General features: G+C 61.7%; 49 protein-coding genes and 2 pseudogenes (2 of these 51 only partly in view). 29 read left to right on the forward strand and 22 right to left on the reverse strand.

Annotated features, from left to right (window positions below; genetic code table 11):
• Positions 1-1,682: the 3' portion of a helicase-related protein gene (locus tag QFZ57_RS19450; protein ID WP_306901408.1), read on the forward strand. 1,414 nt of this gene lie to the left of the window's left edge; the window shows 1,682 of its 3,096 coding nt (coding positions 1,415-3,096); its start codon lies off the left edge, out of view; the stop codon is at positions 1,680-1,682.
• A gap of 2 nt (positions 1,683-1,684) precedes the next feature.
• Positions 1,685-3,613, forward strand: coding sequence for an AAA family ATPase (locus QFZ57_RS19455; RefSeq protein ID WP_306901409.1), 1,929 nt, complete (start codon positions 1,685-1,687; stop codon positions 3,611-3,613).
• Positions 3,614-3,683: 70 nt separating this feature from the next.
• Here the strand turns inward: QFZ57_RS19455 and QFZ57_RS19460 are convergent, their stop codons facing one another.
• On the reverse strand, positions 3,684-4,544 hold the full coding sequence (locus QFZ57_RS19460) for a DUF3883 domain-containing protein (protein ID WP_306901410.1): 861 nt from the start codon (positions 4,542-4,544) through the stop codon (positions 3,684-3,686).
• Between the two features lie 284 nt (positions 4,545-4,828).
• Positions 4,829-7,984: a DUF3427 domain-containing protein gene (locus tag QFZ57_RS19465; RefSeq protein ID WP_306901411.1), complete on the reverse strand. Its 3,156-nt coding sequence runs from the start codon at positions 7,982-7,984 to the stop codon at positions 4,829-4,831.
• A 74-nt stretch (positions 7,985-8,058) separates the two neighbouring features.
• Between QFZ57_RS19465 and QFZ57_RS19470 the strand changes: the two genes are divergently transcribed.
• The 3 genes from QFZ57_RS19470 to QFZ57_RS19480 all read left to right on the forward strand — a co-directional run bounded on the left by QFZ57_RS19470 (position 8,059) and on the right by QFZ57_RS19480 (position 11,574).
• Positions 8,059-8,637: a DUF7255 family protein gene (locus QFZ57_RS19470; protein WP_306901412.1), complete on the forward strand. Its 579-nt coding sequence runs from the start codon at positions 8,059-8,061 to the stop codon at positions 8,635-8,637.
• Positions 8,638-8,687: 50 nt separating this feature from the next.
• The gene (locus QFZ57_RS19475) at positions 8,688-10,274 is read left to right on the forward strand and encodes an SIR2 family NAD-dependent protein deacylase (RefSeq protein WP_306901413.1); all 1,587 of its coding nucleotides are present in this window, start codon (positions 8,688-8,690) and stop codon (positions 10,272-10,274) included.
• A 133-nt stretch (positions 10,275-10,407) separates the two neighbouring features.
• Entirely contained in the window at positions 10,408-11,574 is a 1,167-nt protein-coding gene (locus tag QFZ57_RS19480) for a TRAFAC clade GTPase domain-containing protein (RefSeq protein WP_306901414.1), read from the forward strand.
• A 489-nt stretch (positions 11,575-12,063) separates the two neighbouring features.
• On the opposite strand, the gene QFZ57_RS19485 is transcribed toward QFZ57_RS19480, so the two are convergent.
• On the reverse strand, positions 12,064-12,735 hold the full coding sequence (locus QFZ57_RS19485; RefSeq protein ID WP_306901416.1) for an NUDIX hydrolase: 672 nt from the start codon (positions 12,733-12,735) through the stop codon (positions 12,064-12,066).
• Positions 12,736-12,828: 93 nt separating this feature from the next.
• Between QFZ57_RS19485 and QFZ57_RS19490 the strand changes: the two genes are divergently transcribed.
• The 11 genes from QFZ57_RS19490 to QFZ57_RS19540 all read left to right on the forward strand — a co-directional run bounded on the left by QFZ57_RS19490 (position 12,829) and on the right by QFZ57_RS19540 (position 30,135).
• Positions 12,829-13,794: an ARPP-1 family domain-containing protein gene (locus QFZ57_RS19490; RefSeq protein WP_306901417.1), complete on the forward strand. Its 966-nt coding sequence runs from the start codon at positions 12,829-12,831 to the stop codon at positions 13,792-13,794.
• Complete coding sequence (locus tag QFZ57_RS19495) at positions 13,791-15,317, forward strand: ADP-ribosylglycohydrolase family protein (protein WP_306901419.1); 1,527 nt, start codon at positions 13,791-13,793, stop codon at positions 15,315-15,317. Before QFZ57_RS19490 ends, QFZ57_RS19495 begins: the two co-directional genes overlap by 4 nt.
• Before the next feature lie 76 nt (positions 15,318-15,393).
• Positions 15,394-16,884 carry a TY-Chap domain-containing protein gene (locus tag QFZ57_RS19500; RefSeq protein WP_306901420.1) on the forward strand — a complete coding sequence of 497 codons (1,491 nt, stop codon included), beginning with the start codon at positions 15,394-15,396 and terminating at the stop codon, positions 16,882-16,884.
• A gap of 27 nt (positions 16,885-16,911) precedes the next feature.
• Positions 16,912-17,565, forward strand: a complete 654-nt coding sequence (locus tag QFZ57_RS19505) for a DUF6308 family protein (RefSeq protein WP_306901421.1) — start codon at positions 16,912-16,914, stop codon at positions 17,563-17,565.
• A gap of 190 nt (positions 17,566-17,755) precedes the next feature.
• Entirely contained in the window at positions 17,756-18,466 is a 711-nt protein-coding gene (locus QFZ57_RS19510; RefSeq protein ID WP_306901422.1) for a hypothetical protein, read from the forward strand.
• Complete coding sequence (locus QFZ57_RS19515) at positions 18,463-20,148, forward strand: nuclease-related domain-containing DEAD/DEAH box helicase (protein ID WP_306901423.1); 1,686 nt, start codon at positions 18,463-18,465, stop codon at positions 20,146-20,148. The genes QFZ57_RS19510 and QFZ57_RS19515 overlap by 4 nt, the downstream gene beginning before the upstream one ends.
• Before the next feature lie 78 nt (positions 20,149-20,226).
• Positions 20,227-22,770, forward strand: coding sequence for a sigma-70 family RNA polymerase sigma factor (locus QFZ57_RS19520; RefSeq protein ID WP_306901424.1), 2,544 nt, complete (start codon positions 20,227-20,229; stop codon positions 22,768-22,770).
• Positions 22,770-23,357: a hypothetical protein gene (locus QFZ57_RS19525; RefSeq protein ID WP_306901425.1), complete on the forward strand. Its 588-nt coding sequence runs from the start codon at positions 22,770-22,772 to the stop codon at positions 23,355-23,357. Before QFZ57_RS19520 ends, QFZ57_RS19525 begins: the two co-directional genes overlap by 1 nt.
• A gap of 86 nt (positions 23,358-23,443) precedes the next feature.
• The gene (locus QFZ57_RS19530) at positions 23,444-23,944 is read left to right on the forward strand and encodes a hypothetical protein (RefSeq protein ID WP_306901426.1); all 501 of its coding nucleotides are present in this window, start codon (positions 23,444-23,446) and stop codon (positions 23,942-23,944) included.
• A gap of 57 nt (positions 23,945-24,001) precedes the next feature.
• On the forward strand, positions 24,002-26,842 hold the full coding sequence (locus QFZ57_RS19535; RefSeq protein WP_306901427.1) for a PD-(D/E)XK nuclease family protein: 2,841 nt from the start codon (positions 24,002-24,004) through the stop codon (positions 26,840-26,842).
• Positions 26,839-30,135, forward strand: coding sequence for a UvrD-helicase domain-containing protein (locus QFZ57_RS19540; protein ID WP_306901428.1), 3,297 nt, complete (start codon positions 26,839-26,841; stop codon positions 30,133-30,135). Before QFZ57_RS19535 ends, QFZ57_RS19540 begins: the two co-directional genes overlap by 4 nt.
• Positions 30,136-30,148: 13 nt before the next feature.
• Here the strand turns inward: QFZ57_RS19540 and QFZ57_RS19545 are convergent, their stop codons facing one another.
• The 9 genes and pseudogenes from QFZ57_RS19545 to QFZ57_RS19585 all read right to left on the reverse strand — a co-directional run bounded on the left by QFZ57_RS19545 (position 30,149) and on the right by QFZ57_RS19585 (position 37,150).
• Positions 30,149-30,394, reverse strand: a complete 246-nt coding sequence (locus tag QFZ57_RS19545; protein WP_306901429.1) for a hypothetical protein — start codon at positions 30,392-30,394, stop codon at positions 30,149-30,151.
• An 88-nt stretch (positions 30,395-30,482) separates the two neighbouring features.
• Complete coding sequence (locus QFZ57_RS19550) at positions 30,483-30,836, reverse strand: type II toxin-antitoxin system HicB family antitoxin (RefSeq protein WP_306901430.1); 354 nt, start codon at positions 30,834-30,836, stop codon at positions 30,483-30,485.
• A complete protein-coding gene (locus tag QFZ57_RS19555) occupies positions 30,837-31,094 on the reverse strand; it encodes a toxin HicA (protein WP_306901431.1) in 258 nt (85 codons plus the stop codon).
• Between the two features lie 483 nt (positions 31,095-31,577).
• Entirely contained in the window at positions 31,578-32,750 is a 1,173-nt protein-coding gene (locus tag QFZ57_RS19560; protein WP_306901432.1) for a PD-(D/E)XK nuclease family protein, read from the reverse strand.
• Between the two features lie 129 nt (positions 32,751-32,879).
• On the reverse strand, positions 32,880-33,899 hold the full coding sequence (locus QFZ57_RS19565; RefSeq protein WP_306901433.1) for a hypothetical protein: 1,020 nt from the start codon (positions 33,897-33,899) through the stop codon (positions 32,880-32,882).
• A 180-nt stretch (positions 33,900-34,079) separates the two neighbouring features.
• Complete coding sequence (locus QFZ57_RS19570; RefSeq protein ID WP_306901434.1) at positions 34,080-34,571, reverse strand: nitrilase-related carbon-nitrogen hydrolase; 492 nt, start codon at positions 34,569-34,571, stop codon at positions 34,080-34,082.
• A gap of 104 nt (positions 34,572-34,675) precedes the next feature.
• Positions 34,676-34,864, reverse strand: a pseudogene (locus QFZ57_RS19575) (nitrilase-related carbon-nitrogen hydrolase); the annotation flags it as partial.
• Between the two features lie 48 nt (positions 34,865-34,912).
• Positions 34,913-36,262, reverse strand: coding sequence for an APC family permease (locus QFZ57_RS19580; protein ID WP_306901435.1), 1,350 nt, complete (start codon positions 36,260-36,262; stop codon positions 34,913-34,915).
• Positions 36,263-36,271: 9 nt separating this feature from the next.
• Complete coding sequence (locus tag QFZ57_RS19585; protein ID WP_306901436.1) at positions 36,272-37,150, reverse strand: carbon-nitrogen hydrolase family protein; 879 nt, start codon at positions 37,148-37,150, stop codon at positions 36,272-36,274.
• A 96-nt stretch (positions 37,151-37,246) separates the two neighbouring features.
• On the opposite strand from QFZ57_RS19585, the gene QFZ57_RS19590 reads away from it, so the two are divergent.
• The 3 genes from QFZ57_RS19590 (at position 37,247) to QFZ57_RS19600 (ending at position 39,941) form a co-directional block, all read left to right on the forward strand.
• On the forward strand, positions 37,247-37,996 hold the full coding sequence (locus QFZ57_RS19590; RefSeq protein ID WP_306901437.1) for a FadR/GntR family transcriptional regulator: 750 nt from the start codon (positions 37,247-37,249) through the stop codon (positions 37,994-37,996).
• Positions 37,997-38,356: 360 nt separating this feature from the next.
• Positions 38,357-39,271, forward strand: a complete 915-nt coding sequence (locus QFZ57_RS19595; protein ID WP_306901438.1) for an Ltp family lipoprotein — start codon at positions 38,357-38,359, stop codon at positions 39,269-39,271.
• Between the two features lie 256 nt (positions 39,272-39,527).
• Positions 39,528-39,941: a hypothetical protein gene (locus tag QFZ57_RS19600; protein ID WP_306901440.1), complete on the forward strand. Its 414-nt coding sequence runs from the start codon at positions 39,528-39,530 to the stop codon at positions 39,939-39,941.
• Positions 39,942-40,407: 466 nt separating this feature from the next.
• Here the strand turns inward: QFZ57_RS19600 and QFZ57_RS19605 are convergent, their stop codons facing one another.
• Positions 40,408-40,860 (reverse strand): hypothetical protein, encoded by a 453-nt coding sequence (locus QFZ57_RS19605; RefSeq protein WP_306901442.1) that lies wholly within the window; start codon positions 40,858-40,860, stop codon positions 40,408-40,410.
• A gap of 491 nt (positions 40,861-41,351) precedes the next feature.
• On the opposite strand from QFZ57_RS19605, the gene QFZ57_RS19610 reads away from it, so the two are divergent.
• Positions 41,352-41,804, forward strand: a complete 453-nt coding sequence (locus tag QFZ57_RS19610; RefSeq protein ID WP_306901444.1) for a hypothetical protein — start codon at positions 41,352-41,354, stop codon at positions 41,802-41,804.
• 263 nt (positions 41,805-42,067) lie between these two features.
• On the opposite strand, the pseudogene QFZ57_RS19615 reads toward QFZ57_RS19610, so the two are convergent.
• The 3 genes and pseudogenes from QFZ57_RS19615 to QFZ57_RS19625 form a co-directional block, all read right to left on the reverse strand.
• Positions 42,068-42,689 (reverse strand): annotated as a pseudogene (locus QFZ57_RS19615) (amino acid transporter); the annotation flags it as partial.
• Positions 42,690-42,933: 244 nt separating this feature from the next.
• Positions 42,934-44,007, reverse strand: coding sequence for a N5-glutamine methyltransferase family protein (locus tag QFZ57_RS19620; protein ID WP_306901445.1), 1,074 nt, complete (start codon positions 44,005-44,007; stop codon positions 42,934-42,936).
• 396 nt (positions 44,008-44,403) lie between these two features.
• Complete coding sequence (locus QFZ57_RS19625) at positions 44,404-44,538, reverse strand: hypothetical protein (RefSeq protein WP_306901447.1); 135 nt, start codon at positions 44,536-44,538, stop codon at positions 44,404-44,406.
• On the opposite strand from QFZ57_RS19625, the gene QFZ57_RS19630 reads away from it, so the two are divergent.
• Positions 44,512-44,679, forward strand: coding sequence for a hypothetical protein (locus QFZ57_RS19630; RefSeq protein WP_306632581.1), 168 nt, complete (start codon positions 44,512-44,514; stop codon positions 44,677-44,679). The genes QFZ57_RS19625 and QFZ57_RS19630 overlap by 27 nt on opposite strands.
• A gap of 27 nt (positions 44,680-44,706) precedes the next feature.
• On the opposite strand, the gene QFZ57_RS21640 is transcribed toward QFZ57_RS19630, so the two are convergent.
• The 3 genes from QFZ57_RS21640 to QFZ57_RS19645 form a co-directional block, all read right to left on the reverse strand.
• Positions 44,707-45,915, reverse strand: coding sequence for a flavin-containing monooxygenase (locus QFZ57_RS21640; protein WP_373461288.1), 1,209 nt, complete (start codon positions 45,913-45,915; stop codon positions 44,707-44,709).
• Positions 45,916-45,975: 60 nt separating this feature from the next.
• Positions 45,976-46,692, reverse strand: coding sequence for a Crp/Fnr family transcriptional regulator (locus QFZ57_RS19640; protein ID WP_306901449.1), 717 nt, complete (start codon positions 46,690-46,692; stop codon positions 45,976-45,978).
• A gap of 263 nt (positions 46,693-46,955) precedes the next feature.
• The gene (locus QFZ57_RS19645) at positions 46,956-47,207 is read right to left on the reverse strand and encodes a hypothetical protein (RefSeq protein ID WP_306632130.1); all 252 of its coding nucleotides are present in this window, start codon (positions 47,205-47,207) and stop codon (positions 46,956-46,958) included.
• 104 nt (positions 47,208-47,311) lie between these two features.
• On the opposite strand from QFZ57_RS19645, the gene QFZ57_RS19650 reads away from it, so the two are divergent.
• On the forward strand, positions 47,312-47,827 hold the full coding sequence (locus tag QFZ57_RS19650; RefSeq protein ID WP_306901450.1) for a helix-turn-helix domain-containing protein: 516 nt from the start codon (positions 47,312-47,314) through the stop codon (positions 47,825-47,827).
• A 1,029-nt stretch (positions 47,828-48,856) separates the two neighbouring features.
• Here the strand turns inward: QFZ57_RS19650 and QFZ57_RS19655 are convergent.
• The gene (locus QFZ57_RS19655) at positions 48,857-49,186 is read right to left on the reverse strand and encodes a DUF4234 domain-containing protein (RefSeq protein ID WP_306632131.1); all 330 of its coding nucleotides are present in this window, start codon (positions 49,184-49,186) and stop codon (positions 48,857-48,859) included.
• A gap of 369 nt (positions 49,187-49,555) precedes the next feature.
• On the opposite strand from QFZ57_RS19655, the gene QFZ57_RS19660 reads away from it, so the two are divergent.
• The 5 genes from QFZ57_RS19660 to QFZ57_RS19680 all read left to right on the forward strand — a co-directional run bounded on the left by QFZ57_RS19660 (position 49,556) and on the right by QFZ57_RS19680 (position 54,316).
• Positions 49,556-51,196 (forward strand): AAA family ATPase, encoded by a 1,641-nt coding sequence (locus QFZ57_RS19660; RefSeq protein WP_306632132.1) that lies wholly within the window; start codon positions 49,556-49,558, stop codon positions 51,194-51,196.
• Positions 51,197-51,199: 3 nt separating this feature from the next.
• A complete protein-coding gene (locus QFZ57_RS19665) occupies positions 51,200-51,628 on the forward strand; it encodes a hypothetical protein (protein WP_306632133.1) in 429 nt (142 codons plus the stop codon).
• A 217-nt stretch (positions 51,629-51,845) separates the two neighbouring features.
• Complete coding sequence (locus QFZ57_RS19670; protein WP_306901451.1) at positions 51,846-52,649, forward strand: ComEA family DNA-binding protein; 804 nt, start codon at positions 51,846-51,848, stop codon at positions 52,647-52,649.
• Positions 52,646-53,314 (forward strand): 4Fe-4S single cluster domain-containing protein, encoded by a 669-nt coding sequence (locus tag QFZ57_RS19675; RefSeq protein WP_306901452.1) that lies wholly within the window; start codon positions 52,646-52,648, stop codon positions 53,312-53,314. Before QFZ57_RS19670 ends, QFZ57_RS19675 begins: the two co-directional genes overlap by 4 nt.
• A 291-nt stretch (positions 53,315-53,605) precedes the next feature.
• Positions 53,606-54,316, forward strand: coding sequence for a GIY-YIG nuclease family protein (locus tag QFZ57_RS19680; RefSeq protein WP_306901453.1), 711 nt, complete (start codon positions 53,606-53,608; stop codon positions 54,314-54,316).
• Positions 54,317-54,566: 250 nt separating this feature from the next.
• On the opposite strand, the gene QFZ57_RS19685 is transcribed toward QFZ57_RS19680, so the two are convergent.
• Complete coding sequence (locus QFZ57_RS19685) at positions 54,567-55,097, reverse strand: hypothetical protein (RefSeq protein ID WP_306901454.1); 531 nt, start codon at positions 55,095-55,097, stop codon at positions 54,567-54,569.
• Between the two features lie 521 nt (positions 55,098-55,618).
• On the opposite strand from QFZ57_RS19685, the gene QFZ57_RS19690 reads away from it, so the two are divergent.
• Positions 55,619-55,843, forward strand: coding sequence for a hypothetical protein (locus QFZ57_RS19690; protein WP_306632138.1), 225 nt, complete (start codon positions 55,619-55,621; stop codon positions 55,841-55,843).
• Positions 55,844-55,905: 62 nt separating this feature from the next.
• Complete coding sequence (locus QFZ57_RS19695; protein WP_306901455.1) at positions 55,906-56,655, forward strand: SDR family oxidoreductase; 750 nt, start codon at positions 55,906-55,908, stop codon at positions 56,653-56,655.
• An 87-nt stretch (positions 56,656-56,742) separates the two neighbouring features.
• On the opposite strand, the gene QFZ57_RS19700 is transcribed toward QFZ57_RS19695, so the two are convergent.
• On the reverse strand, positions 56,743-57,671 hold the 3' portion of the coding sequence (locus QFZ57_RS19700; RefSeq protein ID WP_306901456.1) for an NADH:flavin oxidoreductase. 172 nt of this gene lie beyond the right edge of the window; the window shows 929 of its 1,101 coding nt (coding positions 173-1,101); the start codon falls outside the window, past its right edge — the gene reads right to left on this strand; the stop codon is at positions 56,743-56,745.

Here is a 57,671-nt window from a genome sequence, read left to right on the forward strand (position 1 = left end):
GTTGCCTGCCGGAAGCCGCGCGAAGCGTTCTTCGCCGCGGGCTCGATGAGTCTGACGGTGACGGTAGTGGCAGCGTACCCAGGAAGACTTCAATTCTCCAGCAAGAGACTCCTCCTCTTGAGGTTATCGAGCTAGCACGCAAGCTGGGGTCTAGTGACTCAAAGTTTGACGCACTCATTGACGCCCTGAACTCCGCCGAGATGAAAGGCCGGCAGGCCCTCCTCTTCACCTTCTCAAGGGATACCCTTGCGTACCTCCGGAGGAGGCTATCCCCACTCCTGAAGGTTGCGGAGCTTCACGGCGGTGTGTCTGTCGAAGATCGAGAGACGATAATGCGTCAATTCCGTGCCGGAAAATTCGACCTTGTGATCGCCACCCGCGTAGCAAGCGAGGGTCTGGACTTCGAGTTTTGTTCGCTCGTTATTAACTACGATCTCCCATGGAATCCCATGGAAGTCGAGCAGCGCATCGGCCGCATCGACCGACTTGGGCAAACCGCGGAAAAAGTCCTCATTCTCAACTTCTCCACGCCTGAAACCATCGAAACGAGGATTCTCGAGCGCCTGTATGAACGGCTCGGAGTTTTCGAGCACTCAATTGGAGAGCTGGAGCCCATCTTGGCTGAAAGCTTCGATCAAATCCAAGACATCGTTCTCGACTTCAAATTGAGTACGAGCGAGCAACAGGCAAAACTCAACAAAGCCTTAGCCGCCGTGGAGCAGAACCAGTCTGACTCGCGTGAGCTGGACTCTGCCGCATCGAAGCTTCAAGCCGAAGACCAATTCGGCATAGAAGCGGTAGAAAAGCGTGTGGCTCGCGGTCGCTACCTTGGCCAGAACGAGCTGGCGACTTTGGTCGCCGATTGGGCTCGGATTAGAGGGGGAAAGGCGGACATCACTCGCGATGCCGAAGAACTGCGAGTTTCCCTGAACGACGACATGCTTCATCGCATGGTCGAGTGGCGCCGCGACAATGGCCAGACTTCGTCTGAGATCACTCGTGTGGAAAGTGCAGCGCGAGCGAAGCGGCCCGTCGTTCTGTCCCTCAACCCGGAGACGGCGCGACTCGAGGGTGGATCTTTGCTTAACGGCCACCACCCACTGGTTCAGATGGCCGCCCACGATTATCAGGACCACCACGTTTCACGTTTTTCCATTCTCCAGGCTGACGCCACGGTCGATTGCCGGCCTGGCACCTATCTGGTGGCATTTGCCGCAGCGGAATGGCGCGGGCTTCGCCCAACGAGCGAGCTCTGGACGGCCTCGATAAATCTCGACACCGGTGAGCACATGGACGATTCAGTGGGCGGACTGTTGTTCTCTGCCTTGGCTCAAGGCAGTCTTCGTGAAGGTGCAACGGTTTTGCACTCGCGCGCGAGTGAGGCCGCAATCGAGGCGATGGAACTTCTACGAGATAGACGCTATGAGAGCGAGGCCGTTCGGAAGAAGGAGAACGAAGCTCTCGTCTTAGAGCGGGAAATGCGAGCGAAGCAGGTTTACGAAAACCACCGGAAATCGGTCCTGAACCGTATGTACCTGGCCCCGAGCATGAGGAAGGCTTTCCAGGGCCAGCTCACTCGAGGGGAAAACCGTTTCAACGATGACATGGCGCGAATCAGCACCAGCCGGCAGACGAGCCTTCCCCTGCAGGAACTCGCCATTGCCCAATTTGAGGTGATCTGATTTTGGACAAGAAGTCACAAGTTCTCGCTTACGAGAACGCAGTCAACACCCGGTACATGAAAAGTGCCGAGTCCAAGCTGGAATACCGCGTGGCGGGGAGCTCCAAGGCTAAGCGTGAGGTCGCACCATTGTCGGGACGTGTGTCCGTTGAGGGCGCGGTTAAGGGCACCGTTGAGGACTACTACATTGGCCCGCGCCACATGGAAACAGACGGCCTATTCGTCATCAGCTGGGCGGCACCCGCCGCTGAGATGTTCTTCGGAAAAAGCAAACGCTGGAACAACCAAAAAATTAGGGCTCGGCGTCGTTTTTCCAAGCGTGTGGTGCGTCTGACTGACTATGCGGACGACTGGGTAGTTCGCCCAGACGGTGACCCGTTCGCAGTCGCGCAGAACCGCCCGAAGCCACCGGCACCAACTGCACCTGCCGGCGGCAATTCGTGGCTGTCGAAAGCACGCACTGACAAGAGTCGCAATCCCAAGGCTGGTCCGACGCCTGTGATACCTGATCTGCCTACTTGGGCGCCTTCTGTGGGCGGCGATCTTTTCTCGGATCTCAGCGCTGCCTCAGAGTTAATCCCCTCAACGACTGAGGATCTGCTCCGAGCGACGCTGGCCGCACCGCGAACGGGTGGCCTTGAAGCGGTCCTCTCTACACTTCAGCCCGAGCAGTACAGTCTGGTCACGGCAGATCCAGTGGGCTCGCTGGTGGTGCAGGGGCATGCAGGTACTGGAAAGACGATCATCGCAACGCACAGAGCAGCCTGGCTGCTCGATGCTGAGCGGGGTAGCGCCTTGAAGGACGTGCTGCTGGTGGGCCCTACAGAGGCATGGGAAGAACACATATCGCTTGCAGTAGCTGACCTCCACTACGGCGAGGGAACCGTCAATATCTCTTCCATTCAGCGGGTATTAGCGGGTCTGTTGGGAATAGACCTCACCGGGCGCGACGACTCACGGTCTACGGACCCAATCTCACCGCCGAAAGGTGCTGAACTCACGATTGCAGATCTCGTGACTGCCTATAAGTCCGACCGGCGAGGCGGCAGCGTTCGCGCGGCATACGAGGCGATCCTGACACTGGAAACCCACAAGGCCCCTGCCAGATCGAGGGACTTTTACATGTGGAGGGGCACGCTCCCCCGCACTTATGACACTGCCCGTTCCAAGCCCGCTCTTTGGCCGCTCCTCGCATATCTAAAAGTCCTGATCGATCCACCGCAGCGACACTCCCACGTCATTGTGGACGAGGCTCAGGACCTTTCGATGCTGGAATGGCAGACGCTGATGCACCTGAACGCAGGCACGTGGAGCCTTGTCGGCGACATGAACCAGAGGCATTCTCCCCGAACATTCAAGAAGTGGAAGGACCTATACAAAGACCTTCCGAGTACTCGCTGGTCCGAGCATGTAATCAATAACGGCTTCCGGACAACCCAGTCGATTTCTGATTTTGCTGCTTCGCTGTTGCCAATCACTCAGCGGAGGCGTGGTGCTTCGCCTCTCGGCGAGGGCAAGCCGCCGCTGGTAATCAGCGTGGCCGAGCGGCGGCGGACAATGGAATCATTGACAGTCGATGAATGCATCCGCCTGTCAGCAGCCCATCCGGAAGGAACTGTAGCTGTCATCACGCCCAACCTCGATGGGGTGGCTGCAGCGGCCCGGCTGGCAGGCTGGAAAGCTGACGGACGGCATGCCTACGTGACGGGTGAACGTCAGCGTTTCCAGCTTCTCGTGCCAGAGGAGGCTCGCGGGCTCGAATTCGACGCGGTCGTCGTAATGGAGCCCGCGGCCTTCCGTGCTAGCTCCGGGACTAACGGCCGGCTCTATACGTCGCTCACGCGGGCCAACTTGGAGCTCGTCGTTGTGCACGACAAGCCCCTCCCGGCGGCTCTCGCCCGTGCGGCCAAGAAGCTGCAGGCCCTCAGCTAATTTCTCGGCACCGCCCAGACGTCATTCCCGGTGGGGGGACGGCCCATCTGCTGTAGAAACGAGAGAAACGTCAGACTGCTCCCTTTGGCGCGGCTTCGTAAGAAAGTGCATCCAGCCTGCAGGATTTTTCGAGGTCGCCTTGCAGCCGGTAGAGGCCTGTCCCTTTTGGAGATCCGAATCCGAAAAGTCGGTAGAGGTGGTAATGCTCGGGGGAGGCCCTGGAGACGCGGACCTCGCCTCGGGTGACGAAAAAAGGAACATCGATCGCATACTTGGTGGTCTTGACCTCAATCCATTTTTCTCTGCCCGCGGGGTCAAAGGAAAGGACGTCATATCCGAGCCCGTCCCCCTTCGTCTGAGCTACGTGTTCAACTCGGTCAGCCAACTTCGTCCGGCCGATACTGTGGAGAAAAGACTGCTCGCGCCTCGCCACGGCCAGCTCGCCCGCCAAGCCAAGCGAACGATTGGCCGCTTCCAATGCAAGGTAATCGCGCTTAAAGGGTCGCGCCATTTTCTGGCCATGGAGGAGATCCGTGATTATCTCGGGCGGTCGATTGGCCTCTCGCACGATGTCAACGGGTCCAAGCGGCGCATCGTCGAAGAGGGCAGTTTCGAGAATGGCATCGAGGGACTTGCGTCGGGTCAATTCCCCAAGGACGGATTCCACCAGGCTTCGCTGATAGTTGGGCAGCGGGGCCAGCCCGCGCAAGTGCGGGTAACCCAGAGCAACGAGTACGGCACTGATATTGCTCATTTTGCGTTCTATCGAATTCACATTCCGCGAAGTGAAGCGCGCTGACATTTCTCGATATATAACGGCTTTCACAAAAGTCTGGCCCTGGACATCCATCACGAGCATGTCGAAATACTTACTGACGGTGGCAATAACTTCTTCCTCAGTCCACGGTTTTCCCGTCTCCCCCATAACCATGGGGTCAGGATATAGCACCCGCCCTCTTCAAACAGGGCCCTCATGGTAATCAACGACGGCCTGGACAATGCGGACCGAACCTCTGTCAAGAAACCGGCGCAACCTGCCAGTACCTGGTGGAGCCGGAGCTAGGGCACGCCTTACAGCTTCGGACCCTACTTCGCTTTCATAGAGTCTCCTGGTGCCGCGCAGTGTCGTTCCATAAACTGGGGTGGTCGCGCATCCCCCAGCCGCGAATCAACTGGGGCCGATATTCCACTCGAACATGCCGCAGTCGTTCCGCATCATTGCGCCACCGCCGCTGCGGTCGCATACACGTCTGCCGGCATTGGCCGGTGCAGTTTCCACGTGATCGCGATCGGCTTCTCCCCCGAATGCTGGACGTAGTCGACCTGGCCTAGGCACGTGTACGGAACTGTCAGTCCGGTCTCGTCGTCCGCCGTGTCCCTCGTGAAGATCAAAACCTTCGAACCGTGCGAGAGCCGATCCAGGTATCGGCGTCCCGTCGGGCTCTTAGGTGACGTCGCGTTCTGCGATTCCCAATGAAACAGCTCGGGACTGATGGCATAGTCCTTGTACATCGTCGTAGCCGAGTGCTTTTTGTCGTCCTTGTTTAGCGTGACAAAGAAGGCGTCTGTGAAAGTCGCCGGACACCAGGCAACGCCCTCGCGGTGCTGAACGTTCTTCCCCTGCTCCAGCGAACCGTATTGCAGCGCCGCCAGGACCTCCTCCCGCCGGTAGGTGGCATGCGAGAGCAACGGGATGTGCTGCAGTCCTGCACCGAGGCCCTTGGCTGCATGTTTGGACGCGGCAACGCCGAGCTTTACGATCTGCTGAATTTCGCGGCACACAAACTGGTAGCCGCGCAGATGGTCCAGTCCGCCGTCGTACGTTGTAAACCCGCCCCCGTCGTCCCACAGCGTGTAGAAAAGCATGCGTGCGAATGCCTGCTCGCGCATGCCAAGCTCCGCGTAGCGGGGCGCGTCTGGAGCAACCAGCATGGAATAGGCAGCGGCACGTTCCGGATCGTCCACGTGAATCAGCGCGGCCATGCGGCCCAGCAGCTTCTTTTCCTCCGCGCCCGACAGCTCCTCGATCTTCCCGCGGAGCACGGTCTCCAGGGGCGAGTACCCCTCGATCAACCCTGCCTGGCGGAGGTAGCCGGTCCACGAGTCCCTGGTGGAACGGTAGATCGTCTTCACGTCGTTCCCCGACCGCTCCAGATAGGCCTCCAGCTCGGTCTCGGCGTACGAGGCAACATCCCGGACCAGCTGTGCCCGGTTGAACCGGAGCTGTGCCTTAAAGTTGTCCAGCACCACCTTCTGTGCCACCCGGTCCAGCACGATCTGGGAGCCGGACGGCAGGTATGGGAACTCATCCTCGACAGCCTTCTCCAGCTCCTTGCGCCCGTAGCCGGTCAGTGCCCGGTAGCGCAGATCAAAGCGGAACTCACGGTGCTGCTGGCCGATGAAGTCCAGGACCGTCAGCACCGCTTTGCCCTCGGCACGGCGCAGCCCGCGTCCCAGCTGCTGGAGGAAGATCGTGGCACTCTGCGTGGGCCGGAGCAGCAGGATGGTGTCCACCTGCGGAAGGTCCAGGCCCTCATTGAATAGGTCGACGGCGAAGATGCAGTTGATCTCCCGCCGGCGGAGGCGCTCTAGCGCCGCTGCGCGCTCGGCATCGTCTGTGCTGCCATCGACGGCTACGGAAGCGATGCCCGCCCGGTTGAACACTTCGGCCATGTAGTGGGCGTGCTGGACCGAGACGCAAAAGCCGATGGCCCGCATCTGGTCCGTGCTGGTGACCTTGTCGCGGAGTTCGCGGATTACCTTGGCGGCGCGGGCGTCGTTGCCGGTGTAGAGGGCGCTCAGCTGGGCGGTGTCGTAGTTACCGCGCTTCCATTCCAATTGGGTGAGGTCGACGTCATCGGAGACGCCGAAGTAGTGGAACGGCACCAGCAGGTCGGCATCGAGTGCGTCCCAGAGCCTGAGCTCGCTGGCGGTGCGGCCGTCGAAGAACTGCTTGGCGACATCGACGCCGTCGCCGCGCTCCGGTGTCGCTGTTAACCCAAGGAGCTGCTGCGGTTGGAGGTGATCCAGCAGGCGACGGTAAGTGGGCGCCATGGCATGATGGAACTCATCGATGACGACGACATCAAAAAAGCCCGGTTCCAGTTGCTCGATGCCGAGGGAAGACAGCGACTGGACGGACGCGAAGATATGCTTCCACTCCTGCGGCTTGTGCTCGCCCACGTACAGCTCACCGAAGGCGCCATCCTGCATGACATCGCGGTAAGTGCGCATCGCCTGCTTCAGGATTTCCTGCCGGTGGGCGACGAAGAGCAGCTTCAGCTCGCGGCCGGCTGCTTCGGACAGGCGTTTGTAGTCCAGGGCCGCAACGACTGTTTTGCCGGTGCCGGTAGCCGCGACCAGGAGGTTGTGGTTGAAACCCTTGATGCGCTCCGCTTCCAGGTCCTCCAGCATCTCCTCCTGGTGGAGGAACGGCTGAACCTCAAGCCCCGTGATGCCGTCCGGGGCCGCGGTGCGGCGTCCGCCGTTGCGTTCCAGTGCGGCGTCCAGCTTCTCGCCATCGCGCTCCGGGTCGTAGCTTTGAAAGGCGCGCTGCTCCCAGTAGCTGTCGAAAGTGACCTCGAATTTCTGCAGGAGCGCCGGCGTGGCTACCGAGCTGAGCCGGACGTTCCACTCCAGCCCATCCAGCAGTGCAGCTTGGCTCAGGTTGGAGCTGCCGACGTATGCGGTGTCGAAACCGCTGTTACGGCGGAACAGCCAGGCTTTGGCATGCAGTCGGGTTGCCTGCGTTTCGTAATTGATCTTCACCTCGGCGCCATGGCGGGTGACGAGCTCGTCGATGGCGCGTCGCTCGGTGGCGCCCATGTATGTAGTGGTCAGGACTCTCAGGCGGGCTCCCCGCTCCTTGAGCTGCTCTAGGGCTGGCTCGAGCAGGCGGAGGCCCGTCCATCGGACAAAGGCGCAGAGCAGATCCACAGTGTCGGCGGACTCGATCTCGGCCCGGAGCTCCGCGGCGAGATTCGGTTCGTCCTTGCTGTTGGTAAGGAGTGCGGAATCGCTCAGCTTGGTGCTGGGCCGGCGAAGTTGGCGGCGCTTTAGGGTGTCCGGGCGGTGGAGGGACTGGAGTTGGGTAGGGCCGTCTGCGATTCGGTCTTGGATGTTCAGTTCCTGGAGGAGCTTATTCGCGAGGGCCACGCGGTCTGTTGGCTTGGCTGCGGCCAGGACCCGCCGGACGGCATCTGCCACGTGGCGGCCGAGGATGTCCGGGGAGTCTTCGTCTTCGATCTCTGCGAAAACTGGCTGAATTTCTGCCCCGCTCTTCAGCAGATTGCCGAGGGCGTCCGTATTTAGCAGTTCGTACAAGCCCTCAGGCAGCTGCTCAGCCGCCCCTCCCCCAAAGGAATTAGTCACTTCGCCAGGGTATTTGCTAGATGACTGAACGCCTAACCTAGGCTCAACGAAAAATGTATCCCTATGCTTGCCCTATGCCAGCTGGAGACTTTGAGAACGCGTTTATGGAAGCCGCACGCCGCGAAGGTGTGGAATTGGTTCGGTACAAGAAACCCTGGCTCAATCAGAGGGGGCACTTCGATTTACCCCATCGAGCTTCCGCCGTGACAGATCCGCTGAATTCCATCTTCTTGTCTCTCGGAGGTCAGTCCGCTGAACAAGCGGCAAAACGGACAACCGCACTGCCTGGAGACTTCATTCACCTCGAGACTGAAACGATCATTGAGATCGATGAAGTGCAGCACTTCACCAGCTTCCGGCTGCAATCATTCGAGTTCTATGCACGGGATTCTCCTTTGGGTTTTGAACCCGACGAATATCGGGACCTCTGCCGCCGGTTCGCTCCGAAAGCCGACACGTACCGGCAATCGAAGGCCGCAGCGGCGTTCGGCCCTGGTGGCCGGCAGCGACAGCGCGCGTACTATGACGCGCTGCGAGATTTGGCGGTGCCGGCTATGGGACTCCCGCCACTTATCCGTGTACCGGCACCGGACGGCAACGGGAGAACAGCGTTCGAGCGAAACCGCGAGCGAATACTGCGTACCTTATCGTAGCCGGCGGACTAACTGCGCAGCCTCCGGGCTAATTCTGGTAAACAGTTCCAATGACCCAACCGCATGTTTTCGTAGCCATGGCCGACATCTTGAATCTCCGGTGTGACGCATGGCTGCTGCCTACGGACTCCACCGTCAAAATCGAGCAGCATTGGCTGCGGGCACATCCGGAGCTACGCAGCATGGCAGCGGCATCTGCATCGACGGATTTCCGTGACGGAAGCGCACTCGCCGAACCCATCAGCTCCTGGGAACCTGTGTCGCCCCTGCCAATCATGACGGCAGTGCCGGACGACGGTATATGGGGGCCCGCCGTCGTCGCCGAACGTCTTGAAGCGTTCGTCCGCAGCGCCCTCCTGGCGGTACCAGTGCCGCCCGACCACCGACCTTATCGACTCCTTGCCTTACCCTTATTCGGAACCGCCGGTGGGGGCGCTGGGAATCATCTTGGCGCTGCTCTGCGCGCTATCCTCGATGCCTCCGCCGGACTGGCCAGTCGATACGACGTCGACATTGTGCTTGTGCTGAGAGACCGAGCCGCGTTCTCACTGGCGCAGAAGCTGCGCCGAGAAGCGGCCGACGACTCGTCATGGCCTTCACTGGAACCCCACCTGCACGACAAGGCAAAATCCCTCGGGCAGACTGCAGGCGCCGGTCACCTGGTCCCGTTCCTGGGCGCAGGAGTCAGCGTCAGCGCCGGCGCCCCCAGCTGGGGCCAACTCCTCGACACGTTGCGGACCGGCGTCCGCCTGAAAGAAGCAGAGGCGAAGGCGTTTCAGGGGCTGGGACCGCTGGACCAAGCCGGCGTGCTTGAGCAGCTCTACGCCGACCAGCACGGCTCTCGGGCGGCTTTCGGCCGAGCCGTTGCTGCGGCGGTCGACCTGCCGAGATACGGACTTGCACCCGCGCTTCTCGCCGCGCTGCCCTCTTCCGGGGCGATCACTCTGAACTATGACCGGCTTTTCGAAATGGCCTGTGAAGATGCCCAACGGCCGCGAACGGTCATGCCCGAGAACATTCCTGCGGTTGGCAATGACTGGCTGCTAAAACTTCATGGCTCGGTCAATGCGCCGGAGAGCATTGTGCTGACCCGTGACGACTACCTCGGATACAACAGCAACCGGGAAGCGCTGTCCGCTCTAGTCAAGGCACACCTGCTGACCCACCACTTGTTGTTTGTGGGGTTCGGGCTCGCCGATGACCACTTCCATGAGATTGTCCACGATGTCAGGCGGGCGCTTCCGGCAACGGGCTCCAAGGAGCACCAGATGGGGACCGTACTCTCGCTCTTCCAAGAACCACTGCAGAGCCTTGTTTGGTCTGGAAAACTGGACATCCTTCCCATGTCCGGCGCACCAGCACAGAACGCGGGCGAAGAAGAAGTGCAGACGGCCCTCGCGGCAGCAGGAAGGGAACTTGAAATATTCCTCGACATGATGGCCGCCTACGCGACCGACAACCACTCGTATCTTCTGGCCCCCGCCTATAACCAAGGCCTTGCCGACGACGAACTGGTGTTGCGGCGGCAACTCCTTGCTCTTGCCAACCACGACCGGTCAGCAGGGACGGCTGAAGTGTGGGGCGTGCTCGACAAGGCCCTGGGTGAGCTGGGATTCGATGGAGGGGCCAAACGCTGAGATATCTACTTCCTCTTGCGGCCTCGTGAAGAATGTCGCGTCCTCAGACCTTGAGTCATCTAGCATTTCGTGGGTTTCGACACACTCTGGTTACGAGGGGCCCGACTATCCCTCATTGCCGTAAGTTCGTCCTATGGAACAGAACAAGGTCGCACGAGAGCAGCAGATTGCCGTATTCGGAGAGAGCGGAAGCGGCAAGACGGTGCTTTTGTCCTCCTTCTACGGATTAGCGGTAGAGCAGCTACTCTCCGGCACGGAGCAGTTCGACGTTCTCGCAGTCGATAGCGCTCACGGTCGGCGTCTGCATCAGAACTACCTCGGCATGAAGAATTCAGCCGTGCTACCGATGACGAATCGGTTTTCTGCCACGTCGTACGCGTTTTCGATCAAACGCAAGCCGGGGGCGGCTGCCAGGGTCAGGAGGAACGTCCCCGAAGAACTGCGCTTGGTGTGGCACGACTACCCCGGCGAGTGGTTCGAACAGGAGCCCAGCGGGGCGGAAGAAGCAAAGCGCCGGATCAACACATTCCAAGCTCTGCTGGGTTCCGATGTCGCGCTCGTGTTGGTGGATGGCCAGAGGCTTCTCGACAACGCGGGCGAGGAGGAACGTTATCTCAAACATCTTCTGACCAACCTCAGCACTCAGCTGCTCAAGCTGCGTGACAACCTTCTGCAAGATGACAAACCGCTGGTGACGTTCCCGCGGATCTGGCTGATGGCACTGTCTAAAGCCGACTTGATGCCGGACATGGATGTAACCGATTTCCGGGACCTGCTCGTAGAGAAAGCCGGAGCAGAGCTGAACAAACTGCAAGGGGTGATCGCAACGTTCGTGGAGGTTCCTGAGGCGTTGTCCGTGGGGGACGATTTTGTGCTGCTCTCCTCTGCCCAGTTCGAGCCGGAGAAGATTGAGGTGACCAAGCGTGTGGGGTTGGATTTGATCCTGCCGATTGCGGCGATGCTTCCCTTCTCTCGGTATGTGCGCTGGGCCCTCGCAATGCGAAAAGGCGCAAAGGTGGCCGATCATTTGCTGCGCGTGGCCAGGCCGGTGGCTGATTTCATTGGCAGCGATAGATTGCACGCTCTCCTAGCCCGGCTTCCTGGCCCGATCGGCAAGGTTGTGGCCTTGATAGGCCCCTTGCTTATGCAGACCGTGCTCGATCTCGTGGGACCCAAGGTGCTGGACATGCATGAGGAGGCGAAAGCAAAGCACGACTTCCTCGCCGAAACGTTGACCGGTTTCCAATTGGAGCTAGACCGTGGTGATGGTGAGAAGGTCCTGCTACGGAGCCGCGCGTGACGTCTGGCAGCAGTCCCACGGAGCCTAGCAATGTCTTTATTTGGGCCACTCGCGGGAAGAACTGGGGATTCCGCTTCCTGCGCACTGCGGGTTGGTCGGACCCGCTCGAGGTTTACGAAGCCGCATTCTCCGGAGTCGGGGACACCACGGAAGCCTTCCAAGGAAACGCAGACACCGTCGCCTTTCGGTTTCTAGATCCGGAGAAACGCCGTGATGCAGCAGGCAGAGTGATCCCGCACGAGTTTGTGCTGTTTCCGCCATTGTCTGCCAAGGTCAGCTCAGTAGATGACGGATTCCAACTAGTCTGGCCCCTCGTGAAGGATGACTTCGCCCGTTACTGGGAGCAACCCCAACCGCGGACCAACGGTTCTTAACAACCAGGATGGTCACCGCAGCATGACCAGCCAGGAATATAGTTCCATGCCGATGCGAGTCCAGATTTGTCGGCGCTTTGGACCCTGCTCCGAGACCGAAGCCGCGCCGGTGGACCTACTTCCACGCCCTCCGCCACAACCGCGAAGGCCTCCCCCGCGTCCCGTCTGACATCTGGCCCGTCCCGGCCAGCTTCGGCTCCATGAACCGCCGGAACGTGTCGCGCATCAGCGGCGCGCCAGCCACCACCTCGTGCAGCTCCCGCAGATCCTTCAACGTGAACGGTTCATCCAGCAGCGCCCCAGGATCCGGCGCCTCCGCATAGGCGGACCGCAGCCACTCCACCGCCTTGGCCACGATGTCCGCGTGCCCGTACGGCAGTCCGGCGATGATTTCCGGTTCCTCATCCACGGAAGCCAGCCTAACGCCGTCGGACTTCAACGCCTCCTCCAAAGCCGCCAGCGGCACCACGTCCACGTGCGCCACCGACAAAACCCACCCGCGGTCATCGCGCCCCGGCTCGTCGAACACCTGCAGCTGGCGCGGCACCCGCCCGGAGATCCCGGCCTTCTCCCGCAGGCACCGCAGCACCGCGTCCGCCAGGGTCTCGCGTTCGCGCAGGAACGTTCCCGGCAGGGCCCACTTTCTGTGCTGGTGGTCCTCCGCCCGGCGCACCAGCAGCACGCAAACACTCCCCTCCGCAACGGTCAGAACCGCCGTATCCACCGCCACCGACGGCCGCGGGTAGTCGAGCAGGGACGGGCCCGGAGTGTTCTTGGAATCCTTCACACCTCCATTTATCGCAGTCTTGCGCTAAAGAAGCAACACGTGCATACTGAAACCAATTAGCGCAGAAATGCGAAAAATCAACTGGAGGTTCCCATGAGAGTCCCGCAGCTTCACGTCGGCGCCGGCAGCAGCCTCGGCCCGCTCAGCATCTTCCCTGTCTGGACCTCCGCACCGGGAAGCCTCGGCATCAGCACCGGCACCCACGCAGACGTGGCCGTCACCGAGCTCGCCAGCGGCGCCCAGGTATCCCGCCTCACCGTCACCAACAACGGCCCGCACCCGGCACTGCTGCTGGAAGGCGAGCTGCTCGAAGGCGGGCAGCAGCACCGGACCTGCGCCCGCGACGTCGTCCTCGGGCCGGGTGAGACACGCGATATCGACACCTTCTGCGTCGAGGCCGGCCGCTGGGAAGCCGGGCAGAGCAACCACCGGCGGCAGGCACGCCGCGCCCCGCTGAACGTCTGGTCCGAGCTGGCCAACGGCCTGAACGGGCAACGGGGAGGAAACCGGCAAGACCGCATCTGGGAACGGGTCCGCCGGTTCGACGCCGCCCGGGGCGCCTCCGCCACCAGTTCCCTCGTCCAGCACATGGACTGGTTCAAGGACAACAAGGAGGAACGGAACCAGTTCAGCGCCGCGGACGCGCCCGCTCCGCTGGAGGGCCAGCGCGGCGTGGTGGTCGGCCTCGGCCGGCAGCCGCTGCTCCTGGAGGTCTTCGGCACCCACACCCTCTTCCGCCGCCACTACCGGCAGCTGATCGGGGCGGCACTGCTGGACCTCGAGCTCCTGCCACCCCAGGCGCTGGCCTCAGGACCGATGCCCGGCCAGTACGCCCGGGGCTTCGCCGCACACGTCCAGGCGATGGACTTCGGAACGTTCGACGGCGGCGCCGAAGCAGTGGAGGTACGGAACCACGGCTCCCTCCGGAGCCGCAACGTCTCCCGTGCAGCCGGGGCAGTCACCGCCGCCGGCATCGCCGTCGAACTCCCCCAGCGCCGCCCCCAGCTGGCCCACCTAACCGGCTGGAACACCCAACACCCCCTGATGGAGATGGCATGAAACTGAACCCCCTGCAGCATGACCGCGCGGCCGGCGTCCTCGTCGCTCTGGCCGCCGGCGACGCCCTCGGAGCCGGCTACGAGTTTGGCGCCCCGTTGCCGGACGGCGCCGAAGTCACCATGAAGGGCGGCGGACCGTTCGGGTTCGCGCCGGCCGAGTGGACCGACGACACGTCCATGGCCATCCCGATCGCCGAGGCGCTGCTGGAGTCCGCGTCCGACGCCGGCCCCTCCTCCCCCGCGGCGCTTACCATGGTGGTCCGGGCCTGGTCGTCCTGGGCGGCGGAGGCGAAGGACGTTGGGGCGCAGACGAGCTCCGTCATCGCTGCCGCCCGGCGGTTGGCTGCGGCTGCCGGGCGGAAGGTCCAGGCCGAGGACTTCACTGCCGCGGCCGTGGAATTCCATGCCCGAACCGGCCGCAGCGCCGGCAACGGTTCGCTGATGCGCACCGCCCCGCTGGCCCTCGCCTACCTGGAGCGGGAGCCTTCCGAACTAGTGGTTGCCGCCGGGGTGATGAGCGCCCTGACCCACGCCGACCCTGATGCGCAGGAGGCCTGCGGGCTGTGGTGCGTGGCGATCCGTCACGCGGTTCTCAACGGGCAGCTCGATGTCCGGGTGGGCCTGCCGCTGCTGCCCGACGAGCGGGCTTCGATCTGGCTGGAGCGGATCGAAACGGCCGAGCGGTCCCGGCCCCGGGACTTTACCCGCAACGGCTGGGTGGTTGAGGCGTTCCAAGGCGCTTGGAGTGCCATCCATTACGCGGGCCTTTCAGCATCAGGCCCGGCCCATCTTCGGGAGTCGCTGGAGGAGGCCGTGCGCGGCGGACGCGACACCGATACTGTCGCCGCCATCGCCGGTGGCCTGCTGGGAGCTGCTTACGGCTTCACCGCTGTACCGTTCGAGTGGCGGCAGCGCCTTCATGGCTGGCCGGGACTGCGCGCCCGCGACCTGATGATGCTGGGCATGGAACTGGGCCGGGGCGAAGGCCGGCGGACTGCGTCCTGGCCGCGGGCCGAACGTCAGGACTACAGCATGTGGGGCCGAACCGATGCGCTGGTCCAGCACCCGCACGACGACGGTGTGTGGCTGGGCGGCGTCGGCTCAGTCCAGCGGGTGGCTGAGTTGGGGATCGATGCCGTGGTGTCGCTCTGTCGGCTGGGCACACTGGATGTACCGGGCATATCTTCTGAAGACCACGCGACTTTTTGGGTCGTCGACTCTCCTGTTGAGGACGACAACGCACACGCCGCTTTTGTCCTTCAGGAGGCGGCAGCCGCCGTCGAACGCTACCGGGCAGAGGGCAAAACAGTACTGCTGCACTGTGTCCGGGCGGAGTCCCGAACACCTACTGTGGCCGCTCTGTATGGTGCCCGCGTTGCTGGAATTTCTCCGCTGAAGGCTCTGGAGGATGTGCGGCGGGCACTGCCCAATGCGCAGCCAAATCCTCTCTTCGCGAGGATGCTGGAGGATGAAAGTCAGAGGTCAAGTCACAAAGGGCGACCATTCGGAGCGTTTGACAACTAAAGTCCTTATCTGCTGGTAAGAATGACTTGGTATCACTGGGGATGCTCGTTTGCATTCGAATGGGGAGAGTCTGCAGTTGGGGGAAAAAGAGTCCGTGCCTCGTGCACGTGTGCTTAATAAAGACCAGATTCTGAGCCGGGCCGTGAAGGCCTATCAAGCGGGTGACCCGCTTCAGCGCATTGCGGCCGATGCCGGCATGAGAACTTACGAGATGCTGCGCCTGCTCAGCACGCGGGTAGCTGATCTGAGCGAGCAGCAGCGGTCCGAAGCTCTCCGCAAGCGGTGCGCTGCAACTGCTGAGGTTCTGCGAAAGGATGCTCACCGGGTCGTCCATCTTTTAGACGCTGGAATTGAAAGCTCTGATATTCCAAGAATTCTGGCCGCACTCGGGGCCATGATCGACGTCGATATTGCTGCAGAGCTGTTGAAGAGCCCTGAAGTCTTGAAGCACTCAGAACGTACAGCACCCCGCGCTTTTGTGACTGACAAAATGGGACTGCTGTTCGTGACCGGGTATCAACGCGGTGTGGAACCGGACTACCGACTGGTATTGGGCAAGGACCCTCTGCCAAGTATGCAGAACTATCGGATCCTCCTGGCCGAGCATCTGTCGCGGCCGCAGATCGGCCAAGTCATCGCTGTCATAGAGACGACTGCTGAAGCAATTAGTAAGGGCGACAATGTTGGAATTTCTTACGCCGAGTATGGAGCGCTCCGGGAAGCGGCAGCCCTTGAAATGGGTATCGACCCAAGTTCACCGTTTCCACCCCCCGCCGAACGGATTCGCGATCGCACGGAGGGAAGGTCTTGGCACTTAGCGCTGGAATCCGTGGGACTGCAATTTCCGGCCGTACAGGGCGGATATTCATCGTCGGACCATGAAGATGCCTCGCAGTCCTACCGCGCGACGGAGTGTCTCTTTGGATCTCCGAAAGATGTAGCTAGTTATGACAGCTGGATGATCGCCGAACTAGCCATGGGTCGGGATCGCCCCTCTGCGGTGGCCATCGGACGGCACTACGGGGCTTGGGAGTCTGTGATCGGCGCCTACGTTCCGTTGGAAGAAGATGAGCTCCGCGGGATCGTCAGTCATTTGAGAACCGAAGCTGCCGCAGACTACGCGTGGGCACGAGCTGCAGAACTCATCAGTGAAGTGCTCCGAACGATGCCGTGGAACTCGTTCCTCAGCATCCAATATGGGGCGGGCGCGGATGGCGGGCCTCAGCCGTACGCCCAGATCACCCCCGGGCCCGACGGGGCGTGGTGCGAGATCGTCTCCGAGGAATTCCTGCAGCCGGACGACTGGCCGATTTATCCCGAGCGACTGCTGCAAAACGGATGGTCGAAACCTGATGCGGCGGTCCCCAACTGGTTCAGGGAAGGCGTTGCGTTAGAAGATGCGGGGCACGTCACTCTTGAGGGCCTCAGAGACGGCCGGTCTTGTTATGAAGCTGACGAACTTCGATGGCACACCGGGAGTTTCCCATCCGAAAGCAACCCAGACGGCGGAGTCACAGTTGAAGACGTCCTGAAAGGCTCTGTGCAAACGCTCCGCAATGCCAGCTGAATTCCCATTTGAGTAGTTAGGACCAACATGACACTCCCCTCGATTCTCACCGAAGGCAATGAAGAAGAAGCGGCCCGTCTTCTGAGCGCCTACTATCGGCGTACAGCAGATGGCCTGCCCGCCTACACCGGCAGCTATTTCAATTCGTGGGCTGGCGGGGGAAACTCGGCCACCAGTGCAAACGTGATCACCGCGGACGACCTGATAGCCGTCTCATTTCTGGCGGTTGACATATCGGGCGAAGCTGCCATTGGCATCCTGGACACCCATCGAGAGAAAATTTCGCGTCTCCTAGCGAAAATTCCTGCCGACCGAGACCTGGCGGAGATACGTCCCGGCGAATTTGCAGATACCTTCGGCCCGGACAGCCCCGCGACTCAACTGTGGCATGTCCTTCGCGGCCGCGATACCGGCAGATGGGGCGTGGGAGAAACAAAGACCAGCAAGATTATGGCTCGTAAACGTCCGCGGCTGGTCCCGATCTACGACTCAGTGGTCGGACCGCTAATGGGCCTCAATGAGAATTCGATAGGCCAGTGGTCCACCTGGCACAGCGCTTTCCTGGAGGATCCCGGGCTCGCCCGACGTTTGGCAACAATCAGGCAGATTTCCGGGGTCGAAGATCCCATCTCAGACATCAGAGTCATGGACATCGTCCTGTGGATGCACGGAAAGCAATAACCACACAGGACCAACTAAATTTCCAGCACAGGAACTCGGAGCCAACATGCCCCTTTACCTCGACGAACTCGCTCTGAGCGTCGCCCGTTGCAGTGAGTTGGTCCGTGCCGACCACGTGACTGAAGAGGGCCGAGGTCACCCATGCCGGAAGATCGTGGAGTCGCAGGATGCGTTTGCTGGCCCTTTTCAAGTGCCTGAAGCATGGGCCGGCAACCTGGCCTCGGCCCGCATCGTGTTCCTGTCCTCGAACCCTGCCATCAGTGTGGGCAATCCAGCCGCCAGATGGCGCGCCAAGCGCGTAGCCGAGAAGTACCCTACCGTGGACTGGCATGATGCCGACATCGCGGATTTCATGATCAACCGCTTCGACCCGGAACACGGATGGGTCCTCAACCGCCGGCACCGAAAAGTGGAAACAGTAGACGGTCCGACGTGGGGCACTCCCGAGCCGTACTGGGGCTGGGTAGAGCAGCAGACTTACGCACTGCTCGGTTCCGGAACACCGTGGTACGAGCAGGCTGTGATGACGGAGGTGGTCCACTGCAAGTCCAACGGCGAGGAGGGCGTCGCCCAGGCTTCACAACTCTGCGCGCAGAAACATATGGACCGCATTCTCGCTGCGTCACCGGCAGGGCTTGTTGTGGTCGTTGGAAGCAAAGCCGCGCAGACACTCAAGCTTGCCTATCCTGCCGCCTTCCGGCAGCGGCCATTGTTTGGGAAGTACACGGAGCACGGTGTGCCGGACGAACAGCAGAACCTCTTCCAGATGGTGCTCGGCGGCAAGAGCCGGCTTATCTGTTTCCTGAAGCATCCCAGCGCACATGGTGCCCAGGCTTCGTTTGCGTCAAGTTACCCGGAAGTGCTCGACCGGCTGCGACTGGCTGCCATGGGAACACTTTGAGGTGCATTCCGGAAGAACCGGAGTTCGGCGACGGACAGCTGGCGGAAAAAGCCGTATGGACTGCTCTCAGGAACAGCCTCCCGGACGACGTCGTCCTGGCCCATTCCGTCCACGTCCGCGACGGCCGCAACGAGTACGAGATCGACTTATTGGTCCTTTGGCCGAATGTGGGCATGGCCGCGATCGAGGTCAAGGGCGGTCAGGTGAGCATCGCAGACGGGCAGTGGTATCAGTCGGACCGCAACCAGAAGCGAAAGATCCAAAGCCCCGTGGCGCAGTCCCAGAGTTCCTTGCACGCGCTCAAGAACTGGCTGGAAAACGAACTTGGGTCCCGTGTGAGCAGCCGCTGCGTCTACATGGTCAGCCTGCCGTACACCGACGTGCCAAGCGACTGGACCATGGCCGGGTGCCCACGGTCACTCATCCTTGACCAGGCCGACAGCAAGTCCCCGGCCGAGCTAGTCCGCCAAGCCATCGAAAATGAAGGAGGCGGCGCCTCCCCGCTGGCCCCGGCTTTCCTGGACCGCATCGTCCGCAAGCTGGGCGGAGACCTGGACACCGCCGTCGTACCTTCCACCACCTCCCAGGAGGACGAAGCAGCACAGGACCACCTCACCGAGCGCCAGTCCGTACTGCTCCAGGCGACCCGGTCACTCCCCCGGATCCGCTTCACCGGCGGCGCCGGCAGCGGAAAGACGTGGCTCGCCGTCGAAAAGGCCCGCATACTCAGCAAACAGGGCAAACGCGTTGGCCTCTTCTGCTACAACAAAGGCCTGGGGCAATACCTTCAGGACCGGGTGGCGACGTGGCGCCAGGCGAGGCCGGTGTTCACGGGCGAGTTCCACGAATACGTGCGCGGGCTCGGCGTACCGGACGGTACAGGGCAGGAGTACTTCGACGTCGAAATGCCCCGCCTCCTCAAGGAACTGGCAGCCGAAATGCACCCGCACGAGCGGCTGGACGCTGTCATTGTCGATGAGGCACAGGACTTCGCGCCCCTGTGGTGGGACGCGCTTCTCGCGTGCACAACCGACCCGGACGCGGGTGAGGTGTACGCCTTTATGGACGACCGGCAAGACGTCTACCAACGCTGGGGAGGCGCGACGGCGGACCTCACCGCCGGCCCGACGGCCACTTTCGTGCCCATCCACATCGACGACAACCTCCGCAACACCCGCAAGATCGCCGAGTCCTTCCGACCCTTCGCCGGCGAGCACTTCACACCACGGGGCAGCACTGGCCTGCCCGTACGGTTTGTGGACTGCCCCACGGAGGACGCGCTCGACGTGGCCGGAGACTGTATGGAGGCGCTGATCGAGGAAGGTTGGGCGAACAACCAGATCGCGCTCCTCACCACCAAGGACCGGCACCCCATCCACTTGGACTATTACGAGCGCGGTGCCACAGAGGAATACTGGCGCGAGTTCCACGCCAACGAAGCGGAGTTCTACGGCCACGTCTTGGGCTTCAAGGGCTTGGAACGTTCCGTGGTTGTTCTTTGCGTCAACGGCTTCAAGGACATGAGCCGGGCCCCGGAACAGCTGTACGTCGGGCTGTCCCGCGCGCGGAGCCTGCTGGTGGTTGTGGGTGATTCCGGGCTGCTGGAGGAGGCAGGCGGGCGGGAACTGAAGCTCGCGCTGGCGCGCACCCAGGCATGGAAACCGGTGCTCGGAGAGGGGTAGCGGCGCTGCCCACCTTAATTGTCAGTGCCTCGCCATACTCTTCAGGCACCAGATCAGAACCGTCCAATGGGGGATGACGTGCCAGAACTAGCCGACGCCGGGCCTTACCCGATTGCGACGCTTCCGCAGGTGCCCGTCCCGGCTGCGCCCGCGACGGTGCCAGCCTCCTACGACTATGCCTTCCTGTATTCGTGGCAGCAGGAAGCGCTGAAGGCCTGGCATTCGAATGCCCGCCGCGGCGTGGTAGAAGCCGTGACCGGCTCCGGTAAGACACGCGTTGGCATTGCCGCCGCTTTCGAGGCAGTCCGGCAGGGCATCAAGGTCCTGATCCTGGTCCCCACTGCAGAGCTTCAGCGCCAGTGGCTGGACTCCCTGCGCCGCGACCTGCCCGCTGCTCGGCGCGGTGCCCTTGGCGACGGCCGGTCTGATTCGCTCGACGACGTCGACATCCTGGTGGCCATTGTTCATTCTGCGTCCAACCGCGAGACCCTCCGTTCCCACAAAGCCGGTTTGATCATCGCCGACGAGTGCCACCGCTACGCCGCTCCGATGTTCACTGGTGCCCTTCAGGAAGGGTACGCCTGGCGGCTTGGGCTGACAGCCACGTTCGAAAGGGCCGATGGCGAGCATGAGAACCTCCTGACCCCATACTTCGGCGGCGTTATCTACAACCTCTGGTACGACCGCGCGCTGAAGAACGACGTCATTGCACCCTTCGAGATCGCCTTGGTTGGCGTCGACCTCACTGCTTCAGAACAGGCCGACTACGACGAGTTTTCGACATTGATGGTGGAGGCGGCACGGAACCTCGAGACTTACGCTGGCATCCCGCGGCGGCCCTTTCCCCAGTTCATTGCCGCTGTGGCTGCTCTCGCCGCTTCTGATTCGCCCAGCCGGGAAGCAACCATTGCGCGGAGGTACATGCGGGCCATGTCTTCACGGCTCACGCTGCTGGCCGAGGCAAAGACGAAATACTTGGCACTGGCAGCTCTGAAGGAAACCGTTGATGGGTCCCGTGGGACGCTGGTCTTCACGCAGACCCAGGAGTCCGCACGCCGGGCCCAGGAGCTCTACACCTCCCTCGGGTCGAAGGCGTCCGCGGTGTTCAGTGGCATGGTTAAAGACGAACGCCGGCAGGGCATGGAGGATTTCCGCACTGGCGCGTCGCAGATACTTGCCGCGCCGAGGCTCCTCGATGAAGGCATCGACGTCCCGGAGGCCGACCTCGGGATCATCGTTGCTGCCAACCGCAGCCAGCGGCAGATGGTGCAGCGACTTGGCCGCGTCATCCGCAAGAAGGCCGACGGCCGGCCCGGCCGGCTGGTTGTCCTCTACTCCAAGGGCACAGTGGAAGATCCGGACGTCCAGGGTGAGGAATTCCTCGGCAAGGTCCTGCCGTTCGCACGGAACGTTGAGTTCTTCGACATCAAGACGGATCTGGACGGGTTGCAGGAGTTCCTGCGCCAGGCGGAACCCGAAGAGGCTCCAGTGCCAGAACCCGAGAAGCCGGCAAGGCCTACGTCCGGGAAAGACGTTGGGTCGGAGGGCGGCAGTGCGCTTGAACCGGTGGTGGACCCTCCTGTGGAGGAGGAGGACGACGAGAGTGCGCCGACGGCGTTTGATCTTGAGGACTCAGGCTGGCTGGAGGAGCTTCAAGGGCTCGCCGGCTTCAGCGACGACGGGGTGTCGGACTACCTCCAGCAGGCAGGCCGCGCCGGTCTGCTGACAGCCGAGCAGGAAGTGGAGCTCGCCAAAGACATCGAAGCCGGCCTTTACGCTGCCCACCTGCTGGCGGACGGCCCTGCCCGCGGGCGCCGCGAAGCCCGGGAGCTCCGGACGATCTCACAGTTGGGCCAAAGGGCTACGGACGCCTTGCTTGAGGCGAACCTCCGGCTGGTGGTCTCCATCGCCAAGAAGTACGTGTTCCACGGCATGGATCTGCTTGACCTCATCCAAGAGGGGAACATCGGCCTCCATCGGGCAGTCTGCAAGTTCGACTACACCTTGGGTAACAAGTTCTCCACCTACGCCACGTGGTGGATCCGGCAGTCTGTCACTCGTGCCTTGGCAGATCAGGCACGGGCTATCCGGCTCCCTGTCCACATGGTGGAGCAGATCAACAAGGTGAAGTCCGTCCAACGCGAAGCCGCCCGAAAAGGCGTTGAGTACACCTCAGCAGAGCTCGGCAAGCTCACCGATCAGTCCGCCGGCAAAGCCGAATATCTTCTGAACCTGGACAAGCCCATGCATTCGCTGGACTACCTCGTGCCGGACGGTAGAGGTGGTCTGGAGCCACTGGCGGACCAACTCCTCGATCCGTGGCATGTAGATGTTCTTGACCAGATCGCCAAGGAACAGCTGAAGGCCCAAGTGCATGCGGTTCTGGACACCCTGACCGAACGTGAAGCAGGAGTCATCGCTATGCGCTTTGGGATTGACGACGGTGAGGAGAAGACCCTTGATGCTATCGGCAAGGTCTATGGTGTCACCCGAGAGCGCATCCGCCAGATCGAGTCGAAGACCATGGCGCTGCTCCGCGAACCCGAACGATGCCAATCCCTCCGGGAGTGGAACTTCGGCAGCGGCACCAGGGCCAGCAGCATCGAGGCAGGCGCAGCCTGATGCCGGGGCCGCGCAAATCGCCATGGCCGGCCAAAAGTGCGCCGCACGTTGATAATTACGAGGAGTTCATCAGCCGTCTCGATGCCGCGAGCGCCAAACTGATCACCCGACGCGGCACACTGGATGCAACTGTTGGGATCCTGGCTCTGCTGTTGATGCAGAACACCACCGGTCTTCAGCTCTGGGAGCAGCGGCTTCACGTGTGTGAGGAGCTGCTGGCAGGCACCGTTGGACAGCCTGCACGGAGATCCGCCCTGACCGAGCTCCACGAGGTTGCGCTCAAAATGAAGCCCCTGTTCACGAACCGGAAACAGCGGATCGATGTGAGGTTAGCCGCCGTCCAGGCGCGCTGCGAGGAAATCAACAGCGCCCTCAAGGGGCTGGAGAAGAGCAGGGCCAAACTCACGTCGTCCCGGATGCTCTCGGAGGAGCGCGAGAACCTGAGCCGGGCGATTGGAGAACTCAGCGGGTCGGCGGACGTGCCTGGAGTGGTCAATCCGGACCCGGGCCTGCGCAGCGATCTCCAGGACGCACGGCACGCCATAATCCTGGCCGAGGCCCTGCTCGAAGCGAAGCGGGAGAAATGATGCCAAAATTCCAGCCGGAGTCGCGGGTCCTCAGAGCTTTTACGTCCGAACAGTGGAGCGGCCAGCCAGCAAAGGACGCCGGAAGCATGTTCGTCGGATGCGCCGTCATCGGCGCAGTGCTGTGCCTGGTCCTGATGATTTTCATTCCCGGGCTCAGGAGCGGCGGGGCTTTCACTCTCTTTACCGGAGTATTCGCCTTTGTCTTCACCGCACTGGCAATCAAAGGTAAGGCCTCCGCCGAGCGCAGGTTTCTGGAGGGACTGACAGGCACGGTCAACGACATAATCGTGGGGCTGACAGGAAATATTGCCAATCAGTTGTCGGCGAAGCAGTTCAGGTCGCTGATCGAAACCGGCAAACCCCTCCCCCTCCTCGTCAATGGTGTTCCCGGGCTGGAGCTTCTGGCGATCAGGGAGCAACCGCCTGCGCAGGTACGGAATCCCGTCATAAAGCGCGTGGACAACGTGGTCTGGACAACGCGCATCGCCATCACCGCCACACCGCCCGACTATGGAATAACGAGCTTCGACCGTTTGCTCGCCGCCGCTGCAAGCGCCAGCGGGAACAGCAACGATGAACTTCCGTAGCAGTTTTGTCAGTGCCGGTTGCTATGTTTTGTGAGATGTCAGGATGAGGGGGACAGCATGACGAGCACTATTTATGCTTCGGTGGGCGATGCTCTGGCCGAACTTGCAGTAATTATCAGCCGCGTTCAGGCCAAGGATCCGCTCGCTCCTGTCACCATCCTGGTCCCGTCCCACGCTTCCGGGAGGGATGTGGCCCATTTCCTGGGCAGGACCCTCAACGCTGGTGCAGGAAGTGCGGGCATCAAAGCACTCACGCTGAAAGACCTGGCTAGCGACCTCATCGCCGACGAGCCCGCCATCAACGGGAGACGTCCGCTTCTTCCGGTACTCCGGCTGGGAGCAGTAACAAAGGTCCTGACCGACGAACCCGGGCTCTTCAAGGATGTCGCTGACCAGCCCGCCACCGCCCGCGCCCTAGCCAAGACGCCCGAGCTGCTGGATGCAGGACCAGACCTTCCCGACCCTGCACTCCCCGGCCTCATGCATGAAGTTCTTCGAATCCACGGCATGGCCAAGCAGGCGCTCGGACCACAGTGGTACACGGACCATGAGGCCTTTGCCCTCGCAGGCAGCAAACTTGGAACCAGCGCTGTGACGCGGCGACTCGGCACTGTCATCGGCTTCATGCTGGGCGCCGAAACCCGGCCCTCACCGGCCCTCTTCAAAGCACGTCTCGAAGAGGCCGGGATGCATCAGATCACCGCGTCCGGGTCCGCGGAGAGCGGCACAACCCTGATGACCGCTTCAGACGCCGACGACGAAGTCCGCGCCGTGGTCAGGCTCGTCGTCGAAAAACTGGCAGCAGGCACTCCGGGCCACCGCATAGGTATCTTCCACTCCGCCGCCCAGCCCTACGCCTCCTTGCTGACGCAGCGGCTTAGCCAAGCCGGAGTTACGTTCGTCGGTCCGGCAGCCCACCGGCTCGTGGACTCGCCCCTCGCCCGCGGCTTGCTTCAGTTGCTGAAACTTGACCCGCAGCTTCCCGACACGCGAACCATCCTGAACATCCATGCGGAAGGCACATTCGCCTGGCAGGAACAGCAACTGCCCAGCAGTGCCACGTGCGAAAGGCTTTACGCCAATCCACCGGCCGAAGAGGACGCCGTCGGGAAAGACCCTGCTGCCTTCGCCTCCCGCCTTGAGCGGTTCAATATTTTCCAGTCCTTTGCCGGAGCACTTGCGGCCAGGCTTAGCCAAGTCCACACGGCTGCAACCTGGAGCGAGGCATCAGCGGTGCTGGTCTCGCTCCTTGAAGATTTTATGGGCCCCCGCACAGCCGGTGAACGGCCGGAAAAAACTGCTGCCCGCGGCGCCCTGGTCGAGACCGCCCTGGATCTCCGGCACCTCGACGGCGTCGGCCCCAAGCCCCGTCCCTCGCTCATCCAAAGTGCCATGGAGGACGCCATAACCTCAAAAGGCGGCTGGACCGGGAAAAGCGGCACCGGCGTCGTCATCGGCAGCCATGCCGACGCCGTGGCAAGGGATCTGGACGTCCTGTTCCTTCTCGGCACGGCGGAAGGTCTGGCGCCGGCAAGAATCCGGGAGGACCCGCTCCTTCCGGACAGCGTGCGGGTCCTAATGGGTGGCGGACTCCCCACTGTGGAGCAGCGTGCGGAAGCCACCAAAGAACAGTTCTTTGCTGCCCTCGCTGCCGGGTCCGAGCGGACCCTCACATACCCGCGGGGCGATCTGCGCGGATCCGGCAGTTATCAGATCTCCCGGTGGATCACCGCCAGGCCCAGGCCCCAGGACGAACTGCAGTCATTTGCCCACGGCATCGAGAACAGCGCCCCCACCGTGGCTGCGATTCCCCCGACAGCCCAGGAATGGCGGCTGCGCCGCGTCCTCACTGCCGAGGAGCGCACAGCGGCGCTTCGGGACGATACTGCGCTGCAGCGCGCACTCGCTGCTACCCGTGACCGGCGCGATGGCATCTTCTCCAGGTTCAACGGCAACCTCGGCGCCGATGCCGGGGCCGCCATCATGGACCCCGAAAAAGCCCTGTCCCCCACGCGCCTCGAAGACTGGGTGACCAGCCCGTTCAGCTACTTCCTAAAGCACGTCCTGAAGGTGAACATCCTGGAGGACGCCGCACTAGAGGTGCAGATTTCACCGCAGGAGCGGGGCACACTTGTCCATCAGATACTGGAGGACTATGTCCGCAGTATCACCAAGGACGGCCTTCCGCCGTCCTTGGACCGCCTCATGGAGCTGGCAGACGCGGCCTTTGCGCAATCCGCTAACCCGGCGTGGCTCAGCCACGTCTGGGAGCGCAACCAGGCCATGATCCGCCAGGATCTGGCGCGGGTGCTGGAAGATGACAACGAGAGGTTCGCGGACGGCTGGAACTACCTCGCGGAAGAGGCAAGCTTCGGCCCGGAGAACACGGACAGCTATCCGCCGGTTGAGCTGGCCCTTAAGGACGGCATCGTGGTCCGGTTCCGCGGGAAGGTGGACCGGATCGACGGCCATAAGGACGGCCGAGTCCGGGTCATCGACTACAAGACCGGCAAAGTAAACGACAAATACAAGGCCCTCGGGAAACATCCGACCGCGGAAGGCACCCGCTACCAGCTGCCCGTTTACGGCCTGTTCGCGCAAACCCTCCGAACCTCTGCCTCCCCTGTAGCAGCGGAATACTGGTTCATCTCGAAGGCCGGCAACTTCGAGAAGATCGGCTATACCGTGACGGATGACGTCGTGGAGCAGCTCCGCACAGACGCGGGCCTCATCATTTCGGCACTGCGGAACGGGGTCTTCCCCCCACGGCCCGAGTCCGACCGCTATGTCAACTTCACCACCATGATGGGAGCCCCGGAGCTCGGCCAGCAGTGGCTGAAGCTTCAGAATGCCCCCGAAATTCAGCCGTATGCCCAGCTCCTGAAGGCGGAGAAATGAAATCCGAAGTCCTGGACCTTGCAGACCAGATTGACCGCACGCTCATCGAGAAGGAGCTCGACGCAAACATCTTCGTCGAAGCCGGCGCCGGGAGCGGCAAGACGCATGAACTCGTCGAGCGAATCTGTGCCATGGTCGACGCCGGCGTGGAACTTAGGAGCGTGGCAGCCATCACCTTTACGGAAAAGGCCGCAGGGGAGCTCCGGGAACGGGTCCGGGGGCAACTGGAGGATGCCAGCCCGACAGACCTGCGCCGGCGGGCCCTCGACCAGCTGGACACCGCGCCCATCGGCACCATCCACTCCTTCGCTGCCCGCATCATCAGCGAACATCCCATCGAGGCCGGCGTCCCTCCCCTGATCACCGTGGTGGATGAGCTGCGGTCCCGGATCGCCTTTGCCCGCCGCTGGGAGGCTGCGCGGCAAAAACTCTTCACCGACCCGTCCATCGACGACGCCCTCCGCATCCTCCTCGCAGTGGGCGTTTCACTGGACCATCTGCAGAACGTGGCGTCTGACCTGGACTCGAACTGGGACCGGCTGGAAAGCCACCCTCCGCAGCGGCGCCATATCCCGGCCGTGGAGCTGGGCCCGCTTCTGCGCCAGACCTCCGAGGTCCTCGCGCATACTGACCACTGCACGGATCCGGCAGACAAGCTGCTCAGCGCCTTCGAACACATCAAGAGCTGGCACGGCCGGCTCGCCGAGGCCGAAACCGGCGAACTTGGCTTGGTCCTCGAGCTCTTGCAGGCTGTCCCGACGAAGGGCTTCGGCGGCGGCCAAAAGGGCAACTGGTCCGTCAACGTCGCTGAAGTGCGGAGCTCCTGCAAGGATCTGGCTGATCAAGCCATCGCCCTGCGCAACAGCTTCGTCCAGCCCGCCGTCGAAACCGTCACGGCCGCCATGGCCGAGATTCTTCTAGAGGCTGCCCGTGAACGCCAGCACAGCGGCGAGCTTGAGTTTCACGACCTCCTGATCCTTGCCCGGGACCTCCTGGTCGGCGAGAACAAACATGCCGTCCATGCGGCACTCCACGATCGTTACCGCTGCATCATGCTGGACGAATTCCAGGACACCGACCCCGTCCAGGCGGAACTTGCCACCCGGATTGCGGCGGACGAGGTCTGCGGGCCCGAGGGCTGGGAACAGCTGAGCGTTCCGCCGGGCCGGCTGTTCACCGTCGGGGACCCGAAGCAGTCCATCTACCGCTTCCGCCGGGCCGACATCGCCACCTACCTCGCGTCCCAGCAGCGCTTCTCTGACGACCCCTCTTCGAGCATCGCCTCGCTCCAGACCAACTTCCGCTCAACCGGAACGCTTCTCGACTGGATCAACGGCACCTTCGGGCAGCTCATCGTGCCGAGCGGCACCATCCAGCCCGAATACCGCCCGCTGACACCCGATCCCAAGCGCCCTGACTGGAACAACGAACACGGCCCCGCTGTGACGGTCATTGGCCGGGCTGGCATCCAGCCCGGTGAATCGGGAAAGGTCACAGCTGATGCCATGCGCCGGCAGGAAGCGGCCGACGTCGCGGCAGCAATCAGGATCGCAACTGGCACGGCAGGGCTGCCGGGCTGGCAAAAACAAAGCAAACGGAAAGTGTCCGGTGGTTTCGAATGTTCGCCAATCGAGCTGAAGGACATTTGCGTACTGATCCCCACCCGTACGTCGCTTGCCGCGCTTGAGGATGCTCTGGACGACGCAGGCATTGAGTACCGGGCCGAGGCATCTTCGCTGGTCTACTCTACCCAGGAAGTCACGGACCTGCTGCTCGCGATGCGAGCCATCTCCAACACAGCGGATGAAACCGCGCTGGTGTTATCCCTGCGGTCGGCGATGTTCGGCTGCGGCGACGATGAACTGTTCGAATGGAAGCAGGCAGGAGGGCGTTGGAACATCTTCTCGAATGCGCCGGAGACGCTCAGTAACTCCCCTGTGGCAGACTCCCTGCAGTACCTTGCGGCCCTCTGCCGCGATATCGAGGTGCTGACGCTGGCCGAGATCATGGAACGCATTGTCACCGACCGGCGCATGCTGGAGGCAGCTATCGACGCCCCGCGCTACCGGGACGTGTGGCGCCGGCTCCGCTTCGTCGTCGACCAGGCCCGCGCCTGGACCGAGGCCACCCACGGCAGCCTGCGGGACTACCTCGTCTGGGCTGCCGCGCAGCAGGAGGAGAACTCCCGGGTCAAGGAAGCCGTAGTGCCGGAGACCGATGTCCAGGCTGTGCGGATCATGACCATCCATGCCTCCAAGGGGCTGGAATTTCCCATGGTGATCCTGGCGGGAACGGGCTCCGGCCCGAACAACCAAAAAGCTGCAGCCCTATGGGACCAGGATTCCCAAGTGCAGGTGCACTTCATCCGCGACATCCGGTCGGCCGGTTACGGTGCCGCGGAGGGAGTGGAGGACCTGTTCGGCGAGGCAGAGCGGATCCGGCTGCTTTACGTGGCGTGCACACGCGCGGAAAGCCACCTCGTCGTATCCCACTACGTAAACGCCAGAAACAGTCTTGGCCAGTTCCTGAGGGACGCAGACACTGCCTCGGCGCCGGACCTCGACATTCCGGAGGAGATGCCACTACAGGCGGGAGCGTCCCACAAGGTCCTGCCAGTGGAAGCGTTCGACGCGTGGCAGCAGCGCCGCGACACGTGGCAGAAGAACTCCGCCATCGCATCCGCCACCTCGGTCACCGCGACTGCCAAGGGAGCCGGGGACCTGGCCGGACTTGAATCCGACGGGTGGCCGCGTTTTATGAGCATCGAAGAGGACGGAACACTGCCGTCATTCGCACCGCCGGGCGGGGAGCACGGCCAGGAATTCGGGACAGCGCTGCACCGGCTGCTGGAACTCAGCGACCTGCGCGAGGCCTCGAACTTCGATGAGCTCGCCGAGAGGATCGCCAGCGCGTCCGGACTGTCAGATCCGGAGGGCCTCGCGGAGCGCGCCCGTTCCGCGCTGAGGAGCGCACCGGTTCAGCGCGCCGCCGACCGGGAACACTGGCTAGAGCTGCCCGTTGTCACGTCCATGGATGGTGTGACACTGGAGGGCATCATCGACCTGATGTACCGGGAGGACGACGGGACGCTGGTTATCGCCGATTTCAAGACGGACATCAGTGTTCCGCAGGAGAGGCTGGCGGCGTACTGGCGCCAGCTTTCTACCTACGCCGGAATGGTGGAACGCATCACCGGCCAGACGGTACGTGAGCTCGTTCTGATCTTCTGCAGGGCCGGAGACGCCGAAATCCGCCATCAGGCGCGACATGACCCATCTGAGGGCGGATCGTAGTCGCCGGACGCCGTCACCACCACCGGTGGCGGCACTCGGGATTCTGGCATGCCCACTTCGGCACACCCATTTCGACTTTTCCGGTGGCGGGATAGACCCTGAGTTCCTCCATCATGCCGCAGCCGGCGAACTCTGCCTTGGGAAACTGCTCCCGGGTGTCGGGCATGATCATGCCGTACATGACGCGCCAGGCTTCATGCCCGCACACGGGGCACTTCCTTGTCGCATTTGCTCTCGTTGTCTTGTCGTCCTTGGTCATGAGAGCAACCTAGCCCTGGCCGCGGACATTCCAGGCAGTTACAAAAACTTCTTAGCGCTAAGCGCTTTTTGTAACCCGTGAACTTCGGTTATGCCGTCAACCGCTCAGTGGCGTACTTGTTCAGGGGCACTCCGTGATTGGCAGCCTCGATCGCCAGCTTCCGATGAAGTTCCGGAGGTACCCGAAGGTTGAGGCGACCACTGAACTTTTGCGTCGCGATGGGTTCAGGCACGGGCTCTCCCGACTGTATAAGTTCATCGATGACATCGGACACTAACCGTTCGATGCCCCGAAGCGCCTCGAACTGGTCCTCGTCCAGCCAAGAGAGGGAAGGGAACTCAAGGACAGTGGCCACAAATTCCTGGTCCTCGGGCGACCACTGGACCGAGTAACGGTACTGCGCCACCGTGGACGGTGCGGCAGCTGCTTTTCGAGTGGACATCTACTTCTCCTTGCTCCGATCGATGGCGGCTATGGCTTGCTTCACCTGGTACGGCTTGGCCTTGCCATTCTTGTTCTGCAGATTGATCCTGGGATCCCCCGACCAGGGCATTTTGAAGATTGCATTGTGGCTCCCGGAACCTGACCTCGGTTCCCCAAAGTAATGAGTACAGAGTTTGAGCATGTCACTGTAGGAGACGTTGTCAGGTGAGTTTCTAGCTTGCTTTTCGATCTTGTCGATGCTCGCCACAACCTCCATGGTGCCACTTTAGGCACCAAGTTTTCAAGGTGCCCTTGGCCTTCCGGTGAATCCCGCCCTGCCTCCCATGGGGCTTCCGCAGTTACCTACAGCCGCCGGTGCCGGAACGTCGGAAACAATTGCCCCACCCTCGCCACCGCTTCAATCGAGACATCCACCGCCCGAACGCCGCGCTCCAACCCACGGTCGGCTTCCACACCCCATCCGATCCACATGGTCACTGCGCCCCACCGGCACCAGCCACTGCTCTGTCTTGCGGGTGCCGGGCACCCACGACGAGCAAAACAGCAGGACCCGGGTAGCCAGTTACTGGCTGGAACTCCTATCAGGCTAAGCTCGGGCTTACGCCTCGCGGTTCCTGGGACTTCGCCATAGAGCCCGCGACCGCTGGATTGCAGCTCCCAGGTCCGTCTTCGCCCTTTGACTCACCGAATGACTCAGCGAAAATTCCGACCAGCCGAGTGCGATCCGGTCCGACAGCCTTCAGTTTCCTCTGAGCAACGCAACGATCTCGTCGTGAAGCCTATGGTCGTCGGGTTTGAGGCCGTCAAGGACGTCCTGGATACTCAGGGTCGACTGACGGATCTCCTTGACGCCGGCCCGCGTAAGGAACAATCGCGAGTAGTCCGCTTGGCCCGAATCGACCGTCCGGGTCCAGCTCGGATCCCGTTCGTTGGCGAACCACGCAGACGGCCCGAACTTGAGTTGGAGCCGCGACTGGCCCAAGTCGTTCGATTCTTCCTTCACTTCAATGTTTATAGTCCACTGGTATATCCCCGCGAGTCTGGCGTTGACTCCAAGCACAAACCCCTCGCCCCAAGTCGCGTTGAGTTGGCGTCTGAGGGGACCCTCGCTGAAGGCGCTGAGGCGCCCCTTGGCTCGCTGGAGGAGGTCGCGGCCCTCGCCAAACCGTTCCTTCGCCTGCACCGCAAGATCATCAGCAAAGCGCTCGGCGGCTACATCCTGCGGCTGCTCCTGGTATCTGCAAATTTCCCCGGTATCACACATGGCAACGACGAAGCTGAGCACTTCCTGATCACCCACGCGACCCCTTCCCCTAACGAACTTACGGTGCAACTGCTCGATGAATGCATAGGCATCGGGATTTTTCCGCTGGTATGCCCTGTCGCCACCTACGTGTTCCAGCAGTCGCTCAGCTAACTTGCCATACGTAAGGACCGCGGCGTCCTCCCACCCCAAGGTCTGCAAGGACACATCTTCATCGCGACACAAAAGAGCGACGACACCACGCTTGCCGTCCCGGACGCTGAACGCCAGATAACCGCTGTAACTGTGACCGTGACCGTCAGAGGTGAAGTAGTTCTCGATGACGACGACCGCATCTTCGCTCTCAAGGACAAGGTCGGCGATGTCCGCGCCCGCCCCGCCCACTGCGATATTCACCTCCTGACGCACCAAGTAGCTGCCATGTGGAAAGGGGTCGCTCCCCACCGAAACCCGGTTCAACTCGTCGATAAAGATCCGCAGAAAACGGTCGCCCAGGTTGTGCGTCTGCGCGGGGTCCAACAACCACCTGAAAACATTCGAGATCTGCTTCTCGTGGAGTCCGTGGTGCATGACGTCAAAGACGTTGAAACCCAGCTTTAGGGACCTGCCAAGCACTGGCAGGAGCCCAGTTACCAAGTCATCTGACACGACATCATCCCCCTGGCATCGACGTTAAGGCCAAATGGAAGACGAGGCCATTGGCTAAAGAATAAGACAACCTCGAACGCTAAACAGGAGCTCGGCCGCGCTCCGCAGGTGATTAAACTCTTCGGGGATTTATTCGTCGGTCGCTTCATCGCTGCCGGTCTCAGACCCGACAGCCGTCTGTTCGTCGCGCTTTTTCCGTTTGAATAGACCTGCCACGCTCCCGCCGACCGAGCCCGCCGTGCCGGCGATGGCGCCACCGACGCCCTTGACCGCGGTGGGGGCCTGGGGCTCATCCGGGATCCCGTCTCCGTCGATGTCCACGCTCCGGAACGCGCGCGTTACCGTGTCGGCTGCGGTTGCTACCCCTGCGCCCACTGCGACGGCGCCTGTCGCGACGCCGCCTCCGACTGTGCTGGCAGTGCCTGCGATCCAGTTTCCCGTTATCTTCGCGGCATCTTCCATGGCTGCCAGGGCTCGGTTTTGGTCGACGTCGCCGTCCTCTGCGTCAGCTTCGACAGGAACAGCAAGATGTTCGGGGAACGCGTCTGGGGCATCGGCGAATGCTGCCCGGGCTGCGATGACGACTTCGCGACCGAACACGAAGCGCGTGACGCCTCCCGCCAAGGCTCCAACACCATATTCAATCGTTGACTGCTGCTTTCCACTCAAGTTTTCGCGCACGGTGTCCAGCTGCCCCGTCTCCATGGTCCGAACCAAACTCTGCGCGGCGCCTCCAGGGAGGGTATCCGCGAGCGTATTTGCCCAGTGCGACCAGTCCGTGCGGCCAGCAGCGATCCTATTGCCGCCACCGACGACACCTTCAGCCGATGCGCTTGATAGGTCTGTCGCCATCGTTGCGATTTGCTTCTGGCTCACGCGTTCATTAGAGAGGCCGTAGACAAGCGCGAGCGCCTGATCGTTGTCGAGGTCCATTCCGTGGATATCGGCAATAGCGAGCGCGAAAATCGCGGTGATCTCGAACTGCAGCTGCTCATCGCCTGCGGGAAGGAGGGCAGCGGCCCGCTGTGCACCGTTCTTCGCAGTACCCAGCGCCATGTTCTTTGCGGCCTGTTTCGCAGCGCTCTTTGCGGCAAGTTTGACGGCTTCCTTGCCGGTCTTCTTGGCGGCCTGTTGTCCCGCACTCTTCATGCCGGCTGCTGCCGCCCCGACTCCTGGAATCATCGCGATACCAATATCAGCCGCGATCGCGCCGGCGCTGAGGCTGCTGGTGGTCGAGGTTAATGTGCAACCTGCCCGTGCCGCCCGCTACAACCGCGCGATGGGACGCAGCGGGCCTTCGCCTTCGTGAAGCTCTGGCACCCAGCCGCCCTACAGCAGCCTTCGCTGCCGGAACATCGGGAACGACTCCCGCACCCGCTCCACCGTTTCCAGCGAAACCTCCATCGTCCGCACCCCAGGCTCCAGCCCGAGGTCCGCTTCAACCACCCCCATCGGGTCCACCAGCACGCTCCGCCCCACCGATACCGGCGGTGCCTGGCACACCCCCGCCACGTACACGCTGTTCTCAATCGCCCGCGCCGCATTCAAAGCAAGCCACTGCTCAGTCTTGTGCTCGCCCGGCACCCAGGAGGAGCAGACCAGCAGGACTTCCGCACCGGCGTCGGCCAGCGACCTGGCCAGCTCCGGGAACCGCAGGTCGTAACACGTCATCAGCCCGAACCGCACTCCCCCATACTCGAACACCACCGGCGCAGTGGACGGTCCTGGCTTGATGAACGTGGACTCCCCGAAACCCTGCGCGTCGAAAAGGTGGATCTTCCGGTAGAAAGCCAACCGGCCGCCGTCGGGCCCGAAAGCCACCAAAGTGTTGTACGCCCTGCCCGGCTCCTCCGAGGTTTCCACCACGCGCCCGCGACCACCGCGATCCGGTGGCGGCGGGCAATAGTGGCGAGCTCCCCGCAGACGGGACCGTCCAGCGGCTCGGCCACCGCCGGGAACGTCGCGTCCACCTTCTTCTTCTCGTAAGTGGCGTACTCCGGGAAGGCGACCAGCGCGGCGCCGTCGTCCGCTGCCTGGGAGGCGAACCGGTCGATCGCGGCGAGGTTCACCTGGATGTCGGCGCCCGACTCCAGCTGCCCCAGCGAAATCCTCACAACCGTTCCTTCCCTCAACCAACAGGCCAAACTACCAACTGACAAACGTCAGGCGGCTGCCTCGACCGTCGCCTTCTCCGTGGCCGTCATCTCCGGCGGCGCCGCCTTGAAGCCCCGCGTGATCAGGGCCAGGACCACCACGCCCAGCACCAGCCAGGAAACTCCCAGCGTAATGGCGTTGCTGTCCAGCTGGGAGAGCAGGTAGGCGCAGATGATGGCGCCGATCACCGGGACCACCACGTAGGACACCGGGTTCAGCTGCTGCCCGGCCCGGCGCTGGCGCACATAGTGGAACACCACCGAGGCGTTCACCAGCGTGAAGGCGGTGAAGGCACCGAAGTTGATGAACGACGTCGACGTGGCCACGTCCAGGAAGATCGCGATCAGGCCGATGATGCCGATGATGACCAGGTTCACCACCGGGGTGTGGAACTTCTCGCTGAGTTTGCCGAAGACCGCCTTGGGCAGGACCGAGTCGCGGCCCATCGCATACATCAGCCGGGACGCGCTGGCCTGCGCGGCGAGGCCGGAGGCGAACTGCGCCACCACCAGGCCGGCCAGGAACACGGCGCCGAACAGCTGCCCGCCGATCTGCAGCGCGATGGAGCTCGCCGCGGACGCCGAGTCCTCGAACACGCCGCCGGGGTGAACCAGCTGGGTCACGTAGGACACCGCCACGAAGATGCCGCCTCCGATCAGCGCCACGAGCATGATGGCCCGTGGCATGGTCTTGCGCGGGTTGACGGTCTCCTCGGTGAGGGTGGTGACGGCGTCGAACCCCAGGAAGGAGTACGCGGCGATGGCCGCGCCAGCGGAGATGGTGGCGAAGCTGGCGGTGTCGTTGACAAACGGCTGGCCGCTCACCAGTCCCCCGGCCCCGGAAGTGGACACCACATTGCCGATGGACAGCGCCACGAAGAACACGATGACCAGCAGCTGGAACGCCATCAGCACGTAGTTGGCCTTGTCCGCCACCTTGATGCCCAGGATGTTCAGCAGCGTGGTGATCACGATGAAGCCCACGATCCAGAGCCCGATGGGGATGCCAGGGAACTGCGCGCTCAGGTACGAGCCGCCGATCAGCCAGATGACCATGGGCAGGAACAGGTAGTCCAGCAGGATGGCCCAGCCCACCAGGAAACCCACCCGGGGATCGATGGACCGGCGCACGTAGGTGTACGCGGAGCCGGCCACGGGGTGGGCGATGGCCATCCGGCCGTAGCTGTGCGCGGTGAACAGCATGGCGATCAGTGCCACCAGGTAGGCGGCCGGCGAGGCGCCGCCGGTGGCTTCGGCGATGATCCCGAAGATCCCCAGGACGATCAGCGGGGTGAGGTACGCGAGGCCGAACAGGACCAGCGAGGGCAGTTTCAGCGTGCGGGTGAGCGTTGTTGTCACGGTGTTTCCTTAGGGCTTGTAGGACGGCGGTGTCCAGGTGGCCGGGTTGATCCGGCCTTGGTAGACGGAAAGTTCGACGGCGGGCTCCCCCTCGCGGAACTGCGACCAGGGGCGGTTGAGGTTCTCCGTGCCGTGCGTGCGGACGCGCTCGACGGCGGCCAGGTCCAGTTCCGCGGTGAGCAGCCGCGGTTGATCGTCCGGTGCCTCGGCGAGGGTGTTGCCCTCCGGGTCCACGATGATGCTTTGGCCTTTCCCGGTGGGTCCGGCGCAGTTGACGCTGACCATAAAGACCTGGTTGACGATGGCGTTGGCCTGGGCGAGGACCAGTTCCTGTTTGCGGTCCGGGGTGGTGGTCTTGACGACGTTGAGGATCACTTCGGCGCCCATCCAGGCGAGCTGCCGGGACACCTCCGGGTACCAGGCGTCGTAGCAGATGTTCAGGCCCACCCTGCCGATGCCCGGCAGGTCCACGGTGGTGAACCGGTCGCCGGGGTCGTAGGGCTCGAACGGGCGCCAGGGGAAGATCTTCCGGTAGTAGCCGGCGAGTTCCCCGTCCGGGGACAGGACCAGCTGGGTGTTGAACAGCTGTCCTTCCGGGCCGCGTTCGCAGACGCTGCCTGGGACGAGCCAGATGTTGAGGTCCTTGGCGAGCTGTTTGAGCTCGTTGACCCGCGGGCCGTCCAGGGGCTCGGCACTTGCCCTGAGCATTTCGGCGCGCTGCAGGTCCGGGTTTTGGTCCCCGAACAGGTGCAGCTCGGGGAAGACCACCAGATTGCTGTGCGGTTGGGCTTCGAGGGCTGCTTTGACCTCGTTGGCAAAGGCCGAGACGGGTCCGCCGATGAGCCGCGGCCGTGCTTGGGCGGCGACGAGGGGAAGGATGCGTTGCATGGGTTTTTCTCCGCGTTGGGGTGTGATGCGGGTTATATTAGATCAGAATGATCCAATAAAGGGAAGGGGGCTGGCGTGGGCCGTAAAGTAGCGGTTATGACCGATCAGCTGGAGGACACCGACGAGCCTTCGCGCCTTGGTGCCGGCAGGGTGCCCGGGATGGAGCGGCGCAGCGCTATGGACGCGGTCCGGATGCGGATCGGCATGGCCATTTCCCTGGGCCTGCTGAAACCGGGCGAGCGGCTGCCGGACCAGGAGGACGTGGCCCTCGGTTTGTCCGTCAGCCCGATTACCGCCCGGCGTGCGCTGGCGAGCCTGGCGGAGCAGGGCGTTGTGGTGCGGCGGCGCGGCCGGGCCGGCGGGACATTTGTGGCGGACTCCCCGCCTACCGAGATTTTGGCGTCACTCTCCGCGTCACCGGCAGAGTCGCAGGCGGTGAACCGGCTGGTGGACCGGCGGCTGCTGTTCGAATGCGCGGTGACGCACTACGCGGCGGTCAATGCCACGCCTGAGCAGCTTGATGAGCTGGAACGGCTGACGCGGGAGATGGCGGAGTCGAGCGACTGGTCCTACTACCACCGGATCGACGAGCAGTTCCACCAGCTGGTGGGCACGGCGTCGTGCCTGGACACCGCCGTCGGGGTCTACCACGAGACGCTCGCCGAGCTGTACGACTACTTCATCCCCTACCCCATCGAGAAGCTGCACACCTCGAACCAGGACCACATCGCTTTGGTGGCAGCCCTGCGCGCCCGGAACGCTGAGGAAGCGGTGGAGGTGGCCCGGAAGCACGTGGACATTCTGCACCGGACGATGTTTATGGGGCTGGCGCAGGGCCGAGTTTAGGCCGCCACGTGCGGCTAGCGCGCTGCGACTACCGTCATCTGTTGGCAATATACTCATCGCGGACATCACCAGAAGCTCGGCGTGAACCTAGAAAGCATCAATAAAGAATCAAGATTAGCGATTGATAATCAGGATTCGCGCAGCTTTATCCCAGGAACCAAAATGCCGGCCTTTTCTCAGATGTAATGAAATTACTTGACGCTATTGGGGGAAGCGAAGATGTTGTGTCTGTCGCTGGATCGGTGTACCGATTCTGCGGTCCGAGCTCCACGCTGAATTCCTTCATGCGCGTCCATCACCGCACCCAACCCCGCACGCTTCGCATCGCACGTCGGTCAGGTGTCCTATGGAAGGACTCTCATGAGCCAGCAACCCTACACCGCCCCTTTTCCCGCAAATTACGGCTATGGTCAGCCGCCAGTGAGCTACAAGTCGTTCCTGACCACTTGGCTGCTCTCACTACTCCTGGGCGTGTTCGGCGTCGACCGCTTCTATCTTGGCAAGGTGGGGACCGGCGTTCTGAAGTTGGTCACCTTTGGGGGGCTGGGCGTTTGGGCCCTAATCGACCTCATTTTGGTTCTGGCGAACAAAACCCGCGATAAGCAGGGACTGCTGCTGGAAGGTTACGACAGGCACAAAAAAGTGGCCCTGATCGTCACCGGCGTTGTAATTCTCCTAAGCATCGTCGTCAACTCGGCCCGGGCTGGCTCTACCTCTTCGTCTGCGCCTGCTGCTTCCACTCCCAAGGTCGCCACTGCAGCTCAGACCGCGTCTGCCACCCCAACGCCCACCAAAGACCCGGCCGTAGCTGCTGCAGAGGCGGAAGCCTCCGCAAAGGCGAAGGCTGAGAAGGACGCTGCGGCTAAGGCAAAAGCAGACGCTGACGCGGCTGCTAAGGCTGAAGCCGATGCGGCAGCCAAGGCAAAAGCCGAAGCAGACGCCGCCGCTAAAGCTCAGGCTGAGGCGGAAGCCGCCGCCAAGAAGGGGACCATCAGCCAGCAGAGCGCCCAGCGGAAAGCCGGCGACTACCTCAAGTTCACCGCCTTCTCGCGGTCCGGCCTGATCGATCAGCTGGTGTACGAGAAGTTCTCCTTGGCGGACTCAACTTGGGCGGTGGACCACATGACAATTGACTACAACGAGCAGGCAGCCAAGAAAGCCAAGGATTACTTGAAGTTCAGCTCCTTCTCGCGTTCCGGGCTGGTCGATCAGCTGCTCTTTGAGGGCTATACGGCGGAGCAGGCCGAGTTTGGAGCCAGTACGACGGGCCTCTAACGGTAGAGCACGGAATCTAGCGCTCAGGCGAAGTAGGTCCCATCACACGTTGGGCAACCGAAACATGCACTGACTGCTGTGCCTAGGGTCCTCTTGTTCGCTGTCCAGGAGGACCCTGGCCGACAGGTAGTTTCCAATTAGACGAAAGTCCGTCATACGGCGGTGTGGCCCAGAAGATACCAGGAGCGCCTCAACTGGTAATCGAGCCGCAACAGGCATCCAAATCGTCAACACACACATATAGATGGAAATTAGTTTGAAAATCATCGCAACTTTAGCCAGCGGAGCGCTCCTGTGCTTCGCCCTTTCAAGCTGCGCGGGGTCACCGCAAGCAGTTCCCACCGTCACGCATACCGTGACCCAGACGGCAACAGTGACTGTGACGGCGACCGCCACGATTACTGCTGAACCGGTTGCTCCTGCCATAGTTGCGGCCCCGGCGCCGGCTCCTGCTGCTCCAGCGACTGCCGTAATTCCGGCCAACGTTGCGGGAATCAATGCAGAGGCACTTGATGATGAGCTTTCGGCTTTGGGCTTCAAAAAGGTCGTTTACAACTCTGACACTGGCAAAACCGTGCTGTTGCTCAGCAATTGGACGGTCACCGGAGTTGACAACGCCGGTGCCGAACAAGCCGTCGACAAGGCCGTCGTGGTTCACGTGACCAAGTAGGTCCTACTCCGTCCAAAGTTGACGCTTGTAGGGCTTCTGCGTGCTGATTTCGCTCAACCGCTTCAACGCTCGTTACCTTCGGACGGCGTTCAAAGGCGCCCGGCATCCTCATCAGTTTGAGTACCGCAGTAACTGGGCCCACCGACGGTCCAGCCCACCAAGGCATACGTGCACGCTGGGGACCCGCCCGTCCCCGGCGACGCGTCCAGCTTTGGGGGACAGGAGCCGACCGACCATTTCTAGTCCATCGGAACCCTCGCTGTGATCAGATGGGGCGCTGGATTCAGCGCGCGAGCGATGAGGCAGGATCTGCCTGGCGGACGCGACAGCCCCTTCGAGGAGGGTCTCGAGAAATTAATGCGCCGTTCCCCGGCAATCGAGCCAAGTCCACCGCATGCCAAAGCCCATTCACGTGCTTGACGAAGTCCGGACATGATAGCCACCCTTCCCGACGAGGTCAACATAACTAGAAGCTGACTGCGACTCCGCCGCCTCGGAATTTTGCTTGGTGTTCCACGAATGGAGCCACCCACCATGAATCAATCTGGTGTAGGTGGACTCGAACTGCGGGCACTTCGTAACTGGTCATACCACCAGGGACCACTTGGGCGGGAGACAGCGAGAGTACATCAAGTGTCGGCATGGTATCCCCCGGAGACATGGCATCCAAGATCTCTCTGGCCTTCTGGTCAGCAATGAGGTCTTTTTCCTGCCGGGACGTCTTCCAGTTGCCCGCATCCTTGAAGAATTCCACTCCGAATTCTTTAAAGTTCCTTTCAGCAAATGTGGATGTGGATACGGGCTTGCCAACGTAAACAGTTGCCCCGCAAACGACCACTATGCGGTAGAGGTCTGCCCCGCCCTCTGCGGCTTTTACAATGGCTTGCAGGTGAGGGTCGATAACTTCGATAGTTTCCATTCAGGAACTATAACAACAAGAACATTCATGACTTCGTCTCTCAACGTTTTGGTGATGAGCCCCAGTGGTTTGTCTTTGTCGAGAGAATTGCAGCCCCGCCTGGGACTAGGACGCTTGGGTGCGGAAGACGACAACTTTCATCCGGGAAGTACACGCACAACGCAGGCTCGTTGTCTATGCCCTCCCCCTGTTCTAGACCGCAGGCAGCAGCGAACGGCCATGGGCGGCCTGCGAAAAGCCGATGCTTCACGTCATGATCCTGAGTGAGGAATCTCTGTCGCTATGATGACGTGTCTCGTCGTTCTAAATGGGGAAAAATGAATACTTTTCGCACTGTTGCTGGGGCCGCCTTCCTTGGCCTCATTCTCAGTTCCTGCTCATCTCCGGCTCCGGAAACGGCGCCCACTGTATCGGTCCCACCTGCGGCCACGCAGACTGCCACTCCTGCGCCGACACCGACACCAAGTCGCAAGGAGAATGCGAGGGGGCAGTTGATCAAGGAAATTGGCGAAACTGCATCGCAGCTTACCGATCCGAAATCGGATTCTCCCACAATGACCTTCAAGGTCACCTCGATTCAGCCGATTGAGTGCGATGCACCCTACGCTACTCAACCGACCGGAACCATCATTGGGATCAGCATGGAAGTTGCCACCACGAGCACTTTCTCCGGCCCCCTTACCGTCAATGGTGAGGAAGGACTTATCAGCTTCGATCCGTACTACTGGAAAGGCTATGCCGCGAACGGAACCCGTATGAACAAGGTGGATTCGACTGCTGTTCAGGGGTGCCTTCCCGACGAAAGTAAAATTCTTCCCAGTTACATAGGCAAAGGGGAACAGCTCAACGGCTTGGTTCTTCTTGATGTCTCATCGTCTTCAGGTGAAGTTTCTTATGACCCGTCAGGTGGTGGCGGCTGGGCTTGGAAATACCCGTCGGCCTAATCAAATAGTCATTCAAATCCCACGCAGTGAGGCCGTCCAGATGCCCGGCCATCACGAACCATCTGCGCTACGAGCCTGAGGCCCATCCCTGTAAGGCAAAGAGCGCGTCCGGCCAGGCCGGACGCGCCTTTCGCGTGCCATCACCCGCAAAGCGGTTCAGGCTGATTGTGTCGCTGAGCACGGGCTGCTTGTCTCCGCCTGAAGCTTCGACAACGCGGCCCGCAACTTTCCCGGAACGGGAACGGTGGTTCAGCCAGTCCGCCAAGCACAACCGTGACCACGCCGAAGGCGACGCTGGCCAGGACCGCGACCACCGGCACCCGGGCCTTGGACACGGAAGCAAGCAGACGTGGAGCTTCACATCGCTCGGCGAGGGAACGCCATCCACGAAGCACGGTAGAAGTAGGCATTGCGGGCGGAGAGCAGTGCCGCCACGGCCACCAGCGTGATGGCGGTGGCCGCACCCGGCATCTTCACGCTGCGGGCCGGCTCCGCAGTCTCGGATGCCGCCACAGAGACAATCTCGCTGCCGCCAAACGCGAATGCCACCACAAACAGCGCCGTGGCAATCCCGGCGAAGCCTCTCGGCGCGAAGCCGGTAACGGTGAAGTTGGGCAGGGCCGGCGACTGCACGCCCGGCAGCCAGCCGAAGAACAGAGCGGCGCCCACCAGGAGGAACCCGACGATGGCCGCCACCTTCAGCAGCGCGAACCAGAACTCGAACTCAGCAAAGTTCTTCACGCTGGTCAGGTTCGCGGCGGTGAGCACCACGATGAACACAAACGCCATCAGACACACCGGCAGGGCCGGGAAGATGGTGGCAAGCAGGCCCGCCGCACCGAGCACCTCGGCCGCAATCACGACGACCAGCTGCAGCCACCAGATAGAATGGATGGGCGATTCCTGCCACCTCGCCGTCACGCGCGAACAGCTCCGTGAGGGCGCCAACAAACAGCTCTACGGCGGCTAATCGATTAGCCTCTACTTCGAAACCGGTGAGAGACTCACCATTCCGGCTCACTCATGCTCACGTGAACGACGGCCAGCACCAGGCCCACGCGCCGCCGTCGTAATTTCCGACGCCTGGTCCTGCCCCGGTGACGCATCAGTTACGCCCTACTGCCCTGCACTATCGGGGAACAAGCCGCCACAGGGACGTGACCTCGGCCGTGCGCGCCTCGAACAGAGGATCGTCGCGGTCCGACGCCTTCGGATGCGTTGGCTTGGTGTCCAGCCGTTCCACCACCTTCAGCCCCGCCGCCTTGATGGCCGTCAGCAGATCCTCACGCGACCGCAGGCCAAGGTGCTCGGCCAGGTCGGAGAGGACAAGCCAGCCCTCACCGCCCGGCTCCAGATGGTCGGGGAGTTCATTCAGGAAGCGGAACAGCATCCTGCTTCCGGGGTCGTAGACGGCGCTGTCCAGGGTGGAATGCGGCATGGCCGGAATCCAGGGCGGGTTGCACACGACGAGCGGTGCCCGTCCGGGCGGGAACATGTCGGTCAGGACGGCCTCAGCACGGTCCTGGACACCGAGGTTCCGGAAATTCTCAGCGGCGCAGGCGATTGCACGAGGCTCATTGTCCGTGGCCACCACGCGTTGGACGCCACGGCGCGCGAGAACCGCAGCGAGCACCCCGGTGCCGGTACCGACGTCGAACGCCAGCGAGTCAGAGGGCAGCGCAGCGGCGGCCACGAGATCCACATACTCACTCCGGGTGGGGAAGAACGTGCCATAGTGCGGGTGGATGCGGCCCTGCAGGGCATCGACGTAGACGCCATTCCGTCGCCACTCATGCGCACCAATTGCCCCCACAAGCTCATGCAGCGACACGACGGAAGGTTCGCCGATATCGCCGTACGCTTCAGCGGCCGCCTCCCGGATATCCGGTGCGCGGCGCAGCGGCACCACCGGGCCCGGGTCAAGGGGAATCAGCAGTAAACCGAGAATGCGTGCGCGATGCGAGCGGGACTGCCGATGCCGATAAAACTTCTCGGCCGGAGTACCTGCGACCTTCTTGCCGGCGCCTACCCGCCGGTCCAGGGCGTTGAGGATCTGCCGCGCGTTCTGGAAGTCACCGTGCCAGAGCATCGCGATCCCCTGTGACGCCATCCGGTACGCCTCGTCGGCGGTGAGGGAGTCGGAGACCACTTCGACGCGCTTCGGCGCCGGCCTGCCATTCGCCGAACGCCATCGGGCGGTCATACTCTCACCAGCCTCGACCCAGGACACAAGGGCGCGCTCATCTACCGCAGCTGTGGGCGCCGGCGTGGGGTCCGACGTCGGGATTCCCCCGGGAGTTGGTCTGTCGATACTGATAAAGGATCCATTCCAAGAGTCCGCGGCGGATCGAAGACTGACGATTGCGGCGGCGATTCCACCATGTCCAAGGCTACGGCCCAGCATTCCGCACCATCATCCGGCAGCGAACCAAGCTTCTTGATCGATGGCGGCTGGAGCCCTTGAACCTACATTGTAAGGATACAGGCGCCCTATAACCGCCCCTGCCGGACGCGGGTGTCAGCGATGGTCTAACAATCAGCCACATGATCCCGATGGAGCGGTTGCCGAGTGAGATGGCGGAGTCGAGCACTGGTCTTACTACCACGGATGGACGAGCAGTTCCATCAGCTGGTGGGTACGGCGTAGTGCCTGGACACCGCCGTCGAGGTTTACCACGAGACCCTCGCCGAGCCGTACGACTACTTCATCCCCTATCCCATCGAGAAGCTGCATAAATCGAACCGCGACCACATCGCGCTCGTGGCAGCCCTCCGTGCCGGAAATGTTGAGGAAGCGGTGGAGGTCTCGCGGAAGCACGTGGACATCCTGCACCGGACGATGTTTGTGGGGCTGGCAAAGGGTGGTGGAACTTAAGCCACCACCATGGCTTCCGTTCCCCGCTCAGGAAACCCTGGCCCTCAGAAAGCTTCGTACGCAGTTGGCGATGACTTCGGCGTCTCTGGGAAAACCTATGAAGTTCCCGGAAGTCCGGTGTATCAGCCACCGTAAACCGATAAACCAGATACCCGGAGCAGGCGAAGCTGCTCCTTGACGCAACGGCGCCCCCGCGGCATCTGTGAGACCCTCCCCAAGCCAGTGGAATGCGCCCGTGTAGCCGGTGCACCAAATGACACTGCCTATCCCCGCGTTCCGAAGGTGAAGTTGTCGGGGCGGATCGATCTCAATCGGCAGTTCCCCTGGGTCCGGTTCGGCCGCTGGTGCGCTAAGCCCGTGAGCCTGAATATGTGCGTCAATCATGCCTCGAATATCCGCCGCGGCATGGTTTCCGTAGGCAATGTTGGCTGCTGTGCTGTCGTCGAAAGCGAGGGTCTCACCTTGACCTGCTACGAGTCGGCCGGTGAGTGTTGCTCCGGCGTTGGACAGCAGCTGCAGACTTATGTCGTGCCCGAGGGGCGCCCGCAAAGCCGGTACGGCTTGGACCAATCGGGGGTCTGGCAGGTCCTCGGGACGGTGTTCAAAGAAGCCTGCCTCGTCCAACCACCGCAGAGTGTCTCTTCCGCGATACTTTGCCGATGCGCGACCGACCGGGCAGGTTGCCAGCCAGACACGTCTGCCTGCCGCCAGTAAGTCTTCACTGATCTGCGTCCCGGACTGTGCGCTGCCGACAACCAGCACCGCCCCTTCGGGCAGATCGCTGGGCTTTCTATATGTTGCGGCATAACGTTGCATGATTCGATCCGGCAGCCGGCCTGCCAGGGCAGGCACACGAGGTACGTTCTCACCGCCGCTTGCAACCACGATGGTGCGGGCTTGAAGTTGGCCTCCACTTGTCCGGAGGAGCCACCGATCGTCAAGCCGGGCCAGCCCGACGACGTCGACGCCCGTAAGCACCGGCGCTCTCGAAGCCAGCTCTTCCAGACGCTGAACCACTTCCTGTCGGGTCAGGTACGTGTCCGGGTCCTGGGCACCTAGCATCGTGTTCATGAACGCTGGGTTGTTGATATGCAGCGAATCCCAGCGCTGGGTCCGCCACGTTTCACCTGACCGAGCCCGCTCCAGAACGACATGCTCGATGCCGAGTCCCGATAGCGAGGAGCTAGCGGCGAGCCCGGCGGGGCCAGCTCCAACCACCACACAATCAATGACCATGACGCGCCTGCCTTAATCGATCTTCTGGGAGCTCCAGTGTGAGCCGGGATGGGTGGCCTGTCAGGAACCTATGTTCCACCGCGTCTCCTGGACCAGCCGCGCGGGGTCCAGAATGACGATGCCGGTCCGGCCGGTGTGAACAATGCCTTCGTGCCGTAGCTCCCGCAGAATCCTCACCACAACTTCTCGGGCCGTCCCCACAGCCTCCGCGAGTTCACTCTGCGATGCCGTAACGACCAGCTCGGTATCAAGCTTCGGGCCAGCGCGGACGTGTTCTGACGCCAGCTCGGAGGCCAAATCGAGCAAATGCCGGGCCATCCGCTGCCGGACGCTGGCGAAGGCGCTGTCGGGAATCTCGTAGATGAAAGTCAGGACCCGTTGGCTGAGTTCCTCGAGCAGGGCAACGGCGACTTTCGAATCCTCATTTACGATTTGGCGTACGTTTTCCGGCGACAGGCTCAACAGCTTCGTCGCTGTCAGCGTCTGGAGGGAAGCCGGTAGGGAGAATTTCGAGGCAAACAGCGATGCTGCGCCGAGAAGGGACCCTGACCGACAGTAGCGGATGGTCATGGTGCGCCCGTCCGGATCTCTGACAAAGACTCTGACCACACCAGACACGACCAGCTCCAGGTGCGGATTCGTATCACCCTCGCGGTGCGTGACCGTTCGGGCCGGGATATCTTTGCGCTGGGCCCCTGCGAGCAACTTGCGCAGACTATTGGGCGCGACCTGGTGAAGGCTGGAAACGCTAATGGCCTTTAAGACGTCAGCATCCACAATGCACCAATTCTTGGTGTGCTTAGCGGCAGCCTGTGATTGAACGCTGCAGATGGGCAACAGGGCAGCCCTCGGAACTGGTCACTCCGCTCCCCTACACCGGGGTCTGCCCAGCGTATGGTCATCCGAATATGGCCGCAACAAGGGCGGGGCGTTGTCGTTTTTCCCACTGCCGAGCGGACGATTCCGCTGTAGACCAGCGGAGGAGTTCACAGCAACTGGTTCAGTCGACAAGCACCCCGGGCTTCGCCTCGTCAGATGCTTTAACCGGCTCGAAACGTTCCCAGACCGCCGTCGAGGTCTACCACGAGACCCTCGCGTAGCTGTATGACTACTTCATCCCATATCCCATCGAGAAGCTGCACAAGTCCAATCACGAAGACATCGCGCTCGTGGCGGCGCTCCGCGCCGGTCATGTTCAAGAAGCGGTGGAAGTTGCCCGGAAGCACGTGGACATCCTGCACCGGACGATGTTTATAGGTCTGGCGGACGGCGGAGCTGAAGCCGGCAAGCATGGCTGAATGAATAGGTTCTAGCCCAAACCCCGCCGCATCGGAGTGCTAATTCGCTACGCCGCGCCTGGTATTGCAAAGCTCCCGCGGTAGGGCAGGATTTCCACGTGGACGAGTATTCATTCAGCGCTGAAGAAGCTGCCGCCATTCTTGGGATGAGCGCGAAGACGCTACGGCAGAGGCTGCGTGACGAACGCCCCGCGGGTGCTCGACAGATTCCTCCCCAACATGGAGGCAATTGGTTCCTCAGGCGAAGCTACGTCGAGCAACTCGCAGCACAACGCGGACGGCGTATTCCTAATCTCTCGGCATTTTCACCTGACCAACTGACTTCAACCCATCTGCCTGCAGTCGAAAAGCCTAGTCCCAAGCCTGCCTTAGCCCGTGCAACAGCCGACCCATCTCATGGCACCTGGTCCCAATGGATTCCGTTCAGCGAGGCCCTCAAAGTGGCTCCGCGCTTCCCGGGCGTCTACATGTTCCGGATTGCAGCAGAAGCTCATCTAGGCCCTGTCTATATAGGCATGGCGGGAGAACGGAAAGGCAACGGTCTCCGTGGCCGGCTGGCAATCTACGCAAGCGGCAAGGGAGCCGGATCCGGCTTGGGAGAACATGCATTTTGACAGGGCACTGGAAGATCCGAAGTGGCTCCAAGCGCGACTGGACGAAGCTCTTGCGGGCACTCCAATGAGGGCAAAGGAGGCAGCGCGTTCAGCAATTGATCACGCAGGACTGGAAGTTCGTTGGCAGACGGCCGAGACCAGAGCCCAGGCCCTTCAGCTGGAGGCTCAACTGATCAGCGAATACAGGAATCAGCTCTGGAACCGCTGATACGGCAGGGGACCCCGCGGGTCCTTTGCGGTGCTCTCCAGGACCTCTATCAGCTACCGAGGTGCCATGAATAGCTAGCATCGTTCCAATTGACAGTTGCGGAAAACCGGTATCCCGAGGATGACCCGTCGGCCTCAGTCTCGTTGACTGCGATGCATTGAAACGTGCCCGTTATGGCCGTCAAGTCATCGGAAGAACCTCCACCAAGAGGAGTACACGATGCCCGGGTGATTGGACCCTCGAGGACTCCTTTCGCCACGCGAGACTCTGCGTCTTTCAGTATGGAATCCTCAAGGGAGGTAACTATCAGCTTTCGCTGAGCGCGCTTGGTTGCATCAGCTGCTTGTTTGGCAGCGGCCGCGGCCTGGGATGCCCGTGTAGCTTCTGCCTGCCGCTTGTTTTCGGCTTCGGCCGCTGACGCTGCGGCAGCTTGCTCGGCATTGATCTGATTCGTGTGCTGGATACTAAGTGAGATGCCGATCCCCGCGACCGCGATGACGATGACGGCTGCCGCTATAGCCACGAGGCGCCTATTCAGACTCGCAAAGCCTCGTCGAGCGACATAGGGGGTGCCGCAACCTGGGCAGTAGCCACCAACGGTCAAAGATTGCACACTACATTTACGGCAGACCTTCGTCTGTGGCTCTGGGGAATCCGTTGATTCTGGTGTGCCGGCAGGGAACGATTCGTTTTTCAAGCCGGGGGCATCTTCCTGAGGCTCCCCAGGACGATGCTGACCGCCCTGCGGTGAATTGTTAGTTGCTGAAGTCGTCACAGTGCATCTTCCTATGCCCGGTTTTGCGAATCTGTCAGATAGACAGTTAGACGGAAGCAGGCAAGCTCAGCGGCGCCGGTGCAACCTTTCGGTTGAACTCGTGCTGCACAATTGCTGAGCCGATGGAACCCAAGAGAAACATCAGCCAAAAAGCTGCGTGACGTCCCAGGCCTCGGCGCGTGAAAGCCTCGACGCCGACCGAGTACTTCCAGAGCCATACGATGTTGGCGATGGGCACAATAAGCAGCCAGGCGGTCGGTATCGCAGTGCCGAACCTATTCATCTCGTTCTTTGTTTTTACGCTCCACACCAAGGAATAGATGCCAAATGTGATGAGAGGCAAAAGTAGCGGTGCTGCAATGCTGCGGTATTTCATGATTCTCCTAGGTACGTTTCATGGAACTTTCGGAGCAATGCCTTTGGCGCAGCAACGCGTCATAGATTTCCCCCCAAAAATGACTGTATTCGCTGGCCGTCGTGGTCGAGGACGAACCTGCGAAAATCTTGAGGTGATCCTGTGGAAAACGTCATATTCAAGAGTCGCAGTGACTTTTTCCTTGAGTGGTTACCAGCCGCTCCGGCCGCCCATCATCCTCGAAGCCCGGAGGCGGTGGCACTCCACTGCCACCGCCGTCGGATGTTTTCGTGATTGTCGTAGTGCCAGCCCACTTTTAACTTTTACCGAGGTGAAAGTTAGTGGGATATGCTTCCTCGTGTTGTGACACAAGTTACGTTGGGGGCATAAGTGAATTCAAAGACGCCGCTGAAGTTCGGGGCCACGCTGGTGGAGTTGATCCGGGCCAGGCACCCGATCCTTCTCGTCGAGACCCATGAAGGTGACAGGGTGGTCGCTGCAGCGGAAGCCGTCGCGGTCAGCCCAGACATACGTCGCCAGCGGCGTGTCGTCACATACACCGTTTCACGAGGATTGCATGCCCCCGGTCAAATGACGGGAAAGCCCACCGCTCCCGACGCTGCCCTGGCAGAAGCGATAAAGGCTCAAGAGCCGACCATCTTCGTCTTCTTCGATCTGCACCACTTCCTAGGGTCGCAGGGCCGCCCAGCCGAGCCCACCATGGTACGTGCAGTGCAGGACGCAGCGACTGCGTTTCGCACGGGAGAGGTCCCGCACACCCTTATCATCGTTTCTCCCGGCATGACGCTTCCGCCCGACTTGGAAAAGGAAGTAACTGTTGTCGACCTTCCTTTGCCTACGGCAGGGGAAATTGAGGGTGTCCTGGATGAGATAGTCAGCGCGAATGCGGCATCGATCGTCGTCGATCTGAGCACCGACGATCGTCAGAGGCTTATTCAAGCAGCGCAAGGCCTCACACTTGGCGAGGCAGAGAACGCCTTCGCCCGTGCCATCGCCACGGACCGTCGGTTGGACGCGTCGGACATCGCGCTGGTCCTTGATGAAAAGCGGCAAACAATCAGGAAGTCAGGACTGCTGGAGTTCATCACGCCAGAGGGTTCGATGAACGACGTCGGAGGCCTGGAAAACCTGAAGAAATGGCTGCAAAAGAGGAACGGCTCCTGGCTGCCTGAAGCGCAGCGCTGGTCCATCCCGGCGCCGAAAGGTGTCCTCATCACCGGCATCCCCGGCTGCGGCAAGAGCCTTACCGCAACATGCATGGCTACCCTCTGGGGCCTGCCCTTACTCCGCCTTGACGTCGGCCGGGTCTTCTCCGGCCTCGTAGGATCCAGCGAGCAAAATATGCGAGGAGCGCTAAGGCTGGCTGAGGCCGTCTCGCCCTCCATTTTGTGGATAGATGAAATTGAAAAGGGCTTTGGTTCAAGCGGCGGTGGAGACTCGGGCACCAGCCAGCGCGTCTTCGGTACATTTCTGACCTGGATGCAGGAGAAAAAGAACCCGGTCTTCGTCATCGCCACCGCGAATAAGATCGATACCCTTCCGCCGGAGTTCCTTCGCAAAGGCCGCTTCGACGAGATCTTCTTCGTGGACCTGCCAACTAGAGAGGAACGGGTCCACATTTGGCGCATCCAGCTCGAAAGGAGACTCACCGCGGGATCTGCGGCCAGTGGCGATTTCGAGATCAACAACGACTCCCTGGGTTTCCTTGCGGAACATACGGAAGGTTTCTCAGGCGCAGAAATTGCCGAAGCGGTCGTGAGTGCATGCTTCGAGGCTTATTCGGAGCGCCGGCGGCTAAACGAAAAAGACCTCCGCCGGGCGATCACCAACACGGTTCCCTTGTCGGTCACCCAAGCCGAGCAGATCAAGGGAGTCCGAGATTGGGCTTCACAGCGTGCCGTGGCAGCAACGTCGACAAGTTCCAGGGGTGATTACTCGACCAGCGGGTCAGCAGCGCCGGCAGACGTGAACTCTTGGCGTGGTGGTCGGCAGATCGACTTTGGGGACTAGGCCATGAGTCTCGAAGTTCTACTCATCCCCCTTGGGATTGCTGCCATTGCCGCTATCCGTGAAGCACGTAGCACTGATCTCTGCGAGAAGTGCAAGACCACCCGAATCAAAGACCAACAGCTTTTGCATGACGCGCTCCTGGCCATGGGCGCCACCAGCCTTAGCGCCGGCGAAGGTCGCATCACAGGCGACAGCCCCTACGGCCGGATCACTTTCCAGCGCATCGGTGAAGTGTTCCTCGGGCGTGTCGATGGCGCCAACGACCAGGTGACTGGCAACATGCTCGCCGCATTGGACATGAGCGTTGGCGCCTTGCTGCAGCAGAGAACGATCGCATCCCTTCACGCCCGGGCCGCGGAAATTGGGATGACCCTGGTCTCACAGACCGCGGCCAACGGTGAAGTCCAACTCGTTTTTGAACAGGCCACATGATGCAAAAGAAGACCATAACTATTACGGTTTCAGCCTCAGGATCCATCACTGCTGAGGCCAACGGCCCCGGCCCAGCCTGCGTAGATGAGCTGGCAGCGATTCAGGCCCTCCTGCCCGACGCGGTCATCGCGGATTCACGCCTGACACCTGCCTACTTCCAAACCGCCACTCAGTCAGTGGCGACTCAGCAGCTACAGCACGAGGAGGACAACGGACGATGACGCCCGAAGAAAAGCTCTGTTCACGAACATGGAGACTGCGGAACAGTGCCGGAGTCCTGTGGAGTATCCTCTCCTTCGGATTGCTTACGGGCGTCGGATTCCTCATCCGCGGGGTGAAAGCCAAGAACAAGCTGTGGATCCGGATGGGCATAGGCTTCCTCGTCCTGGGAGTAGGCCTCATGGTGGCGACCGGAACGTATGACGCCGGCACGAAGGAAGCACCCATCCGCTCCACGGCGAGCACCATATGGGGTTGGATATGGTTCCTCACGTTCATCGGTGGAATCGTGGCAACCTTCATTACCAACCGGAAATGGCTGGTGTGGAAAGCACATGCCGGCGACACCAAGTGGTACGCCCAGACCGGCAGCTACACGCCCTCGCTTACTACCAACCCTGCTGCGGGTTACGACCACAACGCCGCGGCGGCCGCCTTTAGGTCAGTAGTTCCTCCACCTTCGGCGCCACCTGTCCAGCCCGCCCCACCGGCCCAAACCTTTGTTCCAAGTACCTCAAGTTCAACGATTGATGTGAACTCAGCATCAGCCCAGGACTTGGTTGCCGCCCTCGGCATCGATCACACTACGGCCGGACGAATTGTGGAGGCACGTCACAGCCAAGGAGTGTTCACCTCCTTTGAGCAGCTCATGTCCAAGGCTCAGGTACAACCGCACGTTCTGATTCCTCATAGGCAGAAGCTCGTCTTCGGAGACACGGGCGGCGCGGCTACACCTCCCCCTGTTCAGCCGCCGCCGACAAGGCGCAGCGCAAATCAAGCAGCCCGTAGACTCGACCTTTGAGCACAGAAGTACTGCGCATCGCACGAGTCCTTCACGGCACCACAGCCGAAGGCCCTGGACTGCGCAGCGCCATCTGGTTCCAGGGTTGCAGCATTCGCTGCACGGGGTGCATCAACCCGCACCTCTTCAGCCCTAACGGCGGAAGCGACATGACGGTCAGCGACATCGTCCTGGGTGCCGTAGCCGGCGGAGTCGAGGGTCTCACGCTCATCGGGGGTGAGCCCTTTGACCAGCCTTCCGCTGGGGCGCAGCTGGCCAGGGAGGCGCAGGAACACGGACTCGGTGTCATCGCTTTCTCCGGCTACGAGTACGAGACACTGCGGGACAGGGACCAAGACACTAAGAGGTTCCTTGCCGGGATTGATCTGCTCGTCGACGGCCCGTACCAGGCGTGGAACCAGGAAACAGACCGAGCCTTGGTGGGTTCCACCAACCAACGCTTTATCCACATTTCCGACCGTTACGGCTCCTATCAGCCTGAGATTGCTGCCAACCGTGTGGATATACGCGTTCTTCCTGACGGTTCTATCGACGTGGCCGGCTTCCTTGACATGGACAACCTCAAGAACCTGCTCGAAGCAACGGGAACGAGCAGAAAGGCTCGGAGGGCACCCCTTGAGAACAGCGACGACAAGTTGAGCAGGCACCAACCCTTTTCTCCATAGAGCGCGCAGTCCTGCACATAGGACGCGCTCTGTTGCCCGAGGCCGACTCTTCCCAAAGGTGACGCCGAAAATCGCCCCCGAATCCTCGTCCCGACGGCCTGACCTGTCCGTAAGCTTGGCCCTGCGCCCGGACTCGACGAGCAACGTTATGTAAAGGCTGTACATGGACAACGATCCCTCGGGCGAACTGAGACTTGGCACCTATTTCAAGCCGCTGGGCTGGCACACGACGACGTAGTAGTCATCCGGCACACGCTCAATTCTGGTGGCTTGGAGACCAGGGCGGATGCCATGGGTGCGAACCTTTTGCCCTATACACGGGAACAGGGGCACAACAACAAGCTCGGAAGAACACCTCCCAAGATCTGGCTAAATTTTCTGGCCACCTCCGGCAGGCGGGCACGGTTCATCACCGCCTTTGAGAACCACGGGGAGGTTCACGGCGAACGAACGGACATTTGGCGCTTCTTTGACCTGCGGCCCTCTCCTGTTTTCTCCGCTATGGCAGACCGCCTCGTTATTGAGTGGACGGCGGACACAGTGAACTGGGCGAAGGCAGGCGAGACCGCAAGTCTTATGCCCGTGGTCGAGATAGCCGACCCGCAAACCGAGCCGTTTCCCGGCTTCGACTTGCTTCTCATCAGCTACGGGGAACTCCAAGCGGTGGTCGCCGATGACCGATACAGTCAGTGGCGGACAGCTCTCAGTTCCGTTCAGGGGATCTACCTCATCTCCGACACGAAGACAGGCAAACTTTACGTCGGCAAGGCCGATGGGGCCGAACGCTTCCTGGGCCGCTGGAGTGGTTACGCCAAGAATGGCCACGGCGGAAACGTCGCCCTCCGCGAACTTGCCGGAGCCGATGCCGACCACGCACGACACTTCCGGTTCAGCATCCTGCGGGTCTTCGCCCCCAGCGCCACCACTGCTCAAGTGGATGCGGCCGAAGCCCACTTCAAGAGGGCACTGCTCTCACGCCAAACCGGCAATAACCGGAACTAATGGCCATGACGGGTCACCTAAAGCGGCATCACGACACTCGTGACTTGTTTGATGCGCCATTTCGCGTTCCAGCTAGAGGCGGTCGTCCTTGACGTCACACCTCGCCACCTGAAATCCGTCTGCGCGTGATCCCTTGGGCAACGGACAAGAAAGGCCTCCTCGTGGATCGCACTTCAGCAGTTCCGCTCCGCTCAGGGGTCTTTCTTGACATCTATCGAACCGGCATTCTTACGGGGAACGCGTAATGCACCTAGGAAAGCTCGGCACAAATGTCGATGCTCGTTCCAGAGGAAGTCAGGGACGTCAGCGTACCGGACTTATCATCAACCAGGGTGTAGACGATTCGACCGTAAAATTGCGTGCTACTTGGGCCCTTTGGTTTGTCCGACGGGAAGAGAATAATGCCGGCTGTTCCCGTTTCTGTAACCGTCAATGTGTCGCCATTGTCCACCGTCGTCCGGTTGGAACCAGTCGGCCTGATAGTCAGATACTCACCAGTATCGAGGTTGGTATATGTAAGGGTGTAACCTCTGCCAGCCTGAAGTATGCGGACCGGTTCTCCCTTCCTGTCATAGAAAGTCCTTACCGTCACATTCGACCCGGATGCTTCAATACGAAGAGCGAAGTCTTCGCATGCCTCTCCTTTAGGCAGATCGGCCGAGAAGCCGTCAGGTGCAGGACCCTTCTCCGGAGGCGCAGCAACCGCCGGGGGCCCTACTGCCAGGAGGGCAGCGATAATCATGGTTGAGCGCGCAAAAATAGTAACTTTAGTGCTTTTCATTTGATTCTCCGTGTATTCGTCGGCCGCCTTCGGCCCGCATGAATAAAACAAGTAGCGCAAGAGAGCGCATTGAGAGTGAGAGAGATAGGGGATGCCGTGCTTCATACGGCCGTGGGACATTCAGAATACGTCTGCATTCCTGAAGTGAAAAGTACTAGGTAGTGATTATTTGTATCTCACACTGCACTACCAGCCGACCAGGCATTGCGGAGGGCGCGCCCGGCCAAAGCCGGACGCGCCCTCGCTTTGCCCTGAACCCGCGTCATGGTTCCAAGCGGCCTTGGACCACCGCAGCGGCGGCCGGGGGCAGAGGCTCGTAGTGGCTTTCGTTGCTGGCGAGGGCCGCGATGTCCGCACCGGCGCCGCGCCTACCGGGCAGGTAAGACGGAAGTCCGGTGACCGCGCCATGAAGGCTGGGCAGCGCAGCATTCGGTCTGGTCAGGAGTTGATCAGGGGGCAACGACGCCGCCTACGGGGGCGAGATCCACCAGTACGGCTCGCAGTGCCTGACCGAGAAGCCGTTGCTGATCCCCGAGGTGGCCTTCAGCGGGATTGCGCGGGCCTCGGGTGCCGAGTCCGCGGTCATCCGGTCGCTTGGCGATCTTTCCGCGCTGCAGGACTGGATCCATGCCGGTGCGAAGGGTGCCTTCGTGGCCGACTGCCGGATCACGTCCACCGTCCGGGTCCCGTGGGTGAGCGAAGGGATGAACGCGATGCGGGCTGCGAAGGCGACGGTGGCAGGGTAAACCCATCGGAACGGAAGGCCCGCAGCCGCTTCTTGTTGAAGAACCGGCTTAGGATTTCTTCCATGAGGATTGCCGTCGCAGGGGGAACCGGTACAGTAGGCCGCCACGTTGTAGTCATCGCCAGGGAGCGCGGGCACCGCGTGGTCAGCCTCAGCCGCACCGAAGGGGTGGACCTGGTTACCGGGCGCGGCCTCGACCAGGCACTCCAGAATGTCGAAACAGTCATCGACGTCGCCGGCATCCAGGCCATCTCCACCAAGAAAGCCGTGGATTTCTTCACCAACGCCACCCAGAACCTGCTGGCGGCTGAGAAAAAGGCCGGCGTAACGCAGCATGTGGTGCTGTCCATTGTGGGTATCGATAAAGCCAATTCAGGACTGTACGCCGGGAAGCTGGTGCAGGAGGACGAAGTCAAGCACGGAGGCATTCCCTGGACCCTCATCCGGTCTACCCAGTTCCATGAGTTCGTGCCGATGTCCATCAAGGCCGCCTCATTGGGCCCCCTGGTCTTCGTGCCCACGATGTTCACTCAGCCGGTGGCGGCAAAGGAGGTGGCCGCGGCCCTGGTGAACGCGGCCGAGGCCGGGCCGAAGGGACGCATCCCGGACCTTGGCGGCCCGCGGAAAGAACAGCTGAAAGGCCTGGTCGCGGCCTATCTGGCCAAGACGCAGCAGAAAAAACGGATCGTGCCACTGCGGGTTCCCGGCCCCATGGGCAAGGCAATGCGCAAAGGCGAGCTGATCCCGGCGCCGGGTTCCGCCGTCGGACGCCAGACGTTCCTGGAGTGGCTCGATGCCATCGATGCCGTGTAAGAGCCAATGCTCCCCCGTCAATGGCCTCTGCCCTGCCCTATCGGTGTGAGCCCTCGCGCTTGCTACGTACTGCGATCGGCCCCCGGCCTACCCTTCCTCCAGTTCCCAGTCCTTGACGTCCGCCAGGGGAGCGAAGACGGAAGGGTCGAGTTCCTCGAATTCCAGGTTGTTCCGGACGAGGTGCGGCCAGTTCCGGTTGGCCAGGGCGGCTTTGCCCAGCGCAACCACGTCCGCTGAGCCCTCCGCCAGCATGGACACGGCGGTATCCGGATCATCGAGCTTGCCGTTGGCGATCACGGGCACGCCCGAGTACTTCTTGGCCAGCGCAGCGAGGGATTCCTGCGCATCGGCGAACGCGGGCTCGGTGGCGCGGTACTCGGTGGTGTGGACAAAATCGATTCCCGTAGCGCCCAGCGTGCCGAAAATGACCTTCGCTTCTTCCACTCCGCCGCTCCATTTGTGGTCAGTGTCGCTGACCTTGGACTGGGAGATGCGGATCCCCACCGTCGTGCCCGGGCCGACGGCCTCGCGGATGTCGCGGCAGATCTCAGCGGCGAACCGCACCCTGTTTTCCGGCGAACCACCGTAGTGGTCGTCTCGCTGGTTCAGGTACTCCGTGAGGAACTGGTCCAGCAGGTACCCGTTGGCACCATGGATCTCAACGCCGTCGAAGCCGGCCTGCTGTGCGTGCAGCGCGGCTGTCACGAAGCCATCCCGCACCTCCTTCATCTGGGCTGCGGTGATCTCGGATGGAACGGGATACGGGCCTTCGCCGCGGTAGAACCCCAGCTGCTCCCCCTTGGGTGCCACCGCCGATGGTCCCACCGAGGAGGCCACAAACCGGTTCCCCTGGCTCTGCGCCCCCGCATGCATCAGCTGGGCAAAGATCTTCGAGCCCGCCGCGTGGACGCCGTCGACAACGTTCGCCCAGGACCGGGCCTGCTCCTCGGTCGCGATGCCCGGCTGGTAGTGGTAGCCCTGGCTGTGGGCGGTGTCCGGATAGATGCCTTCCGTGA

Origin of the sequence: Arthrobacter sp. B1I2, from assembly GCF_030816485.1 — a bacterium.
Lineage (GTDB): Bacteria > Actinomycetota > Actinomycetes > Actinomycetales > Micrococcaceae > Arthrobacter.

Coding starts and splice junctions, on each gene's coding strand:
- QFZ57_RS19460 (WP_306901410.1), bottom strand. CDS start 4,544: ATGGTTATGGGGGAGACGGGAAAACCGTGGACTGAGGAAGAAGTTATT.
- QFZ57_RS19470 (WP_306901412.1), top strand. CDS start 8,059: ATGCCAGCTGGAGACTTTGAGAACGCGTTTATGGAAGCCGCACGCCGC.
- QFZ57_RS19475 (WP_306901413.1), top strand. CDS start 8,688: ATGACCCAACCGCATGTTTTCGTAGCCATGGCCGACATCTTGAATCTC.
- QFZ57_RS19480 (WP_306901414.1), top strand. CDS start 10,408: ATGGAACAGAACAAGGTCGCACGAGAGCAGCAGATTGCCGTATTCGGA.
- QFZ57_RS19490 (WP_306901417.1), top strand. CDS start 12,829: ATGAGAGTCCCGCAGCTTCACGTCGGCGCCGGCAGCAGCCTCGGCCCG.
- QFZ57_RS19495 (WP_306901419.1), top strand. CDS start 13,791: ATGAAACTGAACCCCCTGCAGCATGACCGCGCGGCCGGCGTCCTCGTC.
- QFZ57_RS19505 (WP_306901421.1), top strand. CDS start 16,912: ATGACACTCCCCTCGATTCTCACCGAAGGCAATGAAGAAGAAGCGGCC.
- QFZ57_RS19525 (WP_306901425.1), top strand. CDS start 22,770: ATGCCGGGGCCGCGCAAATCGCCATGGCCGGCCAAAAGTGCGCCGCAC.
- QFZ57_RS19530 (WP_306901426.1), top strand. CDS start 23,444: ATGTTCGTCGGATGCGCCGTCATCGGCGCAGTGCTGTGCCTGGTCCTG.
- QFZ57_RS19535 (WP_306901427.1), top strand. CDS start 24,002: ATGACGAGCACTATTTATGCTTCGGTGGGCGATGCTCTGGCCGAACTT.
- QFZ57_RS19540 (WP_306901428.1), top strand. CDS start 26,839: ATGAAATCCGAAGTCCTGGACCTTGCAGACCAGATTGACCGCACGCTC.
- QFZ57_RS19545 (WP_306901429.1), bottom strand. CDS start 30,394: ATGACCAAGGACGACAAGACAACGAGAGCAAATGCGACAAGGAAGTGC.
- QFZ57_RS19550 (WP_306901430.1), bottom strand. CDS start 30,836: ATGTCCACTCGAAAAGCAGCTGCCGCACCGTCCACGGTGGCGCAGTAC.
- QFZ57_RS19555 (WP_306901431.1), bottom strand. CDS start 31,094: ATGGAGGTTGTGGCGAGCATCGACAAGATCGAAAAGCAAGCTAGAAAC.
- QFZ57_RS19565 (WP_306901433.1), bottom strand. CDS start 33,899: ATGAAGAGTGCGGGACAACAGGCCGCCAAGAAGACCGGCAAGGAAGCC.
- QFZ57_RS19585 (WP_306901436.1), bottom strand. CDS start 37,150: ATGCAACGCATCCTTCCCCTCGTCGCCGCCCAAGCACGGCCGCGGCTC.
- QFZ57_RS19590 (WP_306901437.1), top strand. CDS start 37,247: ATGACCGATCAGCTGGAGGACACCGACGAGCCTTCGCGCCTTGGTGCC.
- QFZ57_RS19595 (WP_306901438.1), top strand. CDS start 38,357: ATGAGCCAGCAACCCTACACCGCCCCTTTTCCCGCAAATTACGGCTAT.
- QFZ57_RS19605 (WP_306901442.1), bottom strand. CDS start 40,860: ATGGAAACTATCGAAGTTATCGACCCTCACCTGCAAGCCATTGTAAAA.
- QFZ57_RS19620 (WP_306901445.1), bottom strand. CDS start 44,007: ATGACCGCCCGATGGCGTTCGGCGAATGGCAGGCCGGCGCCGAAGCGC.
- QFZ57_RS19625 (WP_306901447.1), bottom strand. CDS start 44,538: ATGCAGCTTCTCGATGGGATAGGGGATGAAGTAGTCGTACGGCTCGGC.
- QFZ57_RS21640 (WP_373461288.1), bottom strand. CDS start 45,915: ATGGTCATTGATTGTGTGGTGGTTGGAGCTGGCCCCGCCGGGCTCGCC.
- QFZ57_RS19645 (WP_306632130.1), bottom strand. CDS start 47,207: ATGCTTGCCGGCTTCAGCTCCGCCGTCCGCCAGACCTATAAACATCGT.
- QFZ57_RS19655 (WP_306632131.1), bottom strand. CDS start 49,186: ATGAAATACCGCAGCATTGCAGCACCGCTACTTTTGCCTCTCATCACA.
- QFZ57_RS19665 (WP_306632133.1), top strand. CDS start 51,200: ATGAGTCTCGAAGTTCTACTCATCCCCCTTGGGATTGCTGCCATTGCC.
- QFZ57_RS19670 (WP_306901451.1), top strand. CDS start 51,846: ATGACGCCCGAAGAAAAGCTCTGTTCACGAACATGGAGACTGCGGAAC.
- QFZ57_RS19680 (WP_306901453.1), top strand. CDS start 53,606: ATGGGTGCGAACCTTTTGCCCTATACACGGGAACAGGGGCACAACAAC.
- QFZ57_RS19685 (WP_306901454.1), bottom strand. CDS start 55,097: ATGAAAAGCACTAAAGTTACTATTTTTGCGCGCTCAACCATGATTATC.
- QFZ57_RS19695 (WP_306901455.1), top strand. CDS start 55,906: ATGAGGATTGCCGTCGCAGGGGGAACCGGTACAGTAGGCCGCCACGTT.